The organism is Sphingomonas sp. LR59, from assembly GCF_036855945.1.
Lineage (GTDB): Bacteria > Pseudomonadota > Alphaproteobacteria > Sphingomonadales > Sphingomonadaceae > Sphingomonas.
This window is the reverse complement of the sequence record NZ_JASPFL010000001.1, coordinates 3,042,198-3,099,868: the sequence shown is the minus strand read 5'-3', so window position 1 is coordinate 3,099,868 and position 57,671 is coordinate 3,042,198. Positions and strand designations below refer to the sequence as shown.

General features: G+C 64.1%; 49 protein-coding genes and 5 pseudogenes (2 of these 54 cut by a window edge). 38 read left to right on the top strand and 16 right to left on the bottom strand.

Annotated elements, in window-relative coordinates; all coding sequences use genetic code 11:
- The 3 genes in view from QP164_RS14425 to QP164_RS14415 are tightly spaced (each overlapping or abutting the next) and all read left to right on the top strand, a layout consistent with a single transcriptional unit that may run on beyond the window.
- Positions 1 to 326 carry the 3' portion of a hypothetical protein gene (locus QP164_RS14425; protein WP_333923587.1) on the top strand. It extends 583 nt beyond the left edge of the window, so only the last 326 of its 909 coding nucleotides appear in the window; the start codon falls outside the window, past its left edge; it ends in the stop codon at positions 324 to 326.
- Positions 247 to 1,050: a hypothetical protein gene (locus tag QP164_RS14420; protein ID WP_333923586.1), complete on the top strand. Its 804-nt coding sequence runs from the start codon at positions 247 to 249 to the stop codon at positions 1,048 to 1,050. The genes QP164_RS14425 and QP164_RS14420 overlap by 80 nt, the downstream gene beginning before the upstream one ends.
- The gene (locus QP164_RS14415; RefSeq protein ID WP_333923585.1) at positions 1,047 to 1,745 is read left to right on the top strand and encodes a hypothetical protein; all 699 of its coding nucleotides are present in this window, start codon (positions 1,047 to 1,049) and stop codon (positions 1,743 to 1,745) included. Before QP164_RS14420 ends, QP164_RS14415 begins: the two co-directional genes overlap by 4 nt.
- A gap of 129 nt (positions 1,746 to 1,874) precedes the next feature.
- Here the strand turns inward: QP164_RS14415 and QP164_RS14410 are convergent, their stop codons facing one another.
- Positions 1,875 to 2,408 carry a hypothetical protein gene (locus tag QP164_RS14410; RefSeq protein WP_333923584.1) on the bottom strand — a complete coding sequence of 178 codons (534 nt, stop codon included), beginning with the start codon at positions 2,406 to 2,408 and terminating at the stop codon, positions 1,875 to 1,877.
- A gap of 105 nt (positions 2,409 to 2,513) precedes the next feature.
- Here QP164_RS14410 and QP164_RS14405 point away from each other — a divergent pair, with 105 nt between their 5' ends.
- The 8 genes from QP164_RS14405 (at position 2,514) to QP164_RS14370 (ending at position 14,270) form a co-directional block, all read left to right on the top strand.
- Positions 2,514 to 3,734, top strand: coding sequence for an AAA family ATPase (locus QP164_RS14405; protein ID WP_333923583.1), 1,221 nt, complete (start codon positions 2,514 to 2,516; stop codon positions 3,732 to 3,734).
- Positions 3,731 to 4,471: a hypothetical protein gene (locus QP164_RS14400; protein WP_333923582.1), complete on the top strand. Its 741-nt coding sequence runs from the start codon at positions 3,731 to 3,733 to the stop codon at positions 4,469 to 4,471. Before QP164_RS14405 ends, QP164_RS14400 begins: the two co-directional genes overlap by 4 nt.
- 209 nt (positions 4,472 to 4,680) lie before the next feature.
- Positions 4,681 to 5,601, top strand: a complete 921-nt coding sequence (locus QP164_RS14395; RefSeq protein ID WP_333923581.1) for a uracil-DNA glycosylase — start codon at positions 4,681 to 4,683, stop codon at positions 5,599 to 5,601.
- A 146-nt stretch (positions 5,602 to 5,747) separates the two neighbouring features.
- Positions 5,748 to 6,767, top strand: a complete 1,020-nt coding sequence (locus QP164_RS14390) for a hypothetical protein (RefSeq protein ID WP_056399234.1) — start codon at positions 5,748 to 5,750, stop codon at positions 6,765 to 6,767.
- A 473-nt stretch (positions 6,768 to 7,240) separates the two neighbouring features.
- Entirely contained in the window at positions 7,241 to 7,390 is a 150-nt protein-coding gene (locus tag QP164_RS14385) for a hypothetical protein (protein WP_333923580.1), read from the top strand.
- Positions 7,391 to 7,757: 367 nt separating this feature from the next.
- A complete protein-coding gene (locus QP164_RS14380; protein WP_333923579.1) occupies positions 7,758 to 13,364 on the top strand; it encodes a DUF3320 domain-containing protein in 5,607 nt (1,868 codons plus the stop codon).
- Positions 13,365 to 13,431: 67 nt separating this feature from the next.
- Positions 13,432 to 13,842 (top strand): hypothetical protein, encoded by a 411-nt coding sequence (locus QP164_RS14375; RefSeq protein ID WP_333923578.1) that lies wholly within the window; start codon positions 13,432 to 13,434, stop codon positions 13,840 to 13,842.
- A gap of 35 nt (positions 13,843 to 13,877) precedes the next feature.
- Positions 13,878 to 14,270 (top strand): DEAD/DEAH box helicase family protein, encoded by a 393-nt coding sequence (locus tag QP164_RS14370; RefSeq protein ID WP_333923577.1) that lies wholly within the window; start codon positions 13,878 to 13,880, stop codon positions 14,268 to 14,270.
- A gap of 40 nt (positions 14,271 to 14,310) precedes the next feature.
- On the opposite strand, the gene QP164_RS14365 is transcribed toward QP164_RS14370, so the two are convergent.
- Positions 14,311 to 14,544 (bottom strand): hypothetical protein, encoded by a 234-nt coding sequence (locus QP164_RS14365; RefSeq protein ID WP_333923576.1) that lies wholly within the window; start codon positions 14,542 to 14,544, stop codon positions 14,311 to 14,313.
- Between the two features lie 80 nt (positions 14,545 to 14,624).
- A pseudogene (locus tag QP164_RS14360) lies at positions 14,625 to 15,789 on the bottom strand (zinc-dependent alcohol dehydrogenase).
- On the opposite strand from QP164_RS14360, the gene QP164_RS14355 reads away from it, so the two are divergent.
- Complete coding sequence (locus tag QP164_RS14355; RefSeq protein WP_333924314.1) at positions 15,670 to 16,110, top strand: hypothetical protein; 441 nt, start codon at positions 15,670 to 15,672, stop codon at positions 16,108 to 16,110. The pseudogene QP164_RS14360 and the gene QP164_RS14355 sit on opposite strands and share 120 nt — an antisense overlap.
- Before the next feature lie 608 nt (positions 16,111 to 16,718).
- Here QP164_RS14355 and QP164_RS14350 read toward each other — a convergent pair.
- Genes QP164_RS14350 through QP164_RS19880 form a run of 7 tightly spaced genes read right to left on the bottom strand, consistent with a single transcriptional unit; the run spans position 16,719 to position 21,199 of the window.
- On the bottom strand, positions 16,719 to 17,426 hold the full coding sequence (locus QP164_RS14350; RefSeq protein ID WP_333923575.1) for a Stf0 family sulfotransferase: 708 nt from the start codon (positions 17,424 to 17,426) through the stop codon (positions 16,719 to 16,721).
- Between the two features lie 4 nt (positions 17,427 to 17,430).
- Positions 17,431 to 18,069: a 2OG-Fe(II) oxygenase gene (locus QP164_RS14345; RefSeq protein ID WP_333923574.1), complete on the bottom strand. Its 639-nt coding sequence runs from the start codon at positions 18,067 to 18,069 to the stop codon at positions 17,431 to 17,433.
- A complete protein-coding gene (locus tag QP164_RS14340) occupies positions 18,066 to 18,785 on the bottom strand; it encodes a hypothetical protein (protein ID WP_333923573.1) in 720 nt (239 codons plus the stop codon). The genes QP164_RS14345 and QP164_RS14340 overlap by 4 nt, the downstream gene beginning before the upstream one ends.
- Positions 18,782 to 19,666 (bottom strand): ATP-grasp domain-containing protein, encoded by an 885-nt coding sequence (locus tag QP164_RS14335; RefSeq protein WP_333923572.1) that lies wholly within the window; start codon positions 19,664 to 19,666, stop codon positions 18,782 to 18,784. Before QP164_RS14335 ends, QP164_RS14340 begins: the two co-directional genes overlap by 4 nt.
- On the bottom strand, positions 19,663 to 20,457 hold the full coding sequence (locus QP164_RS14330; RefSeq protein ID WP_333923571.1) for a hypothetical protein: 795 nt from the start codon (positions 20,455 to 20,457) through the stop codon (positions 19,663 to 19,665). Before QP164_RS14330 ends, QP164_RS14335 begins: the two co-directional genes overlap by 4 nt.
- A gap of 10 nt (positions 20,458 to 20,467) precedes the next feature.
- A complete protein-coding gene (locus QP164_RS14325) occupies positions 20,468 to 20,968 on the bottom strand; it encodes a hypothetical protein (protein ID WP_333923570.1) in 501 nt (166 codons plus the stop codon).
- Positions 20,969 to 20,977: 9 nt separating this feature from the next.
- Entirely contained in the window at positions 20,978 to 21,199 is a 222-nt protein-coding gene (locus tag QP164_RS19880; RefSeq protein ID WP_353435147.1) for a pentapeptide repeat-containing protein, read from the bottom strand.
- 2,303 nt (positions 21,200 to 23,502) lie between these two features.
- Here QP164_RS19880 and QP164_RS14320 point away from each other — a divergent pair.
- Together QP164_RS14320 and QP164_RS14315 are read left to right on the top strand one after the other, a co-directional pair.
- Positions 23,503 to 23,727: a glutaminase gene (locus QP164_RS14320; RefSeq protein WP_333923569.1), complete on the top strand. Its 225-nt coding sequence runs from the start codon at positions 23,503 to 23,505 to the stop codon at positions 23,725 to 23,727.
- A 20-nt stretch (positions 23,728 to 23,747) separates the two neighbouring features.
- Positions 23,748 to 24,779, top strand: coding sequence for a hypothetical protein (locus tag QP164_RS14315; protein WP_435368378.1), 1,032 nt, complete (start codon positions 23,748 to 23,750; stop codon positions 24,777 to 24,779).
- 26 nt (positions 24,780 to 24,805) lie between these two features.
- Here QP164_RS14315 and QP164_RS14310 read toward each other — a convergent pair.
- A pseudogene (locus QP164_RS14310) lies at positions 24,806 to 25,508 on the bottom strand (HAD family hydrolase).
- Positions 25,509 to 25,805: 297 nt separating this feature from the next.
- Between QP164_RS14310 and QP164_RS14305 the strand changes: the two are divergent.
- Together QP164_RS14305 and QP164_RS14300 are read left to right on the top strand one after the other, a co-directional pair.
- Positions 25,806 to 26,048 carry a hypothetical protein gene (locus QP164_RS14305; RefSeq protein ID WP_132734839.1) on the top strand — a complete coding sequence of 81 codons (243 nt, stop codon included), beginning with the start codon at positions 25,806 to 25,808 and terminating at the stop codon, positions 26,046 to 26,048.
- 75 nt (positions 26,049 to 26,123) lie between these two features.
- Positions 26,124 to 27,320: a DUF6895 family protein gene (locus QP164_RS14300; RefSeq protein ID WP_333923568.1), complete on the top strand. Its 1,197-nt coding sequence runs from the start codon at positions 26,124 to 26,126 to the stop codon at positions 27,318 to 27,320.
- A 17-nt stretch (positions 27,321 to 27,337) separates the two neighbouring features.
- Here the strand turns inward: QP164_RS14300 and QP164_RS14295 are convergent, their stop codons facing one another.
- On the bottom strand, positions 27,338 to 27,628 hold the full coding sequence (locus QP164_RS14295) for a hypothetical protein (RefSeq protein WP_333923567.1): 291 nt from the start codon (positions 27,626 to 27,628) through the stop codon (positions 27,338 to 27,340).
- A gap of 177 nt (positions 27,629 to 27,805) precedes the next feature.
- On the opposite strand from QP164_RS14295, the gene QP164_RS14290 reads away from it, so the two are divergent.
- The 3 genes from QP164_RS14290 (at position 27,806) to QP164_RS14280 (ending at position 30,161) form a co-directional block, all read left to right on the top strand.
- Positions 27,806 to 27,958, top strand: coding sequence for a hypothetical protein (locus QP164_RS14290; RefSeq protein WP_165886437.1), 153 nt, complete (start codon positions 27,806 to 27,808; stop codon positions 27,956 to 27,958).
- 191 nt (positions 27,959 to 28,149) lie between these two features.
- Positions 28,150 to 29,550 (top strand): acyltransferase family protein, encoded by a 1,401-nt coding sequence (locus tag QP164_RS14285; protein ID WP_333923566.1) that lies wholly within the window; start codon positions 28,150 to 28,152, stop codon positions 29,548 to 29,550.
- Positions 29,526 to 30,161 carry an SGNH hydrolase domain-containing protein gene (locus QP164_RS14280; RefSeq protein WP_333923565.1) on the top strand — a complete coding sequence of 212 codons (636 nt, stop codon included), beginning with the start codon at positions 29,526 to 29,528 and terminating at the stop codon, positions 30,159 to 30,161. Before QP164_RS14285 ends, QP164_RS14280 begins: the two co-directional genes overlap by 25 nt.
- Positions 30,162 to 30,168: 7 nt before the next feature.
- Here QP164_RS14280 and QP164_RS14275 read toward each other — a convergent pair whose 3' ends face one another.
- On the bottom strand, positions 30,169 to 30,924 hold the full coding sequence (locus QP164_RS14275) for a Crp/Fnr family transcriptional regulator (protein WP_333923564.1): 756 nt from the start codon (positions 30,922 to 30,924) through the stop codon (positions 30,169 to 30,171).
- A 114-nt stretch (positions 30,925 to 31,038) separates the two neighbouring features.
- On the opposite strand from QP164_RS14275, the gene QP164_RS14270 reads away from it, so the two are divergent.
- The 7 genes from QP164_RS14270 to QP164_RS14240 all read left to right on the top strand — a co-directional run bounded on the left by QP164_RS14270 (position 31,039) and on the right by QP164_RS14240 (position 37,351).
- Entirely contained in the window at positions 31,039 to 32,178 is a 1,140-nt protein-coding gene (locus QP164_RS14270) for an alpha/beta hydrolase (RefSeq protein ID WP_333923563.1), read from the top strand.
- 81 nt (positions 32,179 to 32,259) lie between these two features.
- Positions 32,260 to 33,360, top strand: coding sequence for a catalase family protein (locus QP164_RS14265; RefSeq protein WP_333923562.1), 1,101 nt, complete (start codon positions 32,260 to 32,262; stop codon positions 33,358 to 33,360).
- A complete protein-coding gene (locus QP164_RS14260; protein ID WP_333923561.1) occupies positions 33,360 to 33,959 on the top strand; it encodes a carboxymuconolactone decarboxylase family protein in 600 nt (199 codons plus the stop codon). Before QP164_RS14265 ends, QP164_RS14260 begins: the two co-directional genes overlap by 1 nt.
- Positions 33,960 to 34,125: 166 nt before the next feature.
- Positions 34,126 to 34,416, top strand: coding sequence for a hypothetical protein (locus QP164_RS14255; RefSeq protein WP_333923560.1), 291 nt, complete (start codon positions 34,126 to 34,128; stop codon positions 34,414 to 34,416).
- 78 nt (positions 34,417 to 34,494) lie between these two features.
- The gene (locus QP164_RS14250; protein ID WP_333923559.1) at positions 34,495 to 36,540 is read left to right on the top strand and encodes an L-dopachrome tautomerase-related protein; all 2,046 of its coding nucleotides are present in this window, start codon (positions 34,495 to 34,497) and stop codon (positions 36,538 to 36,540) included.
- A gap of 87 nt (positions 36,541 to 36,627) precedes the next feature.
- Positions 36,628 to 36,855, top strand: a complete 228-nt coding sequence (locus QP164_RS14245; protein WP_333923558.1) for a hypothetical protein — start codon at positions 36,628 to 36,630, stop codon at positions 36,853 to 36,855.
- 82 nt (positions 36,856 to 36,937) lie between these two features.
- Positions 36,938 to 37,351 carry an acyl-CoA thioesterase gene (locus QP164_RS14240; RefSeq protein ID WP_332756041.1) on the top strand — a complete coding sequence of 138 codons (414 nt, stop codon included), beginning with the start codon at positions 36,938 to 36,940 and terminating at the stop codon, positions 37,349 to 37,351.
- Positions 37,352 to 37,520: 169 nt separating this feature from the next.
- Here QP164_RS14240 and QP164_RS14235 read toward each other — a convergent pair whose 3' ends face one another.
- On the bottom strand, positions 37,521 to 38,915 hold the full coding sequence (locus QP164_RS14235) for a helix-turn-helix domain-containing protein (protein WP_333923557.1): 1,395 nt from the start codon (positions 38,913 to 38,915) through the stop codon (positions 37,521 to 37,523).
- A 100-nt stretch (positions 38,916 to 39,015) separates the two neighbouring features.
- On the opposite strand from QP164_RS14235, the gene QP164_RS14230 reads away from it, so the two are divergent.
- The 10 genes and pseudogenes from QP164_RS14230 (at position 39,016) to QP164_RS14185 (ending at position 51,887) form a co-directional block, all read left to right on the top strand.
- Entirely contained in the window at positions 39,016 to 40,542 is a 1,527-nt protein-coding gene (locus QP164_RS14230) for an acyl-CoA carboxylase subunit beta (protein WP_133020235.1), read from the top strand.
- A 135-nt stretch (positions 40,543 to 40,677) separates the two neighbouring features.
- Positions 40,678 to 41,190 (top strand): hypothetical protein, encoded by a 513-nt coding sequence (locus QP164_RS14225; RefSeq protein ID WP_333923556.1) that lies wholly within the window; start codon positions 40,678 to 40,680, stop codon positions 41,188 to 41,190.
- Between the two features lie 358 nt (positions 41,191 to 41,548).
- Positions 41,549 to 41,770 (top strand): hypothetical protein, encoded by a 222-nt coding sequence (locus tag QP164_RS14220; protein ID WP_055882014.1) that lies wholly within the window; start codon positions 41,549 to 41,551, stop codon positions 41,768 to 41,770.
- Between the two features lie 5 nt (positions 41,771 to 41,775).
- Positions 41,776 to 42,198 carry a methylmalonyl-CoA epimerase gene (mce, locus tag QP164_RS14215; RefSeq protein ID WP_132735338.1) on the top strand — a complete coding sequence of 141 codons (423 nt, stop codon included), beginning with the start codon at positions 41,776 to 41,778 and terminating at the stop codon, positions 42,196 to 42,198.
- 10 nt (positions 42,199 to 42,208) lie between these two features.
- The gene (locus QP164_RS14210; protein WP_333923555.1) at positions 42,209 to 42,994 is read left to right on the top strand and encodes an enoyl-CoA hydratase-related protein; all 786 of its coding nucleotides are present in this window, start codon (positions 42,209 to 42,211) and stop codon (positions 42,992 to 42,994) included.
- 129 nt (positions 42,995 to 43,123) lie between these two features.
- A pseudogene (scpA, locus tag QP164_RS14205) lies at positions 43,124 to 45,391 on the top strand (methylmalonyl-CoA mutase).
- Entirely contained in the window at positions 45,388 to 46,449 is a 1,062-nt protein-coding gene (gene bioB / locus QP164_RS14200; protein ID WP_333923554.1) for a biotin synthase BioB, read from the top strand. Before scpA ends, bioB begins: the two are co-directional and overlap by 4 nt.
- Entirely contained in the window at positions 46,440 to 46,802 is a 363-nt protein-coding gene (locus QP164_RS14195; protein ID WP_132895788.1) for a lysozyme inhibitor LprI family protein, read from the top strand. Before bioB ends, QP164_RS14195 begins: the two co-directional genes overlap by 10 nt.
- A gap of 52 nt (positions 46,803 to 46,854) precedes the next feature.
- Positions 46,855 to 48,956: pseudogene (locus QP164_RS14190) on the top strand (ATP-binding protein).
- A gap of 504 nt (positions 48,957 to 49,460) precedes the next feature.
- Positions 49,461 to 51,887 (top strand): DUF3772 domain-containing protein, encoded by a 2,427-nt coding sequence (locus QP164_RS14185; protein ID WP_333923553.1) that lies wholly within the window; start codon positions 49,461 to 49,463, stop codon positions 51,885 to 51,887.
- On the opposite strand, the gene QP164_RS14180 is transcribed toward QP164_RS14185, so the two are convergent.
- Positions 51,872 to 52,834: a protein CsuE gene (locus QP164_RS14180; RefSeq protein ID WP_333923552.1), complete on the bottom strand. Its 963-nt coding sequence runs from the start codon at positions 52,832 to 52,834 to the stop codon at positions 51,872 to 51,874. The genes QP164_RS14185 and QP164_RS14180 overlap by 16 nt on opposite strands.
- Positions 52,835 to 53,049: 215 nt before the next feature.
- On the opposite strand from QP164_RS14180, the gene QP164_RS14175 reads away from it, so the two are divergent.
- Both QP164_RS14175 and QP164_RS14170 read left to right on the top strand, forming a co-directional pair.
- The gene (locus tag QP164_RS14175; RefSeq protein WP_333923551.1) at positions 53,050 to 54,372 is read left to right on the top strand and encodes a sugar porter family MFS transporter; all 1,323 of its coding nucleotides are present in this window, start codon (positions 53,050 to 53,052) and stop codon (positions 54,370 to 54,372) included.
- 84 nt (positions 54,373 to 54,456) lie between these two features.
- Positions 54,457 to 57,087, top strand: coding sequence for a TonB-dependent receptor (locus tag QP164_RS14170; protein ID WP_333923550.1), 2,631 nt, complete (start codon positions 54,457 to 54,459; stop codon positions 57,085 to 57,087).
- A gap of 165 nt (positions 57,088 to 57,252) precedes the next feature.
- Here QP164_RS14170 and QP164_RS14165 read toward each other — a convergent pair.
- A pseudogene (locus tag QP164_RS14165) lies at positions 57,253 to 57,671 on the bottom strand (ABC transporter permease/substrate-binding protein); it runs 1,119 nt beyond the window's last position.

Genomic DNA, 57,671 nt, shown 5'->3' with positions numbered 1-57,671 from the left:
GGCACGTCTGGTGGTTCGGCTTCGACTGCAACCACCTCTACGACCAGGTCCCGATCCCCGATGGTCGCCCCCGGTCGTTCCTGGCGGCCGAGACCGCGGCGGTCTATCGGGACGACGCCTACGTGGTGCGGGAGGTCACGAACCTCGCCGCCCAGTTGCGCGCCATCGCCGACGGGAAGCCGGTCCAGCCGCGCGAGGGTCCGCCGCTTCCGGCTATCGGCCTCGATCCGCGGAAGGGGGCTGACCATGGTGGATCGCAACCGTGCCGGCGTGGACCTGCCGTGGGGCTGGTGGCTGCGCGCAAACGGCTCCAAGCTGGAGGATGAGCAGGGACGCACCTTCCGCAGCGTCCGCGATGCGTTCTGGAACGGGCGGATGGACTTCCCCGACATCCATTTCGCCCCGGAGCAGCACGAGCTGCTGTTGCGCGTACTGACCTCGATCGACGACCCGTGGACCGGAACCATCGAGCGCAGGCATGACCTGTTCGACGGCGATATGGCCATGTGGCGATTCTACATGTGCTGGCTTTCCAGCATCGGCCTGCTGGAGACCGCTGACAGATTTGGGCGTCCGGTCAGTTGCCTGGAGGCACCGCTCAGCACCGAGGGTCGATCGGTCATGCTGATGCTGCAGGCGACGCGCGAGCCGGAATGGGAGGATCTGCCCCTGCCGGAAGTCGTCGACGCGGTTGTGGCGCGAGGCCGAGGCTCGGCTCACGAGGATCGCGACCGCGCGCTTCGCTCCTTCGAGCAGGCCATCGGTCGCCGCCGCCATCTCTTCGCACGCGAACAGGTCGGGCGAACGCATCTCGTCACGCTGACCGGCATGGCGGCCGGCGCCGGCGTGCGAATGCCGACCCTTCGCGTCTCGTGGTCGACGTCGTTCACGGATGCCGAGGTCCGCGACGACTTCTTCGGCTGGTTGGCGACGCGCGTGCACCGTTGGGACGACTGGGGTGAACTCGCCCACCGCAGGGGATCGGACGTGCTCACGCAGCACCTCCTCGGCCTGATCGTGGCGTCGCATGCGCCGGGAGGTGAAGCATGATCGCCGATATGAGCATGGCCGAACTGACCATCGCCGACGAGCGGACGCTCGCCCGCGACGCGGCCGGAGCCCGGGCGCGCAAGGAGGGTCTGATGCTCGACCGTTTGGTCGAGACTATGCGCCTTGCGAGCTTCCGCTCCTACCTGGTCGCTACGGTCCACTCCATGTCGGCGATCGTGCCTGACGTGCTGGCCATGGCCGGGTCTGACGTCGGGTCCGCGCTGCAGCGGATCCGGCCCGGCCACCGGTGGCCGGGGAGCACGATGGTGCGCAAGGTGCGGCGCCGTCCGCAGTCCCCGCCATTGTTTCGCCGGGTCGCCCCGTCCCCGTCGTTCGCCAACCCCGGCACGTCTACCTATCCCCTGACGCCGCTGGTCGGTGACGCGATCATCTCGGAAGGAGCACCGGGAGAGTGGATCGAAGCGTCCATCCTGGGTGACTCCCTCGAGATCGTCCTGCGCAGCGATGGCTACGAACTGTCGACCCATGCGGGTGCTGCGCATCTGAAGCTGGCGGGATCGTTGCCCGCCACCGTCACGGTCGCATGCGTCGGGCGTCCGCTCGTCGAGGTCGTGGATCATCCGCTTCTGCGCGCGGGTGGTTTCGTGATCGAGCGGGCGGCGCAGGTCGCGGGTTCGACGCGGCTTTCATTCGACGTCGGCCGGGTCGACATCGAGATGCCGTGGCGACCCTGACCAGCGACCCGGAGGGGGCACGGTGGTTCGGCACGATCGGTCCGGCCAATGACCGTGCGGAAACTAGCCGGCCAAGTGCAGGATACCTTTGATTTGCTGCAGGTGGGCGGCTCGGCTCGTTGCCGAGCATCATTGTCGATCCACGGTGAGTTCGATCGATGTTTCGTCACAACCCGCATCCCTATTGGGATCGACGACGAACGATGCCGTCTCGCCTCTCGACAGTCGCTTCGTGAACGAGAACGGCAGATCCCCGTCGACAAGCGGCGCGCGTATCCCATTTGCTTCCGCAATGATCCCATTGCCGCACCTTGCTGTGATCTGGAACTTCCCGACGAACCGATAGTCGCCGTCCCGAGGCGCGATGAAGGTGACACCGGCAGTCTCGCCGTTCGGTCCGGGGTGAAAAAGGGTCTGCCCGTTGACGAATCTCATGCCCAAGTAGGTGAATCCCGGGACGATCCACTTGGTCGCGGTTGAGCGGGTCATACGGCCGCCCAGTCCACCTGAGCTGATATATACGAAGTTCAGCGGATCGGCTGCCTGACCCTGAGCGAATACGTTGGCGGCCTCGATCAGTCCATTAAGGCCGCTGGCTCGCGGACCCGGACGGGCGGCGGGCTTCAAACGGAGTTGCGGGGGTTGCTGTCCGAGCGGATCCATGTCGCAGATCTCTTCTTCGGAAGGCCGGCGGTCCGAGCTTCTACGGATATCCTATTGGCGGTGTTGACTTCCGATCCTACAACCTCGGCGAGAGGGGGCACTGACTTGAACGATGACGAGCAAACCGTGTCGGCGTCTGAACTCGAAATCAACGAGGTCGAGCCGGTTGTCGATCAGGCCGCGGCCACGGCTATCTCAACCGGGGATGAGATTCAGATTCTCAAAGATGCAGGCGATCTCACAAGCACGGTGGCCTTCGTCAGCGACATACCTGAGCCCGCCTATGATGCAGCTATGGGTGATGGGCAGCCGGCAACCGGAGTGACCGACACCCGCTCCACCCGGGCGAGACGTTGGACCCGGCTGGAGTCGATCACCGTCCGGAACTTCAAGGCGACGCAGGACGCCGTCATACCGCTCGGGCAGGTGACAATCCTTGTCGGCCCGAACGGCTCGGGCAAATCCTCCGTTCTGCAGGCGGTTCACTGGGCCGCACGCTCGGCGAGCTACATCGCCCACCGGAACACCACGGAGATGATCTCGTTCGAGCGGCTCGACTACCTGCCGAGTAGCGAGCCACTGCGCACCGCCCACAAAAGCGAACTCAAGACGGACAAGACTTCGACCCCGGTGGAGGTGATCTTCGGTCACGTTCCGATCGGCGAGGAGCGTTCGCAGGCGACGGTCAGGATCCGGGCGGCTCGCAACCGTGGCGGCATCACCGCCTACATGGAGGGCGGCGCGGCGGTGACGCCATACAAGCAACGCGTCCAGTTCATAACCGCCTACATACCCGGCCTGGCCGGACTGTCCGAACGCGAGAGCATCCTGGCGCAGCCGTCCCTCCGCAGGCAGGCGGCTAGCGGCGACGCCGGCGGCGTGCTGAGGAACATCCTGCTCAGCCTGCGCAGCCGACGCGTTACCGAGACCGACGGAAACGGTGGCGTGGCGCGGCTCGATCAGCTGAACGCCTACATCGGCACCGTGCATCCCGGCATTCAGGTCGACGTGTCGTTCGACGAGCGCGAAGACTATCACATCTCGGCCACGTACACGTCTCCGGGCCTCGGCAATCAGAACCGGCCGCTGGAGACCGCGGCCACCGGCCTGCTGCAGGTCATCCAGATCTTCGCGTATCTGATTCTCTTCGAGCCGAAGATCATGCTCATCGACGAGCCTGATGCCCATCTGCATCCCGACAAGCAGGAGAGGCTCATTGAGGCGCTTGAGCTCGCGGCGGCGGATACGGACACCCAGATCATTTTGACCACGCACAGCCCCCACATCGCGCGGAGCGCAAGCCGGCGGTCAAGCTGGTATGGATGAACGACGGCCGGATCGAGACGGACGACGGCGAGGCGATCCGTCGCCTCCTAGGTTGGGGAGGCCTCGACAAGTCCGCGTTGTTCTTCGTCGAGGATGAGGACGACACGGCGCTTCGTGCGATCCTGCGTCAATGGCCCGAACTGTCCCGGCAGCTCGCGGTGTGCCGCTGCTTCGGCATCGAGAACCTGCCGAAGGACAAGCTGCTGAACGGCTTGCTCGTGGACGGACAGCTCAAGATCAAGGCGATCATTCACCGGGACGGCGACTTCATGTCGCCGGACGAGGCAACTACGTGGGCCGAACGCTTCAAGACGGACGGCGCGTTTGCATGGGTTACGGCCGGATGCGACGTCGAGGCCTACTTCTGCGCTGCCGCCCACCTCGTGGCCATCTATGGTGTAGATGAGGCTGTCGCCGAAGGCTGGCGTGTCGCAGCGGCCGCCAAGGTCGGGCAGGCAAAGGACACGTTCTTCGCCAAGCGGAAGGTGGTCAACTGGGAACTCTTCCCCAACGGCGGTTCACCGAGTTCGGACGCGCTGTGGGATGCGGCCGGCGGCGCCCGGCCGGAAACCGTCAAGGGTAAGAAGCTCTTGGCGGCCTTGAAGGTCGTCGTGAAGGCCGATGGTCACGACGACAAGCTGCTGAACTCCTATCGCATCGTGCCTGGTCACGAAGTAGCGCCTGATCTTCGGCAACTGCTGGAAGCGTGTCTGGCGCCAATGCCGGTCACCGCCTAATCGGAGCGTCGGCATCGCTGCTATGTAAAGCGAAGTTCTGCGCTCCGGTGGAGTCGGAAACGGCGTCACCGAGGCGGCTTCCGAGCATCATGGCGACGATCGCTACGGGGCAGCTGATATCGAGCCTGAAATCAGCGCCCCGGAGCGAGATGCTTATCGTCTGCTAGTCCAGCTACGTCGTCCCGGGAACTCCCGTGAATCGGCCAGGCATGAAGACATGTTCAATGTCGTCGTTGATGGCATACCGGTCCATGTTTGGCCCTCCATGGAATGGAGGGCTTGATCGTACGCCTGCGTCCGCGCACCTCGGCGCCGTGACTACGCCATCTTCCACGGACCAGCTGTTCTCTTTGCTAGTGGAGCCGTCGTGGCGTGACGCCCTGAGGGCTGAATTCGATCAGCCATACATGGCAGAGATAGCCAACGCCCTGGAGGCGGCTGAACTGTCTGCGGAGAGTGGCGACGCGAGGGTGGCGCCTTGCCGGTCCGACATCTTCAGGGCGCTGAACCTCGTATCGGTGGATAAGGTGAGTGCCGTCATAGTCGGGCAGGACCCGTATCCTAACCCCGGTGACGCCGATGGCTTGGCCTTCAGCGTGCGTCGCGACGCCAAGCTGCCGAGCGCTCTCTCCAAGATCCTGGCCGAGGCTCGGCGAGACCTTGGGTGGAACGGGAGGAAAAGTGGAAACCTGAAGCCGTGGGCGAAGTCGGGCGTGTTACTTCTCAACGCGGCGCTGACCAACCTCGTCGGCTACACGTGGGCGCATGGCGACCTCGACTGGCCGAGGTTCACTCGGGCCGTGCTTGGCGTCATGGCGCGGCGGGAACGCAAGACCGTGATCCTTCTATGGGGAGGCAAGGCTGGCGAGTTCAAGTCGGTCTTCGACGGCACCGACCACAAGGTGCTACTCTCGGACCACCCCTGCGCCAGCCGGAAGTTGGTCGAAGGCTCGACGGACGTTCCGTTCAACGGAAGCAAGCCGTTCAGCGCAGCCAACGCTTTCCTGAGGGATGAACGCCTTCCCGAGATCGACTGGTCCTTGCCGCCGGCTGGCCCACGTCCGGCCCGCGGGCGCCGTGACGCCTCGTCCGGGCAACGAGCGTCGACGAGGCGGCGGCGATCCTCCTAGCGCTTTCGAGAGCTGGGAGGAGACGACCCCGGGCGGGTCCAGGGGCTGACGGATAGGTCTTCGAAGCGCTCCGTTCTGAGGAGACCCTTGCTGACCGAGTAGGTCGTCGGGCACGATCCACTTCGATCATGCGGAGGAGCGGTTCGATGTTGACGATGAGTTCGGACCCGAAGGTCGTCGGTCATGGATTCGAGACATGGCGTCGAGCGCTCATAGAGACTGGCGTAAGGGACGGCCTACTATGGCGCCTGCCCGAGCAACGCATCGTCTTCCGCAACCAAGCTGACAACCGTAGCGAAAGTTTGGGCGAGCGGACGGCGCTTGGGACCGACCCGACGGGCGGTTACTGGGCCGTGCAGATCAACGAGGCCGACACACCAGGCAACGCTAACGTGACCACGGGAATCGCCGTCAACGAGCAGGGAGCGCCCTTCTTGATAAGGCAGGGGCGGCTCAATTCGCCCATCGCGGGTAATCCGCACATCCTGGAGGTTGACTTTCGTCGTCTCACAAACCTTGAACCGACCCCCGTCCTGAACGGCGATACCAGCGGGAAGAAGCGGGAGTGGCACATTGTCACGCGGCTGGACGTCGATGCGGAGGACATCAGGGATGCGACCGGCCGCTTCGTCGATCGCTGCGCCTTGGCGCGACTGCGCGACGCCGAGGTCGATGGCGATCTGCCGGACACCGCGCCTGTGGAGGGACTTGGGCGTGACGAGCAGGCTGAAGGCTACACCGTCGGGCCAAGGATCGCGGTCGATGCAAAGGAGGTGCGGCGGCTGCAGGGCGAGGTGTGGCAGCAGCTCGCCCTTCTCCTTCGTTCGGCTGGCATCCTGATCGACAAGCCGAGGCACGCTGCAGGCTACGAAGTAGACGCGGTCATTGCCGCGCCCGCCGGTGCCCTCCTAGTCGAGATCAAGACGGGTAATTCGGCCGCGGATGTCTACGGTGGGATGGGCCAGCTTCAGCTCTATCCAAGGCTTCTGCCGAGGCTTGGGGACCATCGACTCGTCCTGCTGCTCCCGGGCCTGCCTCAGCCGGCGCTCGTTCGCGCGATCGATGAATGTGGCGTTCTCCTCCACACCTACCGACGCCAGTCCCCAGATGCGTATGCCAAGGTGGAGTTCGACGATGCCTTCCTGGGTCTGTGTGGACTGGACTGATGAGATCCGACCATACGACGTAGAGCAGACCGATCATCGCCGATCTGCCCGTAATGGCCACGGTGGCGTCGCCCTGTGGCGCAGTCGGGTCGGGGCAGCGAAGGTGCCAAGTAGCACTTTTTCCGCTAACCGCTTTTCATAAGTAGCAATTTTCCGGCTAAGTCGCTATAAACGCTCGTGTCACTTGCGAAGTCCTTAAGTAGCAGTGTCACTATCTTTATAGCCCTTTTACAAGGGAAGCTCGGGTTCGACGGTTTTAAGCCGTTCGGATGGGCAGTCGTTCGGGTCCTGCTTGGGACGCTTTGGCTAGGGAAATGGCTCACCTTAAACCGTGCTAGCGGCATAGTCTGCATCGGGCATGGCGGATGGTGTCAGTCGAGAAACTCCCGGCTGAGCTGCGCTAAAAGTGTTTCGCGCGTACGAGTTTCACGCTCCCAAATCGTCAAAACTCGCCACCCGGCTTGGGAAAGTGCATGAGCCTTTTCCGCATCGCGCTGGATGTTCCGCTCAAACTTGGCGTTCAGAACTCCACGCGCGCCTTCGAGGTGCGTGCCGAAGTCGGTCTCGGCACCCCATTGCAAGGAACGATGCGGCTTCCAAAGACGGGAGCTCGAAATTCATGACAACCGTTGAAAGTGGAGGTTTCGACCCAAAGGTCCTTTGCTCTCGTACTATCACCCCGATCGAACACTCGACCGGGCCGTTTGGACCATGAGGTTTCGACGCCTCGACCCACGATTCGCTCGCGGGCCGTAACCTACTGTCCGACACCCCGCATGGTATGCAACTCACACACAGTCTTTTTGACATGGCGATTGCGGATCTCGAGCGATCGACGTCCTAGAAAAATTTGAAAAGGCCTAATCCGGGTGCTGCCTATCGCCGGCGTTAGAATGGCCCTGAAGCCATCCGCGGCTGAACAGGTTGTGGTAGACTTGGTGACCCTTTTCGCGCCTTATTGTCGCAAGTATCGCGAAGTGGGGGCGGAGATTGGCTACAGTACCGAGTATCGAGCAGGACGAGCCGACCGTTTCGGTATTCCAGAGCGACCTTCCCATAGATGAAAAGCTGGATCGCGCGCGGACCGAGCTGCTCGATCTCTCGGCGAGGAACCGTCTGCTCAACATGCCGCGCGCGGCGAAAGGCGCGAAAGCGGTCGAAGTCGTCGACGAGATCAGCAGCGAGATTTTCCGCATGCTCGTCGGTGAGGCGCGCCCTTTCTCGTTCCTCGCGGGCAAGGCGGCACCCGCCGGTGAGCAAACCGGCGAAGACGTGCCGCCGGAAGAGTCGGACGAGATCGCCGATCTCGCGCAACCCGAAGATGACGTCGCCGACGAACGCGGTGTCTACTCGCGTCACGTCGACACCCGTCTCCAGACCCGCCTGACGCCCAAGGGCCTGCAAAAGCGCCTGCTCGAGCTCTACTTCGATGCCCGCACGCTGGAGGAGGAGCAGGGTGTCAACATCCTCTATCTCACGCTGGGTGCGCTCAAGTGGATCGATCCGAATAACGCCGCGAACATCCGGTTCGCGCCGCTGGTGCTCGTGCCCGTGCAACTCGAGCGCGGCAATGCGGGCGAGAAATTCAAGCTGAGGATGCGGCAGGAGGATCACGCGTCCAACCTGTCGCTGGAGGCTTTCCTCGACCGCGCGCACGGCATCCGGCTGCCGACGTTCGAGGGCGGTGAGGATTTCGATCCGGTCGCCTATTTCAAGGACGTCGCCGAGGCCGTGTCGTCGAAGCCCGGCTGGGAGGTTCAGCCCGACGTCGTCGTGCTCGGCTTCTTCTCGTTCGCCAAGTTCCTGATGTACCGCGATCTCGATCCGCAGACCTGGCCGAACGGCGGCAAGATCACCGAGCGTGCGCTCGTCCGTGGGCTGTTGTCGGATGGATTCGAAGGCAGCGCGGGCATGATCCCCGAAGATGCCAATATCGATCCGTTCATCCCGCCATCCGAGATGCTCCACATCGTCGACGCCGACAGCTCGCAAGCGTTGGCGGTGCACGAGGTACGCCGCGGTCGAGACATGGTCATCCAGGGGCCGCCGGGAACGGGCAAGAGCCAGACGATCGCCAACATCATCGCGTCTGCGATCGCCGACGGCAAGACCGTGCTGTTCGTCGCGGAGAAGATGGCCGCGCTCGAAGTGGTCAAGCGCAGGCTCGACGCGACCGGCGTCGGCGACGCGTGTCTCGAACTCCACAGCAACAAGGCCAATAAGCGCGCGGTTCTCGAAGAGTTGCGACGGACGTGGGAACTCGGCGCGCCGAAGCATCAGGACGCCGGGAGCCTGCATGCCCGGCTGACGATCGCGCGCGACAGTCTGAACGGTCACGTCCAGCGGATGCACGCGCCGCATCCGGCATCCGGGCTGACCCCGTATCAGGTCATCGGCCAATTGAGCCGGCTACGGCTGGACGGTGAGAAGCCCGGCGATCTGACGCTGGTCGAGCCGGAAACCTGGTCCATCGATGGTTTCGCCGAGCGTCACAACGTGATCGGGGAGCTTGCCGAACGGATCACCCTGATCGGTCGTCCAGGCGAGCACGCGTGGCGCGGGGTCGGCTTGTCCTCAATCCTGTCGACGGAGGTCGAGCGGCTGGAGGAACGGCTTTCGGTGGTGATCGAGAAGCTCGTCGCACTCGACGGTGCGCAGGGCAGGCTTGCGGCCCGTCTGGAACTGCCGCCGATGTCATCGCTCGACGATGTCAGTGTCCTCGTCGTGCTGGCGAACCGGGTTGCCCAGGCGCCCGCGATCGAAGGTGCTGCACTCGCGGACACGGTTTGGAAGCATCGCTTCGACGAGATCGATCGGCTGCTCGTGACCGGTCAGCGCAACGCCTATCTCCGCGGCTTTCTTGCGTCGTCGGTAACCGAGCGCGGCTGGACGACCGACCTGTCGGAAGCGATCGCCGCCCTACGCGCGCTGCCGTCGACGTTCGCGCTCGCGGATTTTGAAGAGGTCGGTGCGCTGGCGACAGTGCTACCCCGGTTGCAGGCCGAGGCGGGCGCGCTGGCACGGACGATCGGCCGTGATGCGCCCCATTCGGTCGACGACGCCCGGACGCTTGCCGCGATCGGTGAGCGCGTCGCCAATGCACCCGATGCCGACGCGGATGCCTTTGCCTCCGACGTCTGGAACTCGGGCGTCGAACGCGCCGCCGATGTCGTCGATGCGGTTTCCACGTATGAGGATGCGGTCGCGGCGACGACCGGAAAGCTGACCGATGCAGCCTGGGATCTGGACCTGACCGGTGCGCGGGTCACGCTCGCTTCGCACGGTAGCGGCCTCATGAAGATATTCAGCGGAGAGTGGCGGCGCACGAACCGGCTCGTCCGATCGGTACTGACGTCGCCGACGACGCCGCTCGACGAGACTCTGTCGTTGCTCGACGCGCTCGCGAAAGGACAGGCCGCGAAGCGGACGATCGAGCAGGAGAATGATTTTGCCCGCTCCGCCTTCGGGGCGGAATGGCGCGGCGAGCGCTCGAGGTCGGCGCCGCTGTTAAGCGTGGTCGAGTGGATGCGCTCGCTCCGCGGGCTCGGTGCCGAACCCCGCATCATCGCCGCGCGCCGGCCCGACCGCAGCGAGATCAGCACGCGCGCTTCGCGAACGACGGCGTTAATCGAGCAGTTGGTCCCTTCGCTCTCAACCATGTGGTCCGGCCTGGGCGACGCGCAGTCGCTGGCGTTCGGCGATGCACTGGCGGCAGACCGTGCCGATCTCGAAGCCTTGCTGACCGTCGTAACACGCCTGCATGCGGCCCATACCTCCAGTGCTGCCGTGCTCGTTTCCCCGCCCGCCGATCTCGACGATCGCCGCCAACTGCTCGACGACCTCGCCGAACTTCAGCGCAAGGATGCGGCGATCGTCGAACTGGCAGAGGTCGGCACCGCGGCGTTCGGAACGGCATGGCGCGGGGTCATGTCAGACTGGAGCGCTTTGCGCACCACCGCCGACTGGATCCAGGCCAATAGCGACATACGCCTTCTCAGCAGCAGGATCGACGATCGCGCGGAGCCTGCTGCGGATGCGACTCTGGTCGAAGCGAATGCCAAGGCCCTCCTCGAAGACCTCACCGCGATCAGTGAACAGCTTCGCCTCGATCTCGGCATCGCACTCGGCCGCGAGACGTTCGCCGCTACGCCACTCGCCGATCTGCGCGCGCATCTGGAACGCTGGCACGAGTCAGGCGAGCGCCTGACCCAGTGGACGGCATATCGTGACCGCGCGGAGCGGACCGCCAAGCTCGGCTGCGATGATGTCGTCAAGCGGCTCGCCGACGGGCGCCTTGGAACGGACGGCGCCGTGCCGGCCTTCGAGATGGCCTATTACGAGGCGGTCTACGCCGACCAGATCAAGGCTGATCCCGACCTCGGCACGTTCGACGGCACGTTGCATGGCCGGCTGGCGCGCGAGTTCGCCGACATGGATCGACAGCGGATCGCGACCGCGAGCTTCGAGGTCGTGAAGGCGCATCATCAGGCGGTCCCCGCACGGGACGGCGGCGCGGTCGGTCCGCTCGGCGTGCTGCGCGCGGAAATAGCCCGCAAGCGCGGTCACATGCCGATCCGCAAGCTCATGGAGAAGGCCGCGCCCGCGGTGCAGGCGTTGAAGCCGGTCTTCATGATGAGCCCCTTGTCCGTGGCGCAGTTCCTGGCGCCCGGCCTGTTCGACTTCGATCTGCTGGTCATGGACGAAGCGAGCCAGATCCAGCCGGTCGACGCGCTCGGTGCGGTCGCCCGCGCGAAGCAGGTCGTCGTTGTCGGCGATCCCAAGCAGCTGCCGCCCACCGCCTTCTTCTCTAAGATGACCGGCGGCGGCGCAGACGATGACGACGATGCAGGCACCCGCGTCACCGACATCGAAAGCATCCTAGGCCTGTTCACCGCGCGCGGCCTGCCGATGCGGATGCTGCGCTGGCATTACCGTAGCAAGCACCAGTCGCTGATCGCGGTCAGCAACCGCCAGTTCTACGAGAACAAGCTGTTTATCGTCCCCAGCCCCTACACAGCCGAAGCCGGCATGGGCCTGCGCTTCCACCGCATTCCGCAAGGCGTGTTCGATGCCGGCGCGACGCGGACCAACATGGTCGAGGCGAAGGTCGTCGCGCAGGCGATCGTCGCGCACGCCCGCGATCATCCCGAACTCTCGCTTGGCGTTGCGGCCTTCTCAGCGGCTCAGCGCCGCGCGATCATGGATCAGCTCGAAATCCTCCGCCGCGGCCTTCCGGCGGAGGTCGAGACATTCTTCCAGATGCACCATTCCGAGCCGTTCTTCGTCAAGAACCTCGAAAACGTGCAGGGCGACGAGCGCGACGTGATCTTCATCTCGGTCGGCTACGGACCGACCGTCCCCGGCGGCCGCGTGCCGATGAGGTTCGGGCCGCTCGGCATGGACGGCGGCGAACGGCGGCTGAACGTCCTCATCAGTCGCGCCAAGCAGCGCTGCGAGGTGTTCGCCTCGATGTCGGACGAGGACATCGACCCGGATTTCGCCGGGACCCGCAAGGGCGTACTCGCCTTCAAGCTGTTCCTCCACTTCGCGCGCACCGGCAAGATGACCATGGCGGAGAGCACCGGCCGCGATCACGACAGCGTGTTCGAGGAACAGGTCGCCAAGGCGCTGCAAGCCAAGGACTATCAGGTCCACCGGCAGGTTGGCCTCGCGGGCTTCTTCATCGATCTCGCGGTGTCCGATGCGGACCGACCCGGCCGCTATCTCATCGGCATCGAGTGCGATGGCGCATCATATCACGACGCCCGCTCGGCCCGCGATCGCGATCGGCTTCGTCAGTCGGTCCTCGAGAGCCACGGCTGGACGATCCACCGCATCTGGAGCACCGACTGGTTCCAGCGGCCCAAGGAACAGATCGACCTCGTCATCGCACGGATCGAGGCGGCCAAGGCCGAGCATGATTCCCAGGCCGCCGGCGGAAAGGCCACGCGTGCCGTGAACGTCGAGATCACGACGCTAGAACGCGAAGGCTTTACCGAGGTCGGCTTGGCGGCGCCCGACGTGCAGCCCTCGAACACCCTATACGAAGAAGCCGAACTCACCCGACCCTCGCATCTGTTCGGCGAGCTTCACGAGACGCCGCGTGGCGCGTTGTCAATGCTCGCGGAAGAGGTCGTGCGGATCGAGGGCCCCGTCCACGCTTGCGAAGTCATCAATCGTATTCGCGACGCATGGGGACTGAAGCGAGCCGGCCCCCGTATTCAGGAGGCAGTCGAAGCGGCGATCGCGGTGTCGGTCCGCGAAGGCCGCATCACCGACAAAGACGATTTTCTTGACCTGCCGAGCCGGACGCCAAAGGTGCGAGACCGCAGCACGGTTCGCTCAGCCTCGCTGCGAAAGTCTGACACGCTGCCGCCGGCTGAACTCGAAATCGCGATCCTCGACGTGGTGCGGATCAACTACGGCGCGACCGACGACCAGGTCATGCAAGCCGCCGCCCGTGCCGTCGGTTTCAAGTCGACCAGCAGCCAGCTGCGCGACCTGCTGGCGGACGTGATCGCCGCAGCGATCAAGGGCGAGCGACTTGCCCGGCAAAGCGGCATGCTCGTGCTCGGGTCTGCGGCGTCCGGCGAGTGAGGAAGCGACCCTGCCGTCTGCGCCGCAACGTGTTGCAGAATCCAGTCCGCTCGGCCAGGACCGCGGCGTGAACAGCACGCCGGAAGCACGGGCCCGGGCGGTCATCGACGGGCAACTCGCGGCGGCGGGATGGGTGGTGCAGGACCGCGCCGACATGAACCGTCTCGCCGCGCCGGGAGTCGCGGTGCGCGAGTTCCCCCTGGCGACCGGGCCCTGCGACTATCTCCTGATCGTCGCGGGCAAGGCTTGCGGCGTGATCGAGGCCAAGCCGGCGGGCACGACGTTGTCCGGCGTGACCGAGCAAGCCCGGGGCTATCAGCCGCAGCCGCAGCAGATACTGGCGGCCTGGAGCACACCGTTTCGCTTCGATTATCAGGCGACGGGGACCGAGATCCTATTCTCGGATCGCGTCGACCCCTTCACCGCTCGCGTCGGGTCTTTGCCTTCCACCGGCCGGAAACGCTGCACGAGTGGCTGAAGGCGGGATCGTCGCTGCGTGCGCGCCTCGTCGACATGCCGCCGCTGATCACCACGAACCTGCGCGACTGCCAGGTCGAGGCGATCGAAGGGCTGGAGGCGTCGCTCGGCAGCGACCGGCCGCGCGCATTCGTGCGGATGGCGACGGGCGCGGGCAAGACCTTCACCGCCGCCACGCTCGCCTATCGCCTGCTCGCGCACGCCGATGCCCGGCGCATCCTGTTCCTGGTCGATCGCAACAACCTCGGGCGGCAGGCGGACTTTCAAGGTGATTTTTACCTAGTCAAGGTCGCTTGGCCGTCACTCAAAGCTCGATACTACGGGCGCAAACCGTTTCCCGCCTACGTTCCGGTCGGTCACAGCATGCGTTGCTCCATTACAGAATTAAGGGCTGGCCTCCGTGCGGCCGAGAATAGCAGAAGTTATTAAATTGCGCGTCGGCAAGCCTAATATACGAGCATGGCGTGTTTTAGCCGTCGCCATAATAGGCGATGTTGGTCTGGCCGCCATGCGCCATGAAGCCGGTGTTCGTCTCGGTCTTGCCGGCATGCGGGTTGGGGTAGGATCCGCGGCCGCTCTCGCCGCCTTCGCTGCGGCCATGGACGTTTGCGCCATGGTTGCCGCAGGGAGCGTCCGAGGCGCCGTCCGGTGCGCCCTTGCTTGCCGAATTGCCGGGAACGGGGGTCTGAACCTTGTCACTCATCGGGACGTCCTTCTGAAGGGAGCGGATCGAAAACAGACCGACTCGATCCGCTCGACAGGAGCGGACCGGGTCGGGAGGGGTTACGGTCGCAGCACGACCTTGATGACGCCGTCCTGCTTGTCGCGGAACTTCTGGTACATCTCAGGCGCATCCTCGAGGCTGGCTGGGTGCGTCACGACGAAGCTCGGGTCGATATCGCCCGCCTCGATCCGCGCGAGCAGCGGCTTGGTATAGGCCTGGACGTGCGTCTGGCCGGTCTTGATCGTCAGGCCCTTGTTCATCATCGCGCCGATCGGGATCTTGTCACCCATCCCGACATAGACGCCGGGGATCGAGATCGTGCCACCCATCCGGCAGCTCATGATGGCCTCGCGCAGGACGTGCACGCGGTCGGTCGCGAGGAAGGTCGCCGCCTTCACCTTGTCGATCACCGCGTCCATCGCGCCATGACCCGACGCCTCGGCACCGACTGCATCGATGCAGCTGTCCGGACCGCGACCCTTGGTGCGGAACTGGAGTTCGTCATAGACGCTGTCGACTTCGGCGAAGTTGATCGTCTCCGCACCGCCGGCCTCGGCCATGGCGAGACGCTCGGACACCTCATCGATCGCGATCACGCGGCCCGCGCCCAACATCAGCGCCGAGCGAGATCGCAAACTGGCCGACCGGACCACAGCCCCAGATCGCCACGGTATCGCCAGGCTCGATCTGCGCATTCTCGGCGGCCATGTAGCCGGTCGGGAAGATGTCGGAGAGGAACAGCGCCTGCTCGTCGGTGACGCTGTCGGGCACCTTGACCGGACCGATATCGGCCATCGGGACGCGCAGATACTCGGCCTGACCACCGCAATAGCCGCCCAGCATGTGGCTGAACCCGAACAGGCCGGCGGGCGAATGGCCCATCGCCTTGATCGCCATCTCCGAGTTCGGATTGGTCCGCTCGCAGGCCGAGAACAGCCCCTTGCGACAGAAGAAGCAATCACCGCAACTGATCGTGAACGGCACGACGACGCGGTCGCCGATCTTCAGATTGGTGACTTCGGAGCCCAGTGCGACGACGACGCCCATGTTCTCGTGGCCGAGAATATCGCCCGCCTGCATCGTCGGCTGATATCCATCGAGCAAATGAAGGTCGGACCCGCAGATCGCGCAGGCCGTAACCTTGATGATTGCATCGCGGGGATGCTTGATCTCGGGATCCGCAACAGTATCGACCCGAACATCGCCTTTTCCATGCCAAACCAGTGCGCGCATCAGAATGCCTCCGTTATAGAATTGCAGTATGATGCTCACGCGCGACAGGGCAGCTCATCAGACATGACTCGGCAATGGCGCAAATGCCGCCCGATCATCGTCAACACTATGCACTGTCACTGCGAAGTTTCGGCTGCCACGCAGATGCGTCGTCGCCGTCAGCGTGAGCGTATTCTGGGGAGTATAGCGATTCGGACAGCATCATCGTTCCTGCTGAAGCCGAATATCTGCCATTTATATTTCATATTGATTGGTATCAACATCGATATGCTTAAATTAAAGTGTTCAGACGACGCGAAAAACTACGCATAACAATGACTTGCGAAGCTGCATGGTTAGAAAGATGTCGTTGCGTTTGCGATACAGAAGCTGTCGATTGTTCCCTTGAACGACGAAGCCTAGCCAAGATCGCCTAAGCCGGGGTCAATTCGGAGTGTGGACCGTTAGGACGCTATCGCACTCAGTCGACGCCGTTCTTCCGTTACGCCTTCAAGAGCGCTGCGGTGTTCCGACCAGCGGATGCACGACTTCAGGTCCGGACTCATGCAGATCAAAGCCATTCTCTTCGATATCGACGGTAGCATTCCCTTTCCCGAACTCTGTTCCCAGTTGCTCTTTCCCAAAATTGCTTATCGAACACGGAGAAACGGGAAAGATGGCGCTTAACGGATGGCGGTTACCGGAAGCCCCGATGGCCAGCCTGACTGTCCGGGTGTAGGCGGAAGCGGAATGGCTGGAATGGAAAGGAAAGCGGACCGGTAGCTTTCGGGCAGGACCCTCGGCAAACTGCTGTTCGTTCAGGCACTCATTTACACCCGACGGCAGCTAACGGCGACGCTTCAGGCGGGGACAGTTCTACGGGAAATTCAACAATCCGTCGTGCGGGTGGTCTGCAAATGCGGCCGAATTGCTGCCATCGGTCAAAGCGCGCTGGCCCGCTCCTTCACGAAGCGGTCGCGCCACGCCAATGAATAGTCGTTGGCTTGCTGCTTCAGGTGCGTGGCGTGGACTCGTTCCGGTACCTTCACTCCCAGAAAGGGAAAAATCGCTGACGCCTCACCCCGTGTTATGTCTTCGTAAAACAAGCGTAGTGGGTCGACCGCATGGCGGGTGAAGAGTGCTTCCCACTGTCGGCGATTTTCCTCTATCATATGAATGGCATCGTTAATCGCGACGCGGCTATAGACTAGTGCCGGCGGCGGGAGCGTGTGATGGGTGGACCAGACGTTTGTTTCCATTGCGCGCACCAGGGATATCGCCTGCATAACGATATCGCGCCGATCAAGGAATACGACCTTGAGCGGGCCCGTCATTCCCTCGATCGGCTCCAGCCCCTGGCCTCCGATGCCGGTATAGAGTTTAATATGGTGGCGCAGGGCTGCGAACTGGGTCCACATCAGCTTGCAGCCGAATACCCCGTTTGGCGTAGAGCAGAAGCGAAAAAAATCGTAGAAATAGGTGAGATGGCTGGCGTAGCCATGATAGTCGGACCACGTCGCCCAGTCCTCAAGCAAGCCATATTCTTGCGGATAACCAATCGAACCCAACGCCGCCAGCTTCTCGCATAGCAGGAAGCTGCCCGTGCGCGGTAACGCCGCAATAATATAACCCCGGGTAATACCGTGCACTCTTTCAGATCCAGCAGGTCAGTGCGAAGCGCCGGTCGGCAAAGCACGCCGTGGGTAAAGTCACCGGCAGGATCTCGTGAAGTGTGTCCGACGGGAATATTGCTGCAACATTGTGGCGCGGTACGATTATCTGAACGGGGCCAAATCGCTGCCGCGCCGCATCGAGAAAACCATGCAGCGCGAGTTCTCCGCCCGAAAAACGGCATGGGAAGCGATGAAGGTATAGCACGATCGTCAACGAGCGGTTCGCAACGGGGGCCGCGCCGTCATCGCGATGCGGCCCGAACCAGTCGCCGGCTCCGCTCGCGGCGAATTCGGACTCCTCGACGGGGGTCGTTACTATTCGATCGCCGAAGTGCGAGCGAAGCGCACTACCGTGTTGTAAGGCTAGCAACGCTATCAAGTCGCGATGCGCGCCATTTTGTGTTAGGATCCGTGCACTGCGATGACGACCGGTGTGCAGTTTTAGATGTGACGACAATGTCTGCGCATCGCTGTACAACGCCTCACTGGCAATGGCGGAGGCGAGCAAGGCCGCCGCGTCGTCTTCTGGTATAGCGTCGTGCAACACCAGCGCCGGCTGCGCCGGCATCGCCTCAACCGCGCGCCGCGCGGGATAGACCGAGCTTCGATGGTTGCTCACCAGTAGAGCATCCAGCGCCCGGCGATGTGTAATCCATGCCCTTGCAAAGTTATCCGGCGGTCATCGGCATGGATCGTGCTTGGCGAGGAAATTCTGTGCAGCCATAGACCGCGATGAATCAACAGCCGGCCAACCGAATACGGATGATAGGCAACAATCCGGCGGCGCGCCATGTCGTCGGGCGTGGCGACGCGACCGGCCTTAAACGCCCGGTTGAAATCTGCCACTGTCACATTCCAAAGATCGAGTCCGCTGCCGCCGGTCGGCAATTCGATGGCTAATGTGAACGATATAGGGTCGCCCTCGATCGGGCCGGGCGGCAAGCGCAGGCGTTCATACTGGATATCGAAATGTCGCCCGCCCTTCCCGGCACCCATAATCCCACTACCGAGGAAGATGTGAAATCCTGGAATGGCGAGCCCTTCAGCCATCAAAACCTGATCCTGGAGTTCAGCGGACAACCGATCGAGGAGCGATGCGTAGAGATCACCGAATATCGCCTTCAGTTCGGCGTTCGCGGCACTGACTTTACCGTAATAGGCACATTGCGGATCAACATCCGACGGGCACACGTCAAGATAGCTCGCACGCCCGAATGTAAAAAAGGTCGCGTCGTCGTGCGGGCTACGGTCGGTCCAATTGCATCGGCTGCTAACCATACGCTCCACCACCGAGCGGCAGCTTTGCGCATCCAACATGTCAACAGCGGCGATCATCGCTGGCCCTTTGTCATGAGGGCTACCAAGGCGTCTGTAATGCTGCCGTCCAGCTGGTTGTCATAGGAATTATAGCCCGGCATCGGATTGGCCTCCAACAACCAGAATTGCCCATCCGCATCGATCTTGAAGTCCCAGCCGGAGAAGATCAGTCCCATGTCGCGTGCTGTGCGCGTCATGCGTGTGGTCAGCGCCTGCGGAAGCGTGATCGGGGAGTATTTCGCATCACTGTCGATGCGATAATCGGTTGTGTCACTGTCGATGCGCAGCGCGAGCACGGTATCGCCGACTACATGCGCGCGCACGTCCGCGCCCTCCACCCTGCGCTGCAGGTGAACGGGGCCGCTTTCCGCACGGAATGTACAGAAATCGTTCGGTGTCACAGTCCAGCAATCCGCGCGCGCGCCGCAAACGGTCTTCACCACTGACGGCGCTCTCGCAAAGGCAGACAAGGTTTCGGCGTCCGAACTGGTCAGAGATGCGGGAACGAGAAAACCTGCGCGTGCCAGCAATGCCTCGTGGAGTGGCTTCGATCCGTTGTCCTGAAAATGACCTGGCCGGTTGATCACGACCGCCTCGCCGATAGTTTCCAGCCAAGCGCACAGGGCCTGTACCATTGCCTGGCAGGACATTGCGTCTCGTTTCGATGCGACGACCGACGACAGGTCGATCGGACGAACATAATAACGACCGACGGCGGACAATTGGTGCTCCGTTTCGCCGTAACGCCAGATCGCGTTCCGCCCGGGCAGCGGGAACATCCAGTCGGCCAGAGCCAAATCGTGCAGATCGACCAATTCCACCTCGACACCGATCGTTTCGCATTTTGCGACGAAATGCTGAATAGTAGGATCTGTGGCTAGGCCGATCGCGGTAATCATCGCGTCAGATGTGAAATCGCGGCTGCGACAAACGGATCCCACGCGAAGTCCAAGTCTTCGCGGTGCGGCCAGGGCGTTATACGTGCCAAGCACGGGTCGCGCAGATCTTCCGATAGCGCCCACAGGATGAGTGCCATGTCGAGCCCGAGTTGATTGGCCAGCTTGATGCTGTCCTGCGCGAGATCATGGCCGACGATACGCGCGCCGCCCCGGCACCATGCGTCCGGTCCGAGTACCAGCACGGATTCATATTGCTCGCCCGGCCGTATATATCGCCCGCGTTGCGGCCCGGGGTAGGCGGCGCGCTGCTCATGGTTCAGTGGCTCCACAGAGTCGGGCGTTTTGAAATACCAGCCGGTATCGCTTTGTGGCCATGTCAGCCCCTGCATAAAAACTTCCATCCGATTGGTCCGCAGGCCGCCACGCAGTTCGTTCACCGATGCCGAAAGACTACAGCCTCCGCCAAACCCCATTGGCCCTGGACGACCCAATACCGCCGCCGTGGTCAACGCAGCGATTGCCCATAACGCCGCCAATGCCTCGCCTTTCAAGAACCGCGCATCGGCGCTTTGCATCCCCGAGAGACGTGGCATGCGGATCACCATGGGTATCTGAGGTGTGACAATGGCGTCTCCATCCTGCACGATAATCGTGAAGCTGCGCGCCGCGGCCGTTGCGCCCAAACGGACCGGCACACGGCCTGATGCAGTAATCGGTCGCATCAGCGCATCGGCAAAGCTGTCACCCCGTTCACTGACAATCAGCACCGCATTTTCGGGAATGTCGTACATTTCTTCGGCGTCAGAAAACTTGGACACTCCTAATGAACCCCCGAACGGCAGTTGTATGCTGTTGCGCGACTTGGTTCATCAACGACCAGTTTAGGCGCTCGACCTCGCCGAAGTGACTGAACGGATCGAACACCTCGCTTCCCGCCATCTTGCCCCCGTCAGAAGTTTCCTTGCCGGCCTCTTTGGAATCCTTAGACTCCTTGCCCTCTTTTGATTCCTTGGACTCCTTGCCTTCTTTGGTTTCTTTGCCTTTGGGGTATTTTGGAGGCTGCCAGGGAGAGTATACCGTTTCGTCGGCGACCTCTATGCCGCCAAGGCTGACAGCGATGCCATCCATGCCGCCATTCTTACCGTCGAGTTTGACCTCTCCGGCATCGCTTATCCCACGCGCAACGGCGTCGTTGACCGCGCTATCGAATGCGCGAATACGTGTTCCAGCGAGTTGTGCCAGCAAATCATGGCGGTGTGCTGCGCCGATGAACGGCGTGGTATCGAGCTTTTCGGCCGACATATCAGTCTCCTATTTCACAAGAAGAAGTCTAAGAAGCGCGCCGACATTGATCCCCTCAATAACGAGGCCGTCAACATCGCAGTTTTTCAATTGCACAGCGCGAAATGAACAATTCTCAATAACGGCGCCGTCGAATTCACATGCACTGAATTGCGTGCCCTCAAAGTTACTACGATGAAATACAGAATTGAAAAAACTGGAAGCTCCAAAAATAGAATGGCCAGCCGACATGTTGCTAAATGTAGAACTGGTCGCATCCTGTGAAACGCATATCATGTTAGGGGATAATAAAGACTTGTCCGCGGTCTCGATTTTTTCCATCTAAGCCTCCCGTGCAGCAGTCATTTCTTGATGCAATATAATTAGTGGCAACCAATTATTGGAATGTGGCATCACCATGATTGCACAGTACTGTGCTTGATGTCTAGCATTTAAATGTAAATTAATATGGCATTGTAATAAGGGTTTATCAAAATAACTACTTAAAAGTGTGACATTGCAAGCCATCAGATTATAATTATACGATTGTCGATGGCGTGACGAAGAGGGTAGACTGAATATCGAAGATCGCGCGTAAGTGAGCTCGATGCGTCCTGATGTCGATGTAAACATTCGTGCTCTGATTCGCAATTTCAATGGACCTTGGCATATTACATTGTCGTCAGAGTTTCATTGATGTCGTCACGGCGAGTTGTTTCCGAATCCAGCATTTATGGACCGCGCTCAATCAACGCGTTTCGAAATCATACATTGCGCTGATATATCGCGATGCTCGTCGCCATTCGCCCTAAGCTAGTATCGCTCCGCCGTCGGAAGGAGTTCGTCGGCAGTTTGCGTTCGAGGCTCGTCCGACCGGTGTGAGCTGTTTTTGCGTGATCCATGCTATCCCCTCGCGGGGGTATCGATATAGCCGAGGGGGTAACGGGTAAGCTTCCGGCAAACAGGTTGGCGAGACACGTCGCCACCCGGAGCCATATGAGTTTCATCGTCTAAGCACTCCGGCTCAGCATTCTTGAGTAGCCGCCATCAAGACTAAATTTGGATACAGCAACGCGGACTGGAGCTTGTTGGGCACCGAACTTGCTGATCTTACTTAGGATGCACGGGACGGCGGGGCCCGCACCCTCCCCGCGGTCGCTGGATTGAACCCGTTGGGTTCGGGGCCTTGAGGCTTGGTTAAGCATCAAACTGCGCAAGCTGCAGGCGCTCTTTTATACTTAGATCTTTCAGGGTTTCTATGTGACCGCTTGGCAGATTTGCACTATCAGCAATAGCGCGTACGCGGGGCGGGGAAATCGCACGACTTCAAGCGCGCAACGGCCTGAACGACCGCCATGCGACTTTTGGATCTTGTCCGCTATCCACTGATGGTGCTGATCAAGTCAGCCGTCTTTGTGGCTTCGAAACCGAAGGAGGCGGCGAAGGACATCGATGCCGATCCCGCCGAGGACACCCGTTGCGCTTGCCCGGTAGCTTGGTCTCACGCTCGAACGCCTCGGCCACGCGTAGACGCGCGTTGTGTTCGGTTTCGGAACGTGTTGTGCATACGCCAAAGCGAAACCTCGACACCGCCAGCGTTCTTACTGTGCCGGCGAAGATGTGAGGTGGAGCGTGCGCGGTCGCGAACGCCTGTTGTGATCTCGCTAAACGAGCGAGTAATATTGCTGGTGCTAAAAGATGCACGGGGACGGGGGCGGGGGGCAGTGAATTCGACATTGTGTCGGCTCCCGAGGGAAGTCGATGGCAGGCAATCTGCCGGCGCTGGAAGCGTGCCGGGATTGCGGGGCTCGATGCCACTTGGATTTCGGTACAGACCGTCTTCAGCAGCGGTTTATGCGGTTCCTTCGCGTACGTCGAGGCGTGTGACCTCTGCAAAACGCTCGAAAGCCTGACTATTGGTTTCGCTCGTAATGGGGGGCACAGGTTCGAGCCCTATAAGCGCACCATCGACAACCTATTGCAGTACCTGGATATTCCCGGCGGTCTTTCGCCCGGAGCCCCGGTAAATCCGAGTTTTGGTATCGCGATGGTATCGCAAGCTCACTGTCCGGTACCGCGTCGGTTGACAGCGTGATGCCGGTCAGGCCGCCCTAAAAGGGCGATCTCCCTTTACGAAGCGTCCTGCACGTCCTTCTCGAACACGAGTGCGAGGTAAAGATTGGCGAGCGCATAGTGGCTCGAACACGCGTTCGGGTCCTCCGTCGCGGCAGCCATCTCAAGCTCCAATTCGGCGCGACGCTCGTAATAGCGTCGATCCTCATCCGTCACCACAATCCGCCTCCTGCGCGGTTCGAGCCGCGTCCTTCCTTGTTTGCGCGATCGCTCGCGTTTGGCGGGTTCCTAAACCTTGGACTGGGCTATCACAAGGTTCATTGTTCACTTTCTGTTCTTGCGCTCTGCAGAGCTAACCGGAGAGGGAATCGGCTCATGAGTAGCTTGCGGCTCCACCAAATACCGTTCGAGTGGCGTCTCGCGAAGTTCCGTTCTTCCCGTCTCGCACGTCGGCTAATTTCCCGTCGCCTGCGCATGGCGATATGGAGGAACCGGGTGATGGCGGGTGCCGGGATGAACGACGGCGATCTGGCGGTATCATGGCGATCGCGCCCGGCATTGCCTCGATCGCAATGTGGTCGCCCAATCTGGATCAGCACGGCAATTCGATGCTCAAGGCCCGCACCGCTGGTCCGTCTTCGGTCCCCGGATCGTCTGAATGGAGCGTCTCCACACACGCTTGCCGACGAAGCCAAGCTCGCACATGATCGCGCAAAAGGGGATGCGCGTGAAAAAGTGGGTGCTGATAGTGGCGCTGGTCATCGCAACGCCGGTCGCGGCGCGGGATCTGGGTGTGCCGGCCGACAAGGGCTGGAAACATGCCGAAACCGGCCTGATCCTCATGCCGCAACTGGCCGGACTTTCGCGCACGACGCTGACCGACGCGACCGAGACCGAGCATGACGTGGCGGCGCAATATGACGTAGCGGACAAGAGCGTGTTCGCGACGATCTACCTCTTCCACCCGGCGATTCCCGACGTGGCGTTGTGGTTCGATCGGTCGCAGACCGCACTCGAAACGCGCGACATCTTCCGCCATGCCGCCCCGGCAAGCGCCGATCCGATCGCCTTCGCCGCGACGAACAGTGGCACGGCAACGTCCCTGCGCCAGGTCTATGCCTCACCCGGCGGCGCATATCGGAGCACCGCCCTCGCGGTCGTGCCGGTCGGCGAATGGATCGTGAGCATTCGCATGAGTGAGAAGACGTTGACCGCAGACCAGCTCGACGCCAGCCTGCAACAGGTGATCAAGGCCGTCCGTTGGCCGCCCTCCGCTACCACGGCGACCATCGCGGCCGCCCCAGTCACGCCGTGCACCACGCCGCTGACCTTCACCAAGGCCAAACAGGCCAAGCCGAACGGTGCCGACCTGCTGATGTCGCTGATGGCCAGCACCATGGCCGCCAAGGCGAAAACGGAAGAGAAGTCGGCGCCGCCCGTGGCGCATCCGAGCTGGTGTCGCGACGGCAGCGCGAGCACCGAATACGGCGTCTATCGGTCGAACGCGAGCACCGGCGGCTACGTCATGGCGCTGTACGATGCCGGCCGTGTCGTCAGCATCTATCCCTCGCTGATGGGCCAGGTCGACAAGAGCGGGACGTATGCGGTGTCGCTGGAGGATGTCGAAGGTACGACGTCGGTCTTTCCGTCGTTCACCGCCCTGCCTTCGCCCAAGCAGGTTTGGGATCTGGTCGGAAGCGGCAAACGCAGCGGTACGATGAAGGGCAAGCAGATGACGCTCGACCCGAAGGCGCTCTGATCAGGGCGCCTGCTCGGACCGAAGGGTCAACAGCGATTGATGCGATCGATCAGCGCGGGCAGTTCGGCGAGGCTCTCCAGCGTCGCGAAACGATCCGAGTCCTCAGGGGGCGTCGCATGTTCATGCGCCCAGGCACCGTCCTGCGGAACATAGGCCGCCCATGCCCCAGCCTCCAGCGCCGGACGCACGTCGGAGCGCATCGAGATCCCCTGCCATTACCGCCTCGGCAGGCAGCACCGCATATCGCTCGAACAGTCGCGTGAAGGTATCGGCGGTCTTGTCGCTGACAATCTCGACACCGGCAAACCGATCGCCAAGACCCGACGCGGCAAGTTTGGCTTCCTGATGCAGCAAGTCGCCCTTGGTGACGAGTACGAGCCGACCGCGAGCCGCCAATTCCTCCAGCGTCTGCGCGATCCCGTCGAACAGCTCGACCGGGTGCGCAAGCAGCGACCGGCCTGCCGCCAGGATATCCGCGACCATCGTCGGTTTCAGATCGGCACCGCAAAGCTCGACCGCGGTCTCGATCATCGACAGCGTGAAGCCTTTCGCACCATACCCGTAGAGCGGCAGGTTGCGCGCCTCGCACGCTTCCAGCGTCGGGCGGGCGACCTGCGCGTCGGCGAACGGCCGCAGCATCTCCAGCAGCGCATCCTCGGCCGCATTGAAGTGCCGCATGTTGTGCCAGAGCGTGTCGTCGGCATCGAGGCAGATTAGGCGTATCGTCATGGCCATATTTTACACCCGGCATTTTGTGGCACCATGACTATTCGCAGGCAGCGCGCGCCGTAAACCGTCAAACCAGGCTGTTCGTGGCAGACCAACCATACTCACGCGGCAGGATCGATATGATTGCCACTATGCTCTGCGGGATCTTGCTCCGCGTCCAGTCGCGGGCAAAGTGGAACAGTCAACAGAATTTATCGTATAACAAAGTTTGCCTCCGTTTCAGTGCATACTGACATTCATAATATCATTCGGACGAGTATTTTCCTCCCAGGGCGAATCGCCCAAAAGGAGAGTATGATGCCAACGCAGAAACAGATCGCGGAACTTGCCCACTCGCTCCACGATCGGAAGATCATCAATCTCGATACATCGATGCGCGACGCCCTCAGTGTATCGTCGACGGTTCTGAACGATCCGAACGTCGTCGCCGACTGGAATGTCGTCGGTGGGTCCCACTATTTCCTGGTTACGGGAATTCAGGGCGGCCTGGAAAAGGTCGCAAATCCGTCGACCATCGGAAAGACGATCGCTCAGCATTGAGCGTCACGGACATAATGGCGTTTCGTCGTCGCATCATGGCCATGACGAGACGCCATTATACATATGAGCAATGTCATGGCTGATAAGACCGTCGAAGACGAACGCATCACGATCGAACTGGTAAAGTACTTCTTGTCGGTCAGGCCGCTTGTCGCCAAGTTGGACGCGATAGACGCCGACACGTTTCAATCCCAAGGGTTGCGCGCATCGAAGGTCATTTCCGAAATCCTGCTGTTCTTCGAACTGGCGGAATCGGTCGTCACGCGCGCCGGGCAGCTTCGCGACCGCGTCGTGGCGTTCGTTTCGTGGGCGGTGCATGAGGTGTGTACAGAGGCATTTATTGCCAACGCGGAACGGCGGCCAGCCGAGGCAAGCAGGTTCGGTATCATTCTATTGTGCGCACGACGCTATGGTGTGTGCTCGCCTATGCTGGCGCGGGTCGAGGCACTGATCCGGTCGCCCGGATATTTCGCCGTCGAGCGGCTCCCGTTCCGGCATCACGAAGCGACGTGGCTGTACGAGCGGGTCACGAACGTTGCCGTTGCCGAACAGCTTGTATGCCGGTCATCGCTTTTATCGCGATTTACGCACCCCTCGATGATGGCGAGGACGGATCTTTATGCAAAGACGCATTCGGCGATGTTCGAAACCGATTTTGGCCGTCGCCGATCGGAACATTGTGCGATATTCCCCGACGTGGCGATCGCGCTGGATCACGATCTGGCCTATACGTTCTGCGATGCGGACTGGGATCTCGTCGGGGAAATCTGCCTGACGCAGGTGTTTCTGGAGTGTTGCGGACCGACTTTCCAACAGGCAGACGCTGCCCTGAGGTCGATATACAAGAAATTTGGCTTTATACCGTCGATTACATTCGACAGTAGGACGGCGAACTCTTTGCCACAGCACGACGCCGATCTCTATCGCTTCATTCATTCCTATCATACCACGTTGGTATTCGGGTTGCTGATAGTGTGTGCCGCCAATGCCATTCCCGCCCGCATCGAGAAGTCCGATATCGAACCGGCGAGCGAAAATGTCTTGGCGGCGATCGTCGAGAAATTCGGTGTTTCGGAATTGGACTATGGCCCGATGAACGAAGACTGGTTTTCAGACGATTTCGAGATGGGGTTAGACACGCTGATCGACGGCTATGCGACGCGCTGCTACGTTAGTCACGGACTTGGCGATGCTCGCGCATTGCTCGAGCAATGCGCGGAACACGCGGGACCATTAGCGCGCGACTCACACGCCTTTTACGCGCGCTTCTGATCACCCATCGGTCGAAACTACGCCGATGCGTCGAACTCGTTAAACGCGGAGCGCACCTCGTCGGCGGTGGCGTCATCAGCGACGTCGACCGTGACCACGACCCTGCCGTTCAATGCGGCATCATCCCGCGTCTCTTGGCTTGAAGTGCCAGCAGCGGCGTCGGCGCCGGCATCTTCGGTGCCCGCGGAGTTCGCAGCGCCATCCGGGGCGACCAGGACCTTGGCACGATCTATGTTGAATTGCTGGACCAGCCGCTCGACGGTCATCTCGGCTTCACGGCGCGTATCGAATTTTCCGGTCAGTTTCATGGTCATCTCTCCAGCCGGTATGGCTTTCTGGAACAACCATCCAGATCGCCGACGGTGCCATGCGGCACGGCTTTTCGTCACACCAGCGCGCAGCGATTGACGTGATCTGTCGTCGGCTCTTACCGTGGCGACCATGCCAGGCTTTGAAAGCCGAACCCTGCTCGACTGGAAAAGTGCATGCCGCAACGCGCGCTCAAGCCCGACCAACGCCTTCGCGAACATCTCGAAGATGCGCTGGTCGAGGCGGAGCAGCTCGGCTGGACGGTCGTCGCGGCGCTTATATCCGAAGCGCTCGATGCAATGGATTCGCCGTTGGCAAATACAGCGTAAAATTGGGCTGGGTTTTTGGCAGATTGAACCCGAGAAGCTGTAGCAAATTGCATCGAAATGGAGGTTTCTGTTCGGTCGGTTTGCATTTGTACGAAAAAGAGACGGTTCACGCGTGATCCGGGCGAATGGCCAACCCCGATAGTATTGCCATATGAAAATGGTTTGCTAACCCGCCGCCGGGGGAGAGAAATATGCAGGCGGGGGCGGCGTTTGTCGTACATGGACGATCGGGACAGCGTGACGGTTCGGATCTAGGATCGGACCAGGCGACGACTGCGCCGGTGCATGGCACGCCATATCGTGGCGATATCGATGGTCTGCGCGCGATCTCGGTTATTGCGGTCATCATTTATCATCTGTTCCCGACCCGCTTCCCGGCGGGCGGGTTGGGTGTCGATATCTTCTTCGTCATATCGGGATATCTGATCGGCGGGATCGTCCTTGCCAGCGTTGCGGCGCGGCGGTTCACCTTTGGCGATTTCTATCTGCGACGCCTGCGCAGGATCGCGCCGGCGTTCGTGGTGATGATCATCGCCACCACGTTGGTCTCGACGATCCCGCTCTATCCCCAGGAGCTGGCGAGTTTCGCGACCAGTGCGCTGGCGGCGCTGGCGTGTGTCGGCAACATATTCTTCTATTTCACATCGGACTATTTCGCGGCCGACAGCGCGACCTTGCCGTTGCTGCATACCTGGTCGCTGGGTGTCGAAGAACAATTCTACCTGGTATTTCCGTTCCTGCCGTTGCTGATCGCGCATTCCCGGTGGAAACGATGGCTGGTGCCGATCATGACGGCGACGGCACTGCTCTCGCTGGCGGTGAGCATCGCCTATGTACGAACGAACGCCGCAGCGGCATTCTATCTTCTGCCTAGCCGGTGGTGGGAATTGATGGTCGGCGTCCTCGCATCGCAGATGCGGGGGGACTGGCTGACATCCCGGCCGCTGACGCGCATGGCCTCCGCCGCGGCAGGGCTGGGTCTGATCGCCGCCTCCCTCCTGCTGGTACGGCCCGAGCACGGATTTCCGGGGCTGGTCGTCGTGCCGGCCTGCCTGGGAGCGGCGCTGGTTCTGATCACCGGTCAGGGCACATCGACGATGGTGCACCGCGCGTTGAGCGTTTTCCTGGCGCGCTATATCGGCCTGGCGTCCTATTCGCTGTATCTCTGGCACTGGCCGGTCATTGTTCTCTACCGCCAGCACCGACTGATCGGCAAACTGCTGATACGGGACGCGGTCATCGTTCTGATCGTGACGGCGATCCTCGGATTTGCGTCCTGGAAATTCATCGAAGGTCCCTTTCGCGGCAAGATGGCACCGCGCCGGCTGGGCGCATGGTGCGGCGGGCTGATCGCCATCGCAGCGCTGTTGCAGGTCGGTATCCTGGCGACCAGCGGCCTGCCGGAACGATTTTCCCCCACGGTTCTGGCCATAGCAAGCGCCGGGGGCAGTCCGGATCGATGCCAAAGCCCAAGGCGAACTGCTTTCTCACCAATCAAAGCAGCGTTGGCGACTTCGACAAGATCCCATGTCTCGCGCGGGAACAGGGCAAGCCCAATTGGCTGCTGGTGGGAGACAGCCATGCATCGATGATGTGGCGTGGATTATCGGTGGTGCTGCCACAGGTGCATTTCCAGACTGCGGTCGTGTTCGGCTGTGAGATGCCGCTCGATCCGCGGCCGACCGGTCGCGTGTGCGACGACCTGATGCACCAGGTGCTGGTCCGCGACCTGGATACCGCGCGGCCCGATGCGGTGCTCGTGATCTGGCGCTGGATCCGGTTGGATATCCCCGCGCTGAAACGGCTGCATGATCGGCTTGCGGGCAAGGGCATCGCGCTGATCGTCATGGGGCCGACCCCGGAATATTCCATGCCGGTGCCCCGGATCATGGCGGAGAGCGTCAGGCGACGCGATCCGGGACTGCTGGCACGAACCATCGAACCGCGCCTGTGGAAAAACGATCGGGAACTCGCGGCGCAGGCGAAGGCGATCGGATATACCTATCTCTCGCCGCTCAAGGCGATGTGCCCCCAACGGCGCTGTATCGTCGAGAGCGCCGACGGCGGGCTGCTATATTTCGATGCCGGTCACTATAATCAGGTCGGTTCGCAGACCGCCGTGCGCCATTTGATCGCGAACGATGCGTCGCAGGGATGGCCCTTGCGACAGGCATTGGCCGACACCAGCGCGCCGACCTACTGAGTCCGGTTCATTCCCCCAGCAGGCGGCGATATTCGGCCTCCGCATGGCCATAGGTGTCCGCGGCGAGCAGCATCAACTTGGCGCGGTCGCGAACGATCACGCGGCCACGGACCGCCCGGATCGCCTGTTCCTCCTCGAGCCGGTGGAGCGCATCGGTGATGCTGCTCCGACGGACGCCAAGCATCAGTCGAAACTCCTCATGGGTCATGCAGATGTCGTCGTCGCGGACGCGATCGTGATACAGCAGGATCCAGCGTGCCATGCGACGCTCGATCGAATGCGCGAGCGACGAGACGATCGTCCGTCCCATCTGGATCATGAAGACGTTGACGAACCGCAACAGCGACAGGCGCAGCGTAGTGCTCTGCTCGGCGAGCGTAACGAAGCGCTCGGCCGAAATCCGCAAGGCCTCGCCGCGTTCCGCCCGCATCACCACGTCATAGGGCGATCGTGTCGTGCCGAGCAGCAATGGCCAGCCGATGCACCCTTCGGCACCGATCAGCCCGACGGCATAGCGATGCTCGCCTTCGAGCGCGTCGAGCACCCCGGCGATCCCCTCTTCCGGGAAGCACAGGCTGTCGATCACATCCCCTGCATGCGACAGGGTGTCGCCGATCGAAAACGGCACGCGGGTCAAATGCGGTGCGAGCAGCGCGAAGTCGTCGGCGCTCAGGCTGCGCAGCAACAGGTTCTTGGTATCGCGCTGTTGGATATGCTCGATCAACACATCGGGTTCGGCGGTTCCCAATACATTCCACGTCATCGTTGCTTCCCGGAAAAAGGCCCGCTCCTCAAAGGGATCGGGGCTGTGTCCGGTTCCGTACCGCAACCATTGTGTCAAGACCGGGGTTGCTGCCTCTAGATAACAGGAGGCACCATGACCCTTTCCCTCAAGCAGTCGCTCGCCCGTGGCGTCTTCGCATCGTCGCTGGTGTTGACCGCTGGTGGCGCGATCGCGCAGTCGCCGCGGTCGATTTCCGCACCACCACCACCACCACCGCCCGCCGCAACCGCGACGCAGCCCGCAAAGGCCGCGCCCGACATGCAACAGGTGCTCGATGCACTCGCGGCACTCGGCGGCAAGCCAATCGAGACGCTCACGCCGGCAGAGGCACGCCAACAGCCGTCGGCAGCGGACGGCGCCAAGGCCGTGATGGCGAGCAAGGGCATGCCGACCACGCCCGACCAGAGCGTGACGACGCAGGACATCCCCTACGGTGCCGATCCCAAGCAGTTCGCCCGGATCTACAAGCCCGCGACCGCCCCTTCCGCAAATGGCGCGCGGGCAGCGCGCCTGCCGGTACTGGTCTATTATCATGGCGGTGGCTGGGTGATCGCCGACGTCGACACCTATGACGCAGCCCCGCGGGCGATGGCCAAGGCGCTCAACGCGATCGTGGTATCGGTCGAATATCGGCACGCGCCAGAATTCAAATTCCCGGCGCAGCATGACGATGCCGCCGCCGCGTATCGCTGGACGTTGGCGAATGCCGCGTCATGGGGTGGCAATCCCGCGAAAATCGCGATCGCGGGTGAAAGCGCTGGCGGCAATCTGGCGGTCGCGACCGCGATCTATGCGCGCAACAACCGCCTGACGATGCCGTTGCACATCGTTTCGGTCTATCCGATCGCGAACAACGATGCGTCGTTGCCGTCGCGCCGCGATTCCGCGAATGCCAAGCCGCTCAACGCCGCAATGCTGCAGTGGTTTGGCTATTACTATCAGTCGAGCAAGGCCGATGCGCAGGATCCCCGGCTGAACCTCGTTGCCGCCGATCTGCGTGGCCTGCCGCCGACCACGATCATCAACGCGCAGATCGATCCCCTGCGCTCCGACGGCGAGACGCTGGCGCAGGCGATGCGTTCGGCAGGGGACCGGGTCGAACAGCGCACCTTCCCCGGCGTGACGCATGAGTTCTTCGGGATGGCGAAGGTGGTGCGCGGCGCGAAGGACGCCAACGACCTGGCGGTTGCACGGCTGAAGGCAGCGTTTGCCGGCGCCCCGCGCAAGCGCTGAGGCCAACCGATAAGACCGGCCGATAGGACGCGTCGATGCCGGCGTGTCCTATCGTCATCATGATCACTGAAAGGCAAAGACATGGTCAACGGACCGATCCGCTATACCGCCGACGTCGAGCAGAAGCAGGACGGCGAGCAGGCGACCGTCGCCAAGCTCAACGACGCGTTCGATATCATCCTCGAGCGCACCGCGGAGGATTACGGCCATGCGGTTCGGTCGGTCCATGCCAAGTCGCACGGACTGCTCGAGGGTGAACTGACGGTCGATGCGAACCTGCCCGCGGAGCTGGCGCAGGGACTGTTCGCCACGCCGGGTGCGCACAAGGTGCTGATCCGTCTCTCGACCAACGCGGGCGATATCCTCCCCGACGTTATCAGTCTGCCACGCGGCCTGGCGATGAAGGTCTTCGATGTCGAGGGTGAGCGACTGCCGGGCGCCGAGGGCAGCGCGCAGGATTTCGTCATGGTCAACGGCCCGGTGTTCCAGGCCAAGACCGCGGAAAAGTTCCTGGGCAATTTGAAGCTTCTCGCCAGAACGACGGACCGACTGGAGGGCACCAAGACGGTTGCCTCCGCGGTGTTGCGCGGAGTCCGGCATGCTCTCGAAGCGGTCGGCGGCGAATTGCCGAGCGGACTGAACTCGCTTGGCGGTGCGCCCAATTCGGAGCCGCTTGGCGATACCTATTATAGCGCCACCGCGTTCCGGTATGGTGACTATATCGCCAAGTTCAGCTTGGCGCCGGTCGCACCGGACATGATCGCGCTTACCGGCAAGGAGATCGACGTCGACGGGCGCGAGAACGCGATCCGCGAGGAGGTCCGTGCCGAGGTGCGTGGCATGGATCTCGAATGGGAATTCCGGGTCCAGCTATGCCGCGATCTCGACGCGCAGCCGGTCGAGGACGCGACCGTGCAATGGGACGAGCAGGATGCGCCGTTCCTGCGCGTCGGCACGGTGCGCGCGGCGGCACAGGATAGCTGGAGCGACGATCATATCCGTCGCATCAACGAGGAAAGCCGCTTCAGCGTGTGGACCGGCATCGCCGCGCATCGCCCGCTGGGCAACATCAACCGCGTCCGCAAGGACACGTATCGCCATTCGGCCGACTTCCGTGCGCGCACCAACGGATGCCCCTATCACGAGCCGGTCGCGCGCGATGCCGGGGCGGGGCAGGGCTGATGCGCGCCGCGCCGTTTCCGCCCGCGGACATGCCCGCTGAGCTGCGTCCGTTGCACGACGAGATGGGCGCCTACATCGCCGAGCATCTCAAGGGGTTCGTGTCGCGCCGAGACGACGGCGCCCTGATTGGGCCATTCGCCCCGATGCTGCGCTTCCCCGCCTTTGGTCGCGCCGCGTGGACCTATACCAAGGCGCTGATCGACAACGCGACGCTACCCAAGCCCGCGCATGAGGTTGCGATCCTCGTCACGGGCGCGGCGTTCAATTCGCGGTACGAACTGTACGCGCATGAGCGGGTGGGGGCGGCCGTCGGCTTGAGCGATGCAAAGGTCGCGACGATCGCGGCGGGCCAGCGTCCTGCCGACCTGACCGAGGAAGAAGCCGCCGCCTACGACGTCGCGGCCACGCTGGCCGGCGGCCGCCAGCTCCCGGCAACCACCTACCGGCGCGCGGTTGCCGCATTCGGCGAAGAGCGCACCGCCGAACTGATCTATCTGGTTGGCGGCTATTGCCTCGTCTCGCTGTTGCTCAATGCCTATGACATGTCGGTGCCCGGCCGCGAGGAAAGCCTGCCCGACGACCGGGGAGACGACGCATGAGCACCCGACGGACCATGGGCGCGGTAGCCGGTGGGCTCGTTGCCGGGCTGGCGATCACGGCTTTGCTGATGCGCGGCGAGAAGACGACCGGGACACCGTCGGAACTCGTCGATCTCGAACGGACGACCGCGCGCAAGCTCGGGCTGGCGACTCCCCGGCGGATCGGTTGGCGACGTCGGGCGAGCAGGCGATCGTGCAGGGCGGGCATCTGCTGCTCTCCGCGGGCGCGGCGATCGTCTATGCCGCGGCGACAGATGAGGACAACGACGTGCTGGTGTCCGGGATCGGTTTCGGCCTGGCGTTTTACGGGGCGATGCACTGGCTGGTGGGGCCTTTGCTGGGCGTCAAGCCTCCCGAATGGGACGCGGATTCGAGCACGATCGGCCTGCACACGCTGAACCATGTCGGGTTTGGCCTGGCGACCGCGGCCGGGGCCAAGCTGGCGGCGCGCGCATGACGCCGCGATGGCGCACGTACGGAGCATGGCGCATGATGCCGAAACCCGAGTCCTGCACGCACGTTGAGGCGCACTGACATGCCGATCATCACCACCGACACGCTGGCGATCGCCTATACCGATACGGGCCCGCGCGCGGGACCGCCGGTGTTGCTGATCCATGGCTGGCCGGACGATGGCTCGACCTGGGACGCGGTCTTGCCGATGCTCCATGCTGCCGGCTTGCGCACCATCGTGCCGACGCTGCGCGGTTTCGGCGAGACCCGGTTCCTGGCCGCGGAGACGCCGCGGACCGGCAACAGCGCGGTGCTGGCGATGGACATGATCGCGCTGATGGATGCGCTTGGCATCGAACGGTTCATGATCGCGGGACATGACTGGGGCTCGAATACCGCCGAAGCGCTCGCGGTCGGCTGGCCGGACCGGGTCGCGCGACTGGCGATGCTGGCCACGCCACCGCGTCTCGGCGGGATGCCGACGCCGCCGTTCGCGCAGGCGCAACGGCAATGGTATCACTGGTTCATGGCGACCGCGCGTGGTGCGCAAGCGGTCCGCGACGACCGCAAGGGGTTCGCGCATATCCACTGGGAGAACTGGTCTCCGCGGGGCTGGTTCGACGAGGCGACGTTTCAGCGGGTCGCGCGATCCTTCGACACGCCCGATTGGGTCGACGTCACGCTGCACAGCTACCGTGCGCGGTGGGACGAAGCCGAGCCCGATCCCCGCAGCCAGTGGCTCGAGGACAAGGTGAAGGCGACCGAGACGCTGGCGTTGCCGGCGATCTATATCCAGGGCGCGGTCGATGGCGTGAATCCACCCTCCGCCAGCAAGGCGGTGCCGAGCAAATTCGCCGGTCCGTTCGCCTTTGTCGAACTGTCCGGCGTCGGCCATTTCCCCCAGCGCGAAAACCCGCGCGCGGTCGCCCGCCACCTGATCCAGCTTTTCACCGGCACCCCTGCCGATCTTTCCGATACCGTTGACCGGAGTCTCCTGATGTCCAAGACCAAGCCCTTCCTCGCCAGCGCTGCTGCAATCGCGGTGATCGCCGCCGCCGCGATCGGCGTCGCGCAGGCCCGGCCGCGCGGTGCCAGCGCGTTGACGCAAGTCGCGCAGTTCGATCACCAGGCGACCGGCGTCGCAGTCACCGCCGATGGCCGTCGCTTCGTCAATTTCCCGCGCTGGACCGACGACGCGCCGATCTCGGTCGCCGAAGTGATGAAGAACGGGTCGCTAAAGGCCTATCCGGATGCCAAGTGGAACAGCTGGCGCAACGCGAAGGCGAACGAGATGCCGGTCGGCGATTATTTCGTCTGCGTGCAGTCGATCGTGCCCGATGGCCACGGCAATCTCTGGGTGCTCGATCCCGGCGCGCCCGGCAACGAGAAGATCCTCGAAGGCGCGCCCAAACTGGTCAAGATCGATCTGGCGACCAACCGCGTGACGAAGGTCATCAAGGTGCCACTCGACGTCGCGTTGCAGGGTACCTACCTCAACGACATCCGCTTTTCGCCCGACGGCCGGACCGGGTACATCACGGACTCGGGCACGCGCGGTGCGATCATCGTCATCGATCTTGAAACCGGCAAGGGTTTCCGCGCGCTCGATGGGCACGGGTCGACGCAGATCGACAAGAGCGTGACGGTGATGACCGACGGCAAGCCGCTCGTCCGCCCCGACAATCGCCAGCCGGCCTTTGCCGCCGACGGCATCGCGATCTCCAACGATGGCAAGACGCTCTACTACCAGGCGCTCACTGGCAAGACGCTGTATGCGATCGACACCGCGTTGCTGCGCGACGGCGTCAGCGAGACGGACCGCGCGGCGGGCTTGAAGACGGTGGCACAGACGCACGTCGCCGACGGTCTGTGGATGAGCAAGGCGGGGGTCCTCTATATCTCGTCACCCACCGACAATGGCATCACCCGGCTGGTCGGCGATCATGTCGAGCCGGTACTGACCGATCCTCGCCTGCGCTGGCCCGACACCTTCTCCGAAGGCGCGGATGGGCGCATCTATGTGACCGCGAGCCACATCCAGGACACGAGCTGGTTCAAGCCTGGGGCACCAGCATCGCTTCGTACCGAACTGTTCTCGTTCGTCCCCGGCGCCGCCAAGGGCAAATAAGGGTTACATGACCTGTCTGCGCTACAGCGACGCCATCGAGACGATCCAGCCGAACGAGCAGGCGTCGATCGACGGTATCATCAGGGCATGGCCGATCAGACCCGCACGGTCGAGACGCGCGAGCATCATGTAGTGCGGGCCAGCCATGCCAAGAGTTCCGCGTGTGTCGTCGGCGACCTGACGATCCACCCGGGTCTTCCCGCCGAACTCGCTAAGGGTCTGTTCGCGAAACCCGGCACGCATCCCGTCGCGGTTCGCTTCGCCCAAGGGCCGGGCGAGACGCTACCGGGGCACGACGTCGACATCCCCGCCTGATCACCGTTCCGTCGATGTCTTTTATCGGCGGAGCGGCCGGGCCGTCATCGCTATGTTCAGGTTCGCGTGCTATATATTACGCGTGACAACAGCGATTCCCCATACCTACGCCATCGGCATAGAGCCGGACGACATCGACTTCATGGGTCACGTCAACAACGCGAACTATCTGAAGTGGGTCCAGGCCGCGGTGATCGACCATTGGCAGCGCCTCGCGCCGGCCGAGGCGGTGGCCGGGCACCTGTGGGTCGCGTTGAAACACGAGATCACCTACCGCAAGCCGGCGTTTCTCAACGACGACGTCATCGCGACGGTGCTGCTCGAGAAGGTCCAAGGCGCGCGCGCGTTCTACGAGACGATCATCAAGCGCGGCGAGGACGTGCTCGCCGAGGTGAAGTCGAGCTGGTGCTGCCTCGATGCGGAGACGCTGCGGCCATCGCGGCTGGCGAACAGCGTGGTCGAGCATTTCTTTCCGAAGGACCCGGCGGCAGCCTGATTGCGACCACCACCCCCGGCGGACTTACCACCGCGGCGAAATTACCACCCCGGCGAAGGCCGGGGCCCAGGTAGAAAGGTCGTAGGAACGCTGGGCTGCCCCTTGTTATTGCCGTCCTCCGACTTGGCCCCGGCCTTCGCCGGGGAGGCGGCTCTGACAGAGGCGTCCGTCACACCACCTCGTACGGCACCGCCCCGCGCCGGTCCGGATCGACCCTGATCCCACTCGCCGCCGGTGGAAACGCCCGCTGGTCGCAGTCCGTCCGCAAACAAACACGACACGAAGACCCGATCGGCGTCGCGATCCCGCCCGTCCCCAGCGCGTCCGCATAGATGAACTCCGACGCATTCGCCTCCTCGCACCCGAGCGCCACCGCATAGCGCCGCGCCGGCCGCGTATACGTCTCGGACGGCTTCACCAGACCCTTCGCCATCGAGACGTAGCGGATGCCGTCGGTCGTCTCGATCAGCTGGGTGAGGATGCGGTCGGGGATCGCAACCGCCTCGTGGACGATCCACAACGGACACGCCCCTCCGAACCGCGCGAACTGCAGCCGCGTGGCGGAGTGCCGCTTGGTGATGTTCCCCGCCATGTCGACCCGGCAGAAGAAGAATGGGATGCCCAGCGCGCCCGGTCGCTGCAAGGTCGACAGCCGATGGCACGTCTGCTCGAAGCTCGTCCCGAAGATCCGCCGCAGCCGGTCGATATCGTGGCGGACACTCCGCGCCTCCGTTCGAAAGCGCGTATAGGGCATGACGATCGCCCCGGCCGCGTAGTTGGTCAGCCCCGCCGTCAGCAGTGCGCGCGCCGTCTCCGACGCCATCTCCGATGCCGCGACGATCCCGCCGATGACGTCGCCGAACTCGTGCCGCGCGACCTGATGCGCCAGCGAGAACAAGGTGGTCTCCCCTGGCTGCGACCCGTCGAGCCGCAAGGTCGCGCCGTCGTAATCGCGCAACGGCGCGGCCAGCGCGCCCGAAATCGCCACCGAAACTCCGCGAACCGCGAGCCTTGCCTCAAGCGCTGACACGCGATCCGCACCCAGAGTCTCTCCGATCTCCTCCGCACGCCGGTCGAGCGTATCGACGTAATTGCCCGCCGCGTGAAACCAGTCGCGCACGTCCTCCCACGGCAGCAACCCAGGCGCGCCCGATCCCGCGACCAGCCGGTCGTCGAGGGCGCGCAACTGCTCCTGCGCGCGCCGATACGCGTCGTGCATTGCGACGAGCCGTTGCGCCAACAACGGCTGGTGCTTCACCGCCCGCCGCACCGCGGTCTCGTCGAGCGCAGGCGCCTCCACACTCGTGTCCGACACCGCCTCCAGCGTCGCGATCAGCAACGCGGTATCGTCCGCCGCGTCGATGCTCCCCCAATCCGCCGGAAACTCGCGCGCGAGCGTGATCAGCACGCCCTCGGTCACCGGGCGATCGCCATTCTCGATCTGCGAGAGGTAGCTCACCGAAAGCCCGATCCGCGCCGCCATCGCCGCCTGGCTGATTCCGAGCACGCGGCGCAGGTCGCGCAGGCGGTGTCCGACGAAGAGGCGACGTGCAGGCAGGGTCATCCCTCCGCCTAGTTTGCAAACATCACGTCAGCAAGTTTGCAACATTGCATTTGCGCATCGCATCCCGCTCTGTGAAGGCAATCAGCAGGACGGAGAGACGATGTCATCGACGATCGAAGAGCTTGAACGCCGCCGCGAAGCCGCCAGAGTCGGCGGAGGCCTCAAGCGGATCGCAGCGCAGCACGCCAAGGGAAAGCTCACCGCGAGGGAGCGCCTTGACGTGCTGCTGGACGAGGGTTCGTTCGAGGAGCTCGACATGTACGTCGAGCACAATTGCGTCGATTTCGGCATGCAGGACCAGGTGATCCCCGGCGACGGCGTGGTCACCGGATCGGGCACGATCAACGGCCGTCTCGTCTTCGTCTTCAGCCAGGACTTCACCGTGTTCGGCGGGTCCTTGAGCGAGCGTCATGCGCAGAAAATCTGCAAGGTGATGGACAGCGCGATGAAGGTCGGCGCGCCGATTATCGGCCTCAACGACAGCGGCGGCGCGCGCATCCAGGAGGGCGTCGCCTCGCTCGGCGGCTATGCCGAGGTGTTCCAGCGCAACGCGCTCGCGTCCGGCGTCGTGCCGCAGTTGTCACTGATCATGGGCCCCTGTGCCGGCGGCGCGGTCTATTCCCCCGCGATGACCGACTTCATCTTCATGGTGAAGGATTCGAGCTACATGTTCGTCACCGGCCCCGACGTGGTCAAGACGGTGACCAACGAGGTCGTCACGCAGGAGGCGCTGGGCGGCGCGGTGACTCACACCACCAAGACGTCGGTCGCCGACAACGCGTTCGAGAACGATATCGAGGCCTTGTTGGCCGCGCGCGACTTCTTCGATTTCCTGCCCGCATCGAACCGTGAGGGCGTGCCCGAGCGGCCGACCGCGGACGAGTGGGATCGGATCGAGGAGAGCCTCGACACGTTGATCCCGGCGTCGGCGAACCAGCCCTACGACATGCACGAGCTGATCCGGAAGACCGTCGACGAAGGCGATTTCTTCGAGACGCAGCCGGCGCATGCGGCCAACATCATCACCGGCTTCGGCCGGATAGAGGGCCGCACGGTCGGCTTCGTCGCGAACCAGCCGATGGTGCTCGCGGGCGTACTCGACATCAATTCGTCGAAGAAGGCCGCGCGGTTCGTGCGCTTCTGCGATGCGTTCGAGATCCCGATCGTGACCTTCGTCGACGTTCCCGGCTTCCTGCCCGGCACCGCGCAGGAGCATAACGGCATCATCAAGCACGGCGCGAAACTGCTGTTCGCCTATGCCGAGGCGACCGTGCCCAAGATCACCGTCATCACGCGCAAAGCTTACGGTGGCGCATACGACGTGATGGCCTCGAAGCACCTGCGCGGCGACCTCAACTATGCATGGCCGACCGCCGAGATCGCGGTGATGGGTGCGAAGGGCGCGGTGGAGATCATCTTCCGCGGCAAGACGCCGGAAGAGATCGCCGAGCGGACGGCAGAATACGAGGCGCGGTTCGCGAACCCGTTCGTTGCCGCGTCGAAGGGCTTCATCGACGAAGTGATCCAGCCGCACTCGACGCGCCGCCGCATCGCGCTGGGCCTACGGAAGCTCCGCGGCAAGGCGCTGGAGAATCCGTGGAAGAAGCATGATAACATCCCGCTGTGACCCGGTACGTCACGTGGACCAGTCCTTGACGCGTCGACTCGGCGAAAGCCGGGGACTTGGGTCGCAGGGGACGGGCTTGCGGATTGAGGTCCCAGCCTCTGCTGGGGTAATGACGTCTACGGGGACGGAGGTTTGATGCTCGCGTTTCTCCTGCTCCTGCAAGCCACTTCGCCCACGCCCACGCCAATCTGGAAGCTCGCCGACCGCACCAACCCGGCTGGTGTCCGCAGCATCTCCGCTTCGGTCACCGGTAACGACGGCCTCTCGCGCTTCGTCGTGAAGTGCGACGTCGCCTCCGAGCCGATCGTGTCGATCCAGTTCATCCAGCCGCAACCGCTCGGGTCGGGCGCCGACAAGCTGGTTGCGGTGCGCTTCGATGGTGGGCCGGCATTCACCTATAACTGGCAGTTTCCGGGGACCGGTACTTACATCGCCGATCCCGCGGCGATCACCAAGCTGACCAGTTTCCTGGTGAAATCGAAGACGGTGCGGGTCGAGACGACCAACGGCGCCAGCTTCGCGGTACAGGCAAACTTCGTCGCGCCGACCGGTGATGCGATGATCCGGCAGGTGCTCGGCGTCTGTGGCTATACACTCGGCGTCGTCCCGCCGGTGCCGGCCAAGCCCGCCGCGGAGCCAGCGGAATGACGCGTTGTATCGCGATCGTCCGCACATTATCATGTCATGATAAGGAGTCGTGACATGCAGACTGAACGCGTGACGTTTTTGACCTCCCCGATCATAAGGCAGCGCTCGATGCCTTTGCTGCCAGCAATGGTAAATCCGTCGGCCATGTCCTCCGGGAAGCTTCGACGCGATATCTCGCGGCGGAGGATCGCGCCGACGGGGAGGATGAGAAGGCGTTCGCGCTGATCCTGCCGGAGATCGAGGCGATGCTGCCGCAATGGCATGCGAAGATCGATTCGATGGAGCAGTCGATCGACCGCGCGCTGGAAGCGATCGATCGTGCGTTGGCGGGCGACCCGGTGCCGATGAGCCACGCCGCATGAGCGCGACCGAAAAGGCGTTCGGCGTCATCAAGGCGTTGCTGACCTATCAGGAGCGGCTCGATGGGCTCGACGCGAAACTCACGGGGCTGAGTGCCGGCTTGGCGCGTCTTGCCGACAGCCACGTCGCCTTGCGCGAGCGTGTCAGCCGTATCGAAGGGTTGATCGAGGGCGCCGCGATGGCGCGCCGGACGCCCGACAGCCCGAGGATCGAAGGATGACCGCCATGCTGGGCCGGCTCAACCATGTCGGGGTAGCGACTCCGTCGATCGCGAAGTCGGTCGAGACGTATCGCCTGCTGCTCGGCGCGACCGCGATCGGCGAGCCGTTCGACTTGCCAGCGCAGGGGGTGAAAGTTTGCTTCATCGATGCGCCGAACACCCAGATCGAGCTGATCGAGCCGTATGACGAGAGTTCGCCGATCGCCGGCTTCCTGCGCAAGAACCCGGCGGGCGGGCAGCATCATGTCTGCTTCGAGGTGGCCGATATCCATGCGGCGGTCGCCGACCTGAAGGCGAAGGGTGCGACCGTGTTGGGCGAGCCGCGGATCGGCGCGCATGGCACGCCGATCGTGTTCGTGCACCCGAAAGACTTTGGCGGCATGCTGGTCGAGTTGATGGAGACGCCGGGCGATACCGGCGCGCACTAGGAGAGATCTGATGGCCGCGTACGAGCATATCCTGAGCGAGCGGCGCGGCGACGTGCTGGTGCTGACGCTCAACCGGCCCGACCGGCTGAACGCCGCGCCGCCGGCGATGTTCGAGGAATTGCGCGCGGCGCTGGGTGAGCTGGATGGTGCGCGGGCGGTGCTGATTGCGGGCGCAGGCCGCGCGTTCTGCTCGGGCGCGGATGTCGGCGGCGGCGCGCTTGGTTCGGACAATCCGGGCGAGGCGACGTTCGCGGCGCTGACCGGCAGCTATAACCCGACGATGGCGGTGATCGCCGATCTGTCGGTGCCGGTGGTGAGCGCGGTGCGCGGGCCCGCCGCGGGGATCGGCTGCAGCCTCGCGCTCGCCGCCGATTTCTGCGTCGCCAGCGAGACCGCGTATTTCCTTCAGGCGTTCGTGAACATCGGGCTGGTGCCGGATGGCGGCGCGTCGTGGATGCTGCCGCGGCTGATTGGCAAGGCCCGCGCGGCGGAAATGATGATGCTCGGCGAGCGCATACCGGCGGCCAAGGCGCTCGACTGGGGGATGGTCCACAAGGTCGTTGCCGACGACGCGCTGGATGCCGAGGCGTTCGCGCTGGCCGAGCGGCTGGCGGCAATGCCGACGGTTGCGCTGGGGTTGATGCGGCGGGCGATCACTGCGGCGTACGAGACGGATTACTCGACCGCGATGCAGGCCGAAGCAGCCAACCAGCGCGATGCGCGGGGCTCGGCGGACTCGATGGAGGGCGGTATCGCGTTCCTGACGAAGCGTAAGCCGGTGTTCACTGGCAAGTGATGGCTTCTGCTACTCGTTCCCCGGCGAAGGCCGGGCCCATTCTCGATGCGCAGCATCGAACGCGCTCCCGCGCGCGGTATATTCGAGGGGCTGGGCCCCGGCCTTCGCCGGGGAACTAGGTGCTAGGTAATGACTGACAAACCGAACCCCACGCTCGCCGACTGGCAGGCGCTCGCCGCCAAGGAAGTCAAAGGCGCCGACCTAACCTGGCCGACCCCCGAAGGCATCGACGTCAAACCGCTCTACACCGCGCAGGACGTGCGCGAAGACCCCGGACTCCCTGGTTTCGCCCCTTCACCCGCGGCGTCCGCGCGTCGATGTACGCCGGCCGCCCCTGGACGATCCGCCAGTACGCCGGCTTCTCAACCGCCGAAGCCTCGAACGCGTTCTACCGCCGCAACCTCGCCGCCGGGCAGAAGGGCCTGTCGGTAGCGTTCGATCTCGCCACGCATCGCGGTTACGACAGCGACCACCCCCGCGTCACCGGCGACGTCGGCAAGGCGGGCGTCGCGATCGACTCGGTCGAGGACATGAAGATCCTCTTCGACGGCATCCCGCTCGACAAGATGTCGGTCAGCATGACGATGAACGGCGCGGTCATCCCGATCCTCGCCTTCTTCATCGTCGCGGGCGAGGAGCAGGGCGTCGACCGAAAGCTGCTCGACGGGACCATCCAGAACGACATCCTCAAGGAGTTCATGGTCCGCAACACCTACATCTACCCGCCCGAGCCGAGCATGCGGATCATCTCGGACATCTTCGGCTACACCAGCCGCGAGATGCCCAAGTTCAACAGCATCTCGATCAGCGGCTATCACATGCAGGAGGCAGGAGCGACGCAGCTCCACGAGCTCGCCTTCACGATCGCCGACGGCATGGAATATGTGAAATACGGCGTCGCGTCAGGCCTCGACATCGACAAGTTCGCCGGGCGCCTGTCGTTCTTCTTCGCGATCGGCATGAACTTCTTCATGGAGATCGCCAAGCTCCGCGCCGCCCGCGTCCTCTGGCACCGCGCGATGACGCAATTGGGCGCGCAGGACGAGCGCTCGAAGATGCTGCGCACGCATTGCCAGACGTCGGGCGTCTCGCTGACCGAGCAGGACCCGTACAACAACGTCATGCGCACGACGATCGAGGCGATGGCGGCGATGCTCGGCGGCACGCAGTCGCTCCACACCAACGCGCTCGACGAGGCGATCGCGCTGCCGACCGACTTCTCGGCGCGGATCGCACGCAACACGCAGATCGTGATCCAGGAAGAGACGGGGATGACCAAGGTCGTCGATCCGCTCGGCGGCAGCTATTATATCGAGAGCCTGACGCAATCGCTGGTCGACGGCGCGTGGAGCCTGATCGAGCGGATCCAGTCCGAGGGCGGCATGGCGAAGGCAGTCGCGGCGGGCTGGCCCAAGGCGATGATCGAGGAAGCCGCCGCCGGCCGCCAGGCGCGCGTCGATCGCGGCGAGGACGTCATCGTCGGCGTCAACAAGTACAAGCTCGCCGAACAGGACGCGATCGAGATCCTCGACGTGGATAACGTCGCGGTGCGCGCCGGCCAGATCGAACGCATCAACCGGGTAAAGGCCACGCGCGACGAAGCCGCGTGCCAAGCCGCGCTCGATGTTTTGCGTGAAGGTGCGCGCATTCCTCCCCGGAACGGGGAGGGGGACCAGCCAACGGCTGGTGGAGGGGCGTCCCACAAACGAATGCGCCCGAGGACGCCCCCTCCGTCAGCCTTCGGCCGCCACCTCCCCGGATCGGGGAGGATTTGAGAACAATCTCCTCGCGCTCGCCGTAGACTGCGCCCGCGCGCGCGCCACGCTCGGCGAAATCTCCGCCGCGATGGAGGACGTGTTCGGCCGCTACGGCACGCAGCCGACCCCTGTCTCCGGCATCTACGGCGGCGCGTACGAGGACGACGCGCGCTGGACCCGCCTGACCGACGGCGTCGAAGCGACCGAACGCCGGATGGGCCGCAAACCTCGTATGCTAGTCGCCAAGATGGGGCAGGACGGCCATGACCGCGGCGCGAACCTCGTCTCATCGATGTTCGGCGACCTCGGCTTCGAGATCGTTCCCGGCCCGCTGTTCCAGACCCCCGCCGAAGCCGCCGCGCTCGCGCTGGAAAAGGACGTCGACATCGTCGGCGCCTCGAGCCTCGCCGCCGGCCACAAGACGCTGATACCCGAGCTCATCGGCTACCTCCGCGAGGCGGGCCGCGCGGATATCAAGGTGATCGCGGGTGGCGTTATCCCCGCACAGGACTATCAGGCGCTGCGCGATGCCGGGGTCCAGGCGATCTTCGGCCCCGGCACCAACCTGATCCAGGCCGCCGAGGACGTGTTGAAACTCCTCGGCCACAACATGGCCCCGCAAGAGGAAGCCGCCGAATGACCGATACCCTCCTCCGTACTCTCGCACATGCCGTGGCTCCGAGCCTGGTGCGCGATGCTCCCGTTGCCCGCACCGACTGGACCCGGCCCGAGATCGCCACGCTGTTCGACCTCCCATTCGACGAACTGATGTTCCGCGCGCAGACCGTCCACCGCGCGCACCACGCGATCGGCGAAGTCCAGCTCTGCACGTTGTTGTCGATCAAGACCGGCGGCTGTCCCGAGGATTGCGGCTATTGCTCGCAGTCGGCCTCGTCCGACTCCGGCCTGAAGGCGGAAAAGCTGATGGACGTCGACGCCGTCCTTGCCGACGCAGCCCAAGCCAAGGCCGCCGGCTCGCAGCGTTTCTGCATGGGTGCCGCCTGGCGGAACCCGAAGCCGCGCGACATGCCGAAGGTTGTCGCGATGGTCGAAGGCGTCCGCGCGATGGGGCTGGAGACGTGCATGACGCTCGGCATGCTCAACGCGGATCAGGCCAAGCAGCTCGCCGACGCCGGCCTCGATTACTACAACCACAACATCGACACCTCGCCCGAGAATTACGGCAACGTCATCACCACGCGCACTTTCGGCGATCGGCTCGAGACGCTGGCGAACGTGCGCGACGCGGGGATCTCGGTCTGCTGCGGCGGGATCGTCGGGATGGGCGAGACGCGCAGCGACCGCGTCGGCTTCGTCCACGCGCTCGCCACGCTGCCGCGCCATCCCGAGAGCGTCCCCGTCAACGCGCTGGTCCCGGTCAAGGGCACGCCGCTCGGCGACATGCTCGCGGGCACGCCGATGGCGCAGATCGACGATATCGAGTTCGTCCGGACGGTCGCGGTCGCGCGGATCACGATGCCGCTGAGCATGGTGCGCCTGTCGGCCGGGCGCGAGAGCATGTCCGAGGCGACCCAGGCGCTGTGCTTCATGGCCGGCGCGAACTCGATCTTCACCGGCGACAAGCTGCTCACCACCGGCAACGCGGGCGACAGCGCCGACGCGACGCTGCTGGCGAAGCTGGGGATGAAGCCGATGGTCGGTGCGGAGCCTATGCGGGAGGCCAAGACATGCTGCTGATCGCACTTCTCATGACCGCGGCTGCTCCGATGCAGTCGCAGGCGACGATGAACGCGTCGGCCGGTACGAGTTATGCGCGGGCGGATGCGGCGATGACTGCGCAGTGGAAGCGAACCTACGCCTATATGAAGGGCCGCGATGCGCAGGATGGGTCGCGTGGCGGCGGGTTCGGCTACGCCGCGGCGCTGCTGGAGAGCCAGCGCGCGTGGCTCAAGTTCCGCGATACGCAGTGCGTGATCGAAGGCGGGCAATATGCCGGCGGTTCGGCTCAGGGCATGACGATTGCCGGGTGCCGGACCGACCTGACGCAAGCGCGCACGAAGCAGCTCAAGACGATGATGTGGTACCAATAACCAGTCCGCACCCGGACCGCGTCCGGCAAGACGGCACAGATTAGGGCGAGTGATGTTCAAGAAAATCCTGGTCGCCAATCGCGGCGAGATCGCGTGCCGCGTCATGCGGACCGCCAAGGCGATGGGCATCAAGACCGTCGCAGTCTATTCGGACGCCGATGCGCGCGCGCCGCATGTGCTGATGGCCGACGAGAGCGTGCGACTCGGGCCCGCGCCTGCCGCCGAAAGCTATCTCAAGGCCGAGCTGATCCTGCTCGCGGCCAAGGAAACCGGCGCGGACTGCATCCACCCGGGCTACGGCTTCCTCTCCGAACGCGAGAGTTTCGCGCTGGCCTGCGCCGAGGCCGGGATCGCCTTCGTCGGGCCGCCACCCAACGCGATCGCCGCGATGGGCGACAAGATCGAATCTAAGAAGCTCGCCAAGGCCGCGGGCGTCAACGTCGTGCCGGGCTATCTCGGCGAGATCGACAGCACCGATCACGCGGTCGAGATCGCCGGCGGCATCGGCTATCCGGTGATGATGAAGGCGTCGGCGGGCGGCGGCGGCAAGGGCATGCGGCTCGCCTATAGCGAACAGGACGTCCGCGAAGGCTTCGAGGCGACCAAGCGCGAGGGGCTCGCCAGCTTTGGCGACGACCGCGTGTTCATCGAGAAGTTCATCGAGAGCCCGCGTCATATCGAGATCCAGCTGATCGGCGATCAGCACGGCAACATCGTCTATCTCAACGAGCGCGAATGCTCGATCCAGCGCCGCCACCAGAAGGTCGTCGAGGAGGCGCCGTCGCCGTTCGTCACGCCGAAGATGCGGAAAGCGATGGGCAAGCAGGCGGTCGCTTTGGCGCAGGCGGTCGGCTATTATTCGGCGGGGACGGTCGAGCTGATCGTCTCGGGCGCGGATACGACGGGGAGGGGTTCTACTTCCTCGAGATGAACACCCGGCTCCAGGTCGAGCATCCGGTGACGGAGGAGATCACCGGGCTCGATCTGGTCGAACTGATGATCCGCGTCGCCGCCGGCGAGCCGCTCGGGTTTGGGCAGGACGAGGTGAAGCTGAACGGCTGGTCGATCGAGAACCGGGTGTATGCCGAGGACCCGTATCGCGGCTTCCTGCCGAGCATCGGTCGGCTGGTTCGGTATAATCCGCCCGAGACAAGCATTCCCCTCCCGCTTGCGGGAGGGGTTAGGGAGGGCGTGACATACACGCCGAACACGACGCCGCTGGGTCAGCCCCTCCTCGACCCCTCCCGCAAGCGGGAGGGAGATGCGTACGTCCGTGTCGACGACGGCGTCCGCGAGGGCGGCGAGGTCAGCATGTTCTACGACCCGATGATCGCCAAGCTCATCACCTGGGCGCCCACCCGCGACGGCGCGATCGCCGCGCAGATCGCCGCACTCGATGCGTTCGAACTCGAAGGCCCCGGCAACAATATCGATTTCCTCTCGGCGATCATGCAGCACCCGCGCTTCCAGTCGGGCGCGCTGACGACCGGCTTCATCGCGGAGGAATATCCCAACGGCTTCCACGGCGCCCCCGCCGACGCCGGACTGCTGAAGACGCTCGCCGCGGTCGCTGCCTTCGCCGCCACTGCGGAGGCCGACCGCGCCCGCCGCATCGACGGCCAGCTCGGCAAGCGCCTCCGTCCGCCCGCCGACTGGTCGGTGACGATCGACAAGATCGACCACGTGGTGACGGTCTCGACCGACGGCATCACAGTCGACGGCGAAGAGCTCGACCTGTCGCTCGAATACACGCCCGGCGATCGCATGGTGGTCGCCGACGGCCATGGGATCGACGGCGACGAGCACCTGACGATCCGCATCGCCAAGGCCCGCGCCGGCTTCAAGCTCACGACCCGCGGCGCAAGCCACGTCGCGCGCGTGTTGCCCGCCCGCGTCGCGCCGTACACCGCGCACCTGATCGAGAAGGTCGCGCCCGATCTGTCGAAGTTCCTGATCTGCCCGATGCCAGGGCTGCTGGTGCGGCTCGACGTCGCGGCCGGTGACAAGGTCGAGGCGGGGCAGCCGCTGGCCGTGGTCGAGGCGATGAAGATGGAGAACATCCTCCGCGCCGAGAAGACGGGGACGGTGAAGTCGGTTGCCGCGAAGACGGGTGATAGTCTCGCGGTGGATCAGGTGATCCTCGAACTGGACTAAGCGACGCGCCTGGCCATGTCCGGCCCGCCCCGTCATGCCGGGCTCGTCCCGGCATCCGCTGTTCCGTACGCCCGAAAGAAGTGGGTATGCTGAAAGATGGGCCCCGGCCTCCGCCGGGGTGACGTAGTACGAACGGGGAGTTCTGACAGCGCGCTCCGGGGAGCCTGACCGCCTCCTTGTTTCCCCGCGAAGGCGGGGACCCAGACTGGGCTCCCGCCTTCGCGGGAGAACAATGAAACGCAGGGCGCGGTCGTGTGTCCGGGATCGCCCTCCAATAGCGCCACCCCGGCGGAGGCCGGGGCCCAGTTGGGAGCGGCTGATGATCGAGACCGGCGCCCCGTTACCGCGACCTTGCCAACTGGGCCCCGGCCTTCGCCGGGGTGGGACGTGTGATGGGCAAGCGCTCATCCTGAGGCTTTGCCGAAAACGGCGGCAGCGGTGCCGGGACCCAAGCCCAACGCCGCCCCCTCCCGTTTCCCCTCCCGCCACTGTACAGCACCCCGGATGACCCTCTTCCGCTACCTCGCCGCGCTCCTCCTCGCGGTCACCGCCGTCACCGCGCTCCCCGCGATCGCGCAGGACGAGGCGAAGGTCGCGACCGTCGCCGCCAGCCTGACCCAAGCCTCGGCCGAACTCCAGGCGATCGACGACGCCACCCCCGCCGCGCGGGACGACAAGGCGCGGCAAGCTCTCCGCACGCGCGCGCAGGTCGTGCAGACCACCGCTGCCGACGCGGTCCGCACGCTCACCCCCGAGATGGCGCTCGTCCAGGCGCGCGTTACCGAACTTGGCGCCGCCACTCCCGGCGTCGTCGAAGCCCCCGAGATCCGTCAGCAACGCAAGCTCCTCGCGCAAAGCCAGTCGGCGATCGACTCGGCGATCAAGCGCGCGCGGCTGATCGGGATCGAGGCCAAGCAGCAGATCGATGATATCGGTGCGGCCGAGGCGGAGGAACTTGGCCAGCAATTGTCCGAAAACACCGGCTCGCCGCTGTCGCCGACGCTGTGGGCCGCGATCGTCGATCACCTGCCGCGCGACACCGCGCGACTGACGCGGTTCGCCAATGTCGAGGTGCGTCAGTTCGGCACGCGGTTCGATACGCGCGCGGGTACCGGCCTGCTCGTCGGGATGCTCGCCGCGCTGGTGCTGATCGTGCCGCTGCGGCGCTGGCTGCACGGCGTCGGTAGACGCTATGCGGCCAACCATACGCCCGGCGGCCGTCTGCGACGTTCGGCCTATGCACTGTGGCTGGTCGTGATCGGGACCGCGCTGCCGGGGTTTGCGGCGTGGGCGATCGTCGCATCGCTGCGCTGGGGTGGGCTCGTCTCGCCCGCCTGGAGTCGGTTCGGCGCGATCTTCGTCGGGATCTCGTGGTTCTGCGCGTTCGTGTCGTCGCTCGGTGGCGCGCTGTTGCTGCGGACCCAGCCGACCTGGCGGTTGTTGCCGATCGGCGACGCCGCTGCGCAGGCACTCAGGCCGTATAGCTGGATGGCGGCGGCGCTGATCTTCTTCGGGCAGCTGCTGATCGCGACCAATCTGCTGATCGGCGTCAGTGCGCCCGCGTCGAGTGCGGCCAACGCGGTCGTCGCGCTTCTCCATATCGTGTTGCTCGGCGCGATCCTGGTGACGCTAGGCAGGCTACGCGCCGCCGCGCTGCCCGATCCGTCGAAGCCTGCGCGCAACACGCTGCTCGCGATCGTCGCCACGCTGGTCTGGCTGGTCCTGATCGTCGCGCTCGGCGCCGGGCTGATCGGCTATGTGAACCTGGCGCTGAAGGTTGCGACGTGGCTGGTCTGGGGCGCGATCGTCGGCGCGAGCCTGTACCTGATGATGACCTTCACCGACGATGCGTGCCGGACATTGCTGTCGAGCGGCAACCGCCTGGGTCGCTCGGCGAACAGCGGGTTCGGCGTCGACAACAAGACCGTCGACCAGATCGGCGTGCTGCTGTCGGCGGTGCTGCGGCTGTTGCTGATCATGCTCGCGGTCGGCGCGGTGATGGCGCCGTTCGGGGCAGGGGTGGGCTCGGTGTTCGAGCTGTTCGGCACGGTCGCGAGCGGCATCACGATCGGCCAGGTCACGATCTCGCCGGGGGCGGTGCTGCGCTCGATCGCGGTGCTGTTCGTCGCGCTGGCGATCATGCGCGGACTGCAGCACTGGCTGGTGAACAGCTATCTGCCGACCACCGCGATGGATGCCGGCGCGCAGAATTCGGTGACGATGGTCGCGCGCTATGCCGGCATCATCGCCGCGGTGCTGTGGTCGCTCGGCGCGCTCGGCATCGGCATGGAGAAGCTCGCCGTGGTGCTCGGCGCGTTGTCGGTCGGGATCGGCTTCGGTCTGCAGGCGATCACGCAGAACTTCGTCTCGGGGCTGATCCTGCTCGCCGAGCGCCCGGTGAAGATCGGCGACCTCGTCCGGATCGGCAACATGGAGGGCGACGTGAAGCGGATCAACGTGCGCTCGACCGAGATCCAGGTCGCGGACCGATCGACGCTGATCGTGCCGAATTCCGAACTGATCACCAAGACGATCCAGAACATGACGCTGGCCGCGCCGATCGGCCGGATCCAGCTGCAATTCTCGGTGCCGCTCGAAGAGGATCTCGACGCGGTGCGGACGATGTTGTTCGCGGCGTTCGCGGAGAAGCACGAGGTGCTCGACGATCCCGAATCCAAGGTGTTCATCGATTCGATCGACGCCGGCCGCGCGAAGTTCAACTGCTTCGCGTACGTGGCGAGCCCGCGGGACGCCTATCCGATCCGCAGCGAACTGCTGTTCACGCTGCTCCGCCAGTTCCGCGAGGCGGGCATCGAAGTCGGCTCGACCGCGACCAAGATGGAACTGATCGGCGCGCTGCCGGGCTCGCCCATCACCGATCAGAACTCCGGTCAGAACTCCGATCAGAACGCCGATCAGAACAGGGCGTAGGGCAGCGACACGCTGAAGCTCGACCCTGCCGCCATCGTCCCGCGCGGGCGGATGCGGATGGTGGTGACCGCCTTGGGCGTGGTGGTCGGATCATAGGTCCAGCTCGTCCCGCCGTTCGCCGAGAAATCGACGTCGTCGGTCGCGCTCGCGGGGGTGGCATAGGTCACCGCCAGCGACGACGCAGGCGATCCCTCCGCGGTGGTCACGAACGCGGACGAGGCGGTCCCGTCGCCGTCCAGCGCGACCGCGGCCCGCGTGGGCGTCGGCAGCACCACGGCCACCGAATTGGCGTCGACCGCGACGATGTCGGGGTTGGTCAGCGTGATCGTCGTGCGCTGTTTGCTGCCGGGGATCGCGCGCGGATTGTTGATGGTCGAGATTGGATCATAGGTCGTGCGCGTGGTGATGACGACCGCCACTGGCCTGGCCGAGACGATCATCGTCACGTCGACCTTGGCCGAGGTGACGGCGCTGCTCTGGTCGAGCGTGCCCGCACATAGCGAACCGACGCCGAGCAGCGAACAGAAGCGCCATTCCCAGCCGATCGTGAAGCTGCCCTTGTACGTGCCCGGCGCGACGGCGGTCAGCGACGAGGGGCGGACATGGATTTGGACGTTGCGTGCCGATCCACCGAGCAGCCCTAGCAGGTTGATGATGCCGCCATTCATGTAGACGAACGGCGTGCCGGGCGTGAACGGATAGGTCCCGGCGCTGTCCGCGGCAACGACATAGCGTGCGGTGACTGTATCGGCGACGTTGGTCGAGGTCAGCTTGAACCCGTCCGCGCTGGTCACCGTCGCGCGCAGGAAATTGCCGGTCAGCAACGATATGACCGTGGAGGGGCAATCGAAGCCGCCCGGTACGGCGCTGTACGGCGGCGCACCAGCGACCAGCGCCGGGGGGAATAGGTGCCGAGCGCGGTCGGGCCGGTATTGGTGACCGCGCACGCCGCCCAGGCCGAGGACGGCGTGCAGGCCACGAGGGCGAAGAACAGTTTCGTCAATCCGGTCGTCAACGCGTCGGCCCCCAGGCACAAGATAGGCGGAGATCCTTGGCCGGCATTCGTTAATGCGTTTTGAAGAACCTGTTTCGGGTCTTTCCGCAGGTCGAAATGGCCTGCGATGGTCTTGCCGGGGCCGCCGAAACATTCGAAACAGCCGACATGACGATCGCCCCCTCCAAAACCCGCCCCAGCACCGTCCTCATAGCGAGTGTCGCCACCGCGGCGCTGGCAGGGCTGTTGTTCGGCTTCGACACCGCGGTGATCGCGGGCGTCACCGGCGCGCTGAAGGCGAAGTTCGCGTTGAGCGAGGCGTGGCTCGGCTTCACCGTGTCGTCGGCGCTCTGGGGAACGCTGATCGGTGCGCTGTTCGTCGGTATGCCCGGCGATCGCTATGGCAGTCGCAACGTGCTGCGGATGCTCGCCTTCCTGTATGTCGTCACCGCGCTCGGCTGTGCGCTGGCGTGGAACTGGCACAGTTTCCTCGGCTTCCGCTTCATCAACGGCATCGCGATCGGCGGTTCGTCGGTGCTCGCGCCCGCCTATATCGCCGAGCTCGCGCCGCCCGCCCAGCGCGGCAAGATGGTCGGTGGGTTCCAGTTCGCGGTGATCCTCGGCATCCTGCTCGCGTATGTCTCGAACGCGGTCATCGGGTCGCTCGATCTCGGCGACGTCGAGTGGCGGTGGAAGCTGGGGATCGTCGCAGCGCCGTCGCTGGTGTTCTTCGCACTGCTGTTCCGCATCCCCAACTCGCCGCGCTGGCTGCTCGCCAAGGGGCGCGACGTCGAGGCGAAGCAGGTATTGGCGCTGGTCGGCATGAGCCCGGACATCGCGCGACAGGACCTCGACGCACCAAAGGGCGATGCCAAGCTCTCCTGGACGCGCCACCGCAAGCCGATCACGCTCGCCTTCCTGGTCGCGTTGTTCAACCAGTTCAGCGGCATCAACGCGTTCCTCTATTACCTCAACGATATCTTCAAGGCGTCGGGCGGCAGCCTCTCGCCCGACCTGCAGGCGGTGATGATCGGTGTCGCCAACATGGTGTTCACGCTGCTCGGGATGCTGCTGATCGACCGGATCGGGCGCCGCACGCTGCTGCTGTGGGGCTCGGCGGGGATGACCGGCGCGCTCACCATCGGCGGGCTCGCGCTGCTCGGCGTGCTGCCCAGCTGGCTGCTGCTGCCGTCGTTGATCGTCTTCATCATGTTCTTCGCCCCCGGCTCGGGCGCGGTGATCTGGGTCTATATCTCGGAAGTGTTCCCGCAGAACGTCCGTGCGCGCGGATCGAGCATCGGTTCGTCGAGCCATTGGGGCTGGAACGCGGTGATCGCGCAGGTCTTCCCGATCGCCGCGGCGTGGTCGGCGGGGCTGCCCTTCCTGTTCTTCGCGGCGATGATGGCGGTGCAGTTCGTGACCGTGTTCCTCTACTTCCCCGAGACCAAGGGCGTGCCGCTGGAGGAGATGGACGCCTACATGGCGCGATAATTCGTCGCCGAACCGGCATAATCCTGCGACAATTCGCGGCTAGTCGGAGCGCCTGATCGACGGTCGATCATCGGGGTGACGGGTATGCGTAAACTGGGTCTGGTTCTGGCGGCGAGCGTGCCCGCGATGGCGGCGGCGCAACAGGCACCGTCGAAACCTGCCGCCGCTTCCGCGCCCGCCGCGCAGACGCAGGAGCAGGACGAGGGCGCCGAATCCGAGGAGATCGTCGTCACCGGTTCGCGCAAACTGCCCGGCGCGGTGATTGGCGACATTCCCCCCGACCAGACGCTGGGCCAGGCCGAGATCCGCTCCTACGGCGTCAGTTCGATCTCCGACTTGCTCAACGAACTGAGCCCGCAGACCACCAGCGGACGCGGCAGCGGTGGCGCGCCGGTGGTGCTGCTCAACGGCCGCCGCATCTCCAGCTTCAGTGAAATCCGCGACATCCCGACCGAGGCGATCCAGCGCGTCGAGATCCTGCCCGAGGAGGTCGCGCTCAAATACGGCTATCGCGCGGACCAGAAGGTTGTGAACTTCGTGCTGCGCCGCCGTTTCCGCGCGGTGACCGCCGAAGCCGTCGACAAGATGCCCACCGAAGGCGGCAGCAACTCGCCCGATGCCAAGCTCGACCTGCTCAGCATCGCCCGCGATCGCCGGGTCAATCTGCATGCCGAATACACCTCGACCTCGGCGCTGACCGAATCCGAGCGTGACATCGCAGCGCCCACGCCGACCGCGACCAGCGCGGTCGACGCGGACAACGCGATCGTCGACCAGCGACCGTTCCGCACGCTTCAGTCGGCCAGCAGCACCTTCACCGTGAACAGCGTGTATGCGCGCAACATCGGCAAGGTCGGCGCGACGATCAACGGTCGCCTCGAATCGACCGACAGCCGCAGCCTGAACGGCCTGCCGGTCGCGACGCTCGATGTCGGCGGCGCCACCCCGGTGTACCGGGCGCTCAACGACGATGGCTTCCTGCCGCTCACCCAGCGCACCGCGTCGATCGCGGCGCATCTCGGCACCACGCTCAACGGCGATATCGGCACGTGGCGCTGGAACGTCACGGGCAATTACGACCGTAGCGACACGCAGACCTTCACCGAAAATGGAGTGGACGCCAGCGCATTCCAGGCACAGCTCAGGGCCGGCGATCCGACCGCCAATCCGTTCGCGCGGCTCACCGCCGGCGATATCGGTGCCGCCGCCGGCAACCGCGCCTATGCGACGCAGAACACCGGCGAGATCGATGCGGTCGCGAACGGCAACCTGTTCAGCCTGCCCGCGGGCGCGGTCTCGACGACGATCAAGTTCGGCGGACAGACCGCGGATTTCGACAGCCGTTCCTACCGCGCCGGCCTGACCCAGCGCGGCCAGGTGTCGCGCGATACCGTCAACGGCCAGGTCAATGTCGACCTGCCGCTGACCAGCCGGTCGAAGGACGTGCTGCCGTTCCTCGGCACGCTGTCGGCGAACTTCAACCTCGCCGAGGATCATCTGTCGGATTTCGGCACGCTGACGACGCTCGGCTACGGCGCGAACTGGTCGCCGATCGAGGGCGTGCGCGTGATCGCCTCGGTCACCGACACCGACGAGGCGCCGACCGCGCAACAGCTCGGCAACCCGTCGATCACCACGCCCAACGTCCGCATCTTCGATTACGTCCGCGGCACCACCGCGACCGTCACGACGATCAGCGGCGGCAATCCGAACCTCGTCTCGGACAACAACCACGTCAAGAAGATCGGGGTGACGCTGAAGCCATGGTCGGCGAAGGACCTGTCGATCACCGCCAATTACGTCGAAAGCCGGGTCGACAATCCGATCGCCGCCTTCCCGTCGGCGACCGCGGCGATCGAGGCTGCGTTCCCCGATCGGTTCACGCGCGATGCTGCGGGCAACCTGCTGCAGGTCGACAGCCGTCCGATCAATTTCGCGCGCAGCGACCGCTCCGAACTGCGTTGGGGAATCAATTTCTCCGCGCCGCTCAAGTCGAAGATCCAGAAGGAGCTGGAGGCGTATCGCGCCGGCACCGGCCCCAATCCGTTCGAGGGGATGCAGCCGCCCGGCGGTTTTCGTCGTCCGGAAGGGGCAGGCGGCGATGGCCCGCGCGGTGGTCCAGGCGGGGGCGGTCCAGGCGGAGGCGGACCTGGCGGTGGCGGTCCGGGCGGTGGCGGTCCGGGCGGGGGCGGCGGGCGCGGCTTTGGCGGTCGTGGCGGCCAAGCTGGCGGGCGTCTCCAGTTCGCGGTCTACCATACCTGGCATTTCACCGATCGCGTACTCGTCGCGAACGGCGGCCCTAGCCTCGACCTGTTGAATGGCGACGCGATCGGCAACAGCGGCGGTCAATCGCGCCATGAACTCGAGGCGCAGGCGGGCTATACCAACAACGGCCTCGGCGCGCGCATCTCCGCCAACTACGCGACCGGCACGCGCGTCATTGGCGGCACCGCGGCGGCACCCGAAACGCTCAACTTCGGTGGCTTGGCGACCGCCAACGCGCGGCTGTTCGCCGATCTCGGCCAGCGGCTCGAATGGGTGAAGGCGCATCCGTGGCTGCGCGGCATGCGGATCAGCCTGTCGGTCGACAACGTGCTCAACACCCGCCAGCGCGTCACCGACGCGACGGGCGCGACCCCGAACAACTACCAGCCGGACTACCTCGACCCGCTAGGCCGCACCGTCCGCCTCAGCATCCGCAAGCTCTTCTTTTAAACCCTCGCCCCCCGACAAACATTATCCGTCATCCCCGCGGACGCGGGGACCCATAGGCTCGGAGCCGGGCGATGTATCAGATCCCTCAGCCCCTATGGATCCCCGCCTTCGCGGGGATGACGATGGTGAACTTCGAGGGCGTTCCGAGAGGCGGGGCGAGGGAAGTTAAAGCCCCACCTTCGCCGCCAGCCACCGCGCCGCCGCCTCGGGCGTCTCTTTGTCCGCATCACGATCCACTCGGTAGTTCGCCGCGCGCATCGCCTCCACCGGGATCCGCCCAACCAGCGGCTTCAGCGCGTTCACGAACTTCGTATCCCCAGCCCGCTTCGGCGTGACCATCAGGATGGCGTCATATCCCGGAATCGCCCGCCGTGGATCGCTCAGCACCGCCAGACCATCCGCCGCGATCCGCCCATCCGACGAGAAGGCCGAGATCACATCGACATTCCCGCTCTCCAGCGCGCGGTACATGAAGGTCGGGCTGTACGGCGTCGTCTTGGCGAACCGCAGCGGATAGGCGCGCTTCACCGCCGCCCATTCGGGCCGCTCGAGAAACTCCAGGTCGCTGCCCAGCGTCATCGCCG

Excerpts from the sequence above, each read along its gene's own strand:
- QP164_RS14420 (WP_333923586.1), top strand. The coding sequence starts at position 247 with ATGGTGGATCGCAACCGTGCCGGCGTGGACCTGCCGTGGGGCTGGTGG.
- QP164_RS14415 (WP_333923585.1), top strand. The coding sequence starts at position 1,047 with ATGATCGCCGATATGAGCATGGCCGAACTGACCATCGCCGACGAGCGG.
- QP164_RS14410 (WP_333923584.1), bottom strand. The coding sequence starts at position 2,408 with ATGGATCCGCTCGGACAGCAACCCCCGCAACTCCGTTTGAAGCCCGCC.
- QP164_RS14400 (WP_333923582.1), top strand. The coding sequence starts at position 3,731 with ATGAACGACGGCCGGATCGAGACGGACGACGGCGAGGCGATCCGTCGC.
- QP164_RS14395 (WP_333923581.1), top strand. The coding sequence starts at position 4,681 with ATGAAGACATGTTCAATGTCGTCGTTGATGGCATACCGGTCCATGTTT.
- QP164_RS14390 (WP_056399234.1), top strand. The coding sequence starts at position 5,748 with ATGTTGACGATGAGTTCGGACCCGAAGGTCGTCGGTCATGGATTCGAG.
- QP164_RS14385 (WP_333923580.1), top strand. The coding sequence starts at position 7,241 with ATGAGCCTTTTCCGCATCGCGCTGGATGTTCCGCTCAAACTTGGCGTT.
- QP164_RS14370 (WP_333923577.1), top strand. The coding sequence starts at position 13,878 with ATGCCGCCGCTGATCACCACGAACCTGCGCGACTGCCAGGTCGAGGCG.
- QP164_RS14365 (WP_333923576.1), bottom strand. The coding sequence starts at position 14,544 with ATGAGTGACAAGGTTCAGACCCCCGTTCCCGGCAATTCGGCAAGCAAG.
- QP164_RS14355 (WP_333924314.1), top strand. The coding sequence starts at position 15,670 with ATGAAGGTCGGACCCGCAGATCGCGCAGGCCGTAACCTTGATGATTGC.
- QP164_RS14340 (WP_333923573.1), bottom strand. The coding sequence starts at position 18,785 with ATGATCGCCGCTGTTGACATGTTGGATGCGCAAAGCTGCCGCTCGGTG.
- QP164_RS14335 (WP_333923572.1), bottom strand. The coding sequence starts at position 19,666 with ATGATTACCGCGATCGGCCTAGCCACAGATCCTACTATTCAGCATTTC.
- QP164_RS14330 (WP_333923571.1), bottom strand. The coding sequence starts at position 20,457 with ATGTACGACATTCCCGAAAATGCGGTGCTGATTGTCAGTGAACGGGGT.
- QP164_RS14325 (WP_333923570.1), bottom strand. The coding sequence starts at position 20,968 with ATGTCGGCCGAAAAGCTCGATACCACGCCGTTCATCGGCGCAGCACAC.
- QP164_RS19880 (WP_353435147.1), bottom strand. The coding sequence starts at position 21,199 with ATGTCGGCTGGCCATTCTATTTTTGGAGCTTCCAGTTTTTTCAATTCT.
- QP164_RS14320 (WP_333923569.1), top strand. The coding sequence starts at position 23,503 with ATGGAGGAACCGGGTGATGGCGGGTGCCGGGATGAACGACGGCGATCT.
- QP164_RS14305 (WP_132734839.1), top strand. The coding sequence starts at position 25,806 with ATGCCAACGCAGAAACAGATCGCGGAACTTGCCCACTCGCTCCACGAT.
- QP164_RS14300 (WP_333923568.1), top strand. The coding sequence starts at position 26,124 with ATGGCTGATAAGACCGTCGAAGACGAACGCATCACGATCGAACTGGTA.
- QP164_RS14295 (WP_333923567.1), bottom strand. The coding sequence starts at position 27,628 with ATGAAACTGACCGGAAAATTCGATACGCGCCGTGAAGCCGAGATGACC.
- QP164_RS14290 (WP_165886437.1), top strand. The coding sequence starts at position 27,806 with ATGCCGCAACGCGCGCTCAAGCCCGACCAACGCCTTCGCGAACATCTC.
- QP164_RS14285 (WP_333923566.1), top strand. The coding sequence starts at position 28,150 with ATGCAGGCGGGGGCGGCGTTTGTCGTACATGGACGATCGGGACAGCGT.
- QP164_RS14275 (WP_333923564.1), bottom strand. The coding sequence starts at position 30,924 with ATGACGTGGAATGTATTGGGAACCGCCGAACCCGATGTGTTGATCGAG.
- QP164_RS14270 (WP_333923563.1), top strand. The coding sequence starts at position 31,039 with ATGACCCTTTCCCTCAAGCAGTCGCTCGCCCGTGGCGTCTTCGCATCG.
- QP164_RS14265 (WP_333923562.1), top strand. The coding sequence starts at position 32,260 with ATGGTCAACGGACCGATCCGCTATACCGCCGACGTCGAGCAGAAGCAG.
- QP164_RS14260 (WP_333923561.1), top strand. The coding sequence starts at position 33,360 with ATGCGCGCCGCGCCGTTTCCGCCCGCGGACATGCCCGCTGAGCTGCGT.
- QP164_RS14250 (WP_333923559.1), top strand. The coding sequence starts at position 34,495 with ATGCCGATCATCACCACCGACACGCTGGCGATCGCCTATACCGATACG.
- QP164_RS14245 (WP_333923558.1), top strand. The coding sequence starts at position 36,628 with ATGGCCGATCAGACCCGCACGGTCGAGACGCGCGAGCATCATGTAGTG.
- QP164_RS14235 (WP_333923557.1), bottom strand. The coding sequence starts at position 38,915 with ATGACCCTGCCTGCACGTCGCCTCTTCGTCGGACACCGCCTGCGCGAC.
- QP164_RS14230 (WP_133020235.1), top strand. The coding sequence starts at position 39,016 with ATGTCATCGACGATCGAAGAGCTTGAACGCCGCCGCGAAGCCGCCAGA.
- QP164_RS14225 (WP_333923556.1), top strand. The coding sequence starts at position 40,678 with ATGCTCGCGTTTCTCCTGCTCCTGCAAGCCACTTCGCCCACGCCCACG.
- QP164_RS14220 (WP_055882014.1), top strand. The coding sequence starts at position 41,549 with ATGAGCGCGACCGAAAAGGCGTTCGGCGTCATCAAGGCGTTGCTGACC.
- mce (WP_132735338.1), top strand. The coding sequence starts at position 41,776 with ATGCTGGGCCGGCTCAACCATGTCGGGGTAGCGACTCCGTCGATCGCG.
- QP164_RS14210 (WP_333923555.1), top strand. The coding sequence starts at position 42,209 with ATGGCCGCGTACGAGCATATCCTGAGCGAGCGGCGCGGCGACGTGCTG.
- bioB (WP_333923554.1), top strand. The coding sequence starts at position 45,388 with ATGACCGATACCCTCCTCCGTACTCTCGCACATGCCGTGGCTCCGAGC.
- QP164_RS14195 (WP_132895788.1), top strand. The coding sequence starts at position 46,440 with ATGCTGCTGATCGCACTTCTCATGACCGCGGCTGCTCCGATGCAGTCG.
- QP164_RS14185 (WP_333923553.1), top strand. The coding sequence starts at position 49,461 with ATGACCCTCTTCCGCTACCTCGCCGCGCTCCTCCTCGCGGTCACCGCC.
- QP164_RS14175 (WP_333923551.1), top strand. The coding sequence starts at position 53,050 with ATGACGATCGCCCCCTCCAAAACCCGCCCCAGCACCGTCCTCATAGCG.
- QP164_RS14170 (WP_333923550.1), top strand. The coding sequence starts at position 54,457 with ATGCGTAAACTGGGTCTGGTTCTGGCGGCGAGCGTGCCCGCGATGGCG.